At 69.5% G+C, this 56,052-nt stretch carries 58 protein-coding genes (2 of these 58 running past the window's edge); 19 read left to right on the top strand and 39 right to left on the bottom strand.

Going from position 1 to position 56,052, the window contains the following annotated elements:
• The 3 genes from B0293_RS38720 to B0293_RS38710 all read right to left on the bottom strand — a co-directional run.
• Positions 1–86, bottom strand: the 5' end (the start) of a protein-coding gene (locus B0293_RS38720) for a class F sortase (RefSeq protein ID WP_005158788.1). 580 nt of this gene lie to the left of the window's left edge; 86 of the gene's 666 nt are visible here — the first part of the coding sequence; its start codon is at positions 84–86; its stop codon lies beyond the left edge, outside the window.
• Positions 87–173: 87 nt separating this feature from the next.
• Positions 174–803, bottom strand: a complete 630-nt coding sequence (locus B0293_RS38715) for a class F sortase (protein WP_005158786.1) — start codon at positions 801–803, stop codon at positions 174–176.
• 7 nt (positions 804–810) lie between these two features.
• Entirely contained in the window at positions 811–1,881 is a 1,071-nt protein-coding gene (locus B0293_RS38710) for a hypothetical protein (protein WP_005158784.1), read from the bottom strand.
• 266 nt (positions 1,882–2,147) lie between these two features.
• Here B0293_RS38710 and B0293_RS38705 point away from each other — a divergent pair, with 266 nt between their 5' ends.
• Entirely contained in the window at positions 2,148–2,531 is a 384-nt protein-coding gene (locus tag B0293_RS38705; RefSeq protein WP_039918380.1) for an ArsR/SmtB family transcription factor, read from the top strand.
• Positions 2,532–2,533: 2 nt separating this feature from the next.
• On the top strand, positions 2,534–2,947 hold the full coding sequence (locus tag B0293_RS38700; protein ID WP_039918337.1) for a Fur family transcriptional regulator: 414 nt from the start codon (positions 2,534–2,536) through the stop codon (positions 2,945–2,947).
• Between the two features lie 462 nt (positions 2,948–3,409).
• Here B0293_RS38700 and B0293_RS38695 read toward each other — a convergent pair whose 3' ends face one another.
• From B0293_RS38695 to B0293_RS38595, 21 genes are all read right to left on the bottom strand, one after another.
• Positions 3,410–4,135: a TIGR03943 family putative permease subunit gene (locus B0293_RS38695; protein ID WP_005158779.1), complete on the bottom strand. Its 726-nt coding sequence runs from the start codon at positions 4,133–4,135 to the stop codon at positions 3,410–3,412.
• Positions 4,132–5,148, bottom strand: coding sequence for a permease (locus tag B0293_RS38690; RefSeq protein WP_005158777.1), 1,017 nt, complete (start codon positions 5,146–5,148; stop codon positions 4,132–4,134). The genes B0293_RS38695 and B0293_RS38690 overlap by 4 nt, the downstream gene beginning before the upstream one ends.
• A 37-nt stretch (positions 5,149–5,185) precedes the next feature.
• The gene (locus B0293_RS38685; protein ID WP_005158775.1) at positions 5,186–5,608 is read right to left on the bottom strand and encodes a hypothetical protein; all 423 of its coding nucleotides are present in this window, start codon (positions 5,606–5,608) and stop codon (positions 5,186–5,188) included.
• A complete protein-coding gene (locus B0293_RS38680) occupies positions 5,605–6,426 on the bottom strand; it encodes an isoprenyl transferase (protein ID WP_005158774.1) in 822 nt (273 codons plus the stop codon). Before B0293_RS38680 ends, B0293_RS38685 begins: the two co-directional genes overlap by 4 nt.
• A gap of 39 nt (positions 6,427–6,465) precedes the next feature.
• The gene (gene recO / locus B0293_RS38675; RefSeq protein WP_005158773.1) at positions 6,466–7,227 is read right to left on the bottom strand and encodes a DNA repair protein RecO; all 762 of its coding nucleotides are present in this window, start codon (positions 7,225–7,227) and stop codon (positions 6,466–6,468) included.
• A gap of 49 nt (positions 7,228–7,276) precedes the next feature.
• Positions 7,277–7,708 carry a CD225/dispanin family protein gene (locus B0293_RS38670; RefSeq protein WP_039918331.1) on the bottom strand — a complete coding sequence of 144 codons (432 nt, stop codon included), beginning with the start codon at positions 7,706–7,708 and terminating at the stop codon, positions 7,277–7,279.
• A 27-nt stretch (positions 7,709–7,735) separates the two neighbouring features.
• Entirely contained in the window at positions 7,736–8,209 is a 474-nt protein-coding gene (locus B0293_RS38665; protein ID WP_085939671.1) for a CD225/dispanin family protein, read from the bottom strand.
• 54 nt (positions 8,210–8,263) lie between these two features.
• A complete protein-coding gene (locus tag B0293_RS38660) occupies positions 8,264–9,550 on the bottom strand; it encodes an RDD family protein (RefSeq protein WP_039918324.1) in 1,287 nt (428 codons plus the stop codon).
• Positions 9,551–9,697: 147 nt separating this feature from the next.
• The gene (locus tag B0293_RS38655; protein ID WP_005158766.1) at positions 9,698–10,150 is read right to left on the bottom strand and encodes a DUF2752 domain-containing protein; all 453 of its coding nucleotides are present in this window, start codon (positions 10,148–10,150) and stop codon (positions 9,698–9,700) included.
• On the bottom strand, positions 10,147–10,494 hold the full coding sequence (locus tag B0293_RS38650; protein ID WP_005158765.1) for a CD225/dispanin family protein: 348 nt from the start codon (positions 10,492–10,494) through the stop codon (positions 10,147–10,149). The genes B0293_RS38655 and B0293_RS38650 overlap by 4 nt, the downstream gene beginning before the upstream one ends.
• 25 nt (positions 10,495–10,519) lie before the next feature.
• The gene (locus B0293_RS38645) at positions 10,520–10,861 is read right to left on the bottom strand and encodes a CD225/dispanin family protein (protein ID WP_005158764.1); all 342 of its coding nucleotides are present in this window, start codon (positions 10,859–10,861) and stop codon (positions 10,520–10,522) included.
• A gap of 156 nt (positions 10,862–11,017) precedes the next feature.
• Positions 11,018–11,917 carry a GTPase Era gene (gene era / locus B0293_RS38640; RefSeq protein WP_005158763.1) on the bottom strand — a complete coding sequence of 300 codons (900 nt, stop codon included), beginning with the start codon at positions 11,915–11,917 and terminating at the stop codon, positions 11,018–11,020.
• Complete coding sequence (locus tag B0293_RS38635; protein WP_005158761.1) at positions 11,917–12,243, bottom strand: hypothetical protein; 327 nt, start codon at positions 12,241–12,243, stop codon at positions 11,917–11,919. The genes era and B0293_RS38635 overlap by 1 nt, the downstream gene beginning before the upstream one ends.
• On the bottom strand, positions 12,236–13,588 hold the full coding sequence (locus B0293_RS38630; protein WP_005158752.1) for a hemolysin family protein: 1,353 nt from the start codon (positions 13,586–13,588) through the stop codon (positions 12,236–12,238). Before B0293_RS38630 ends, B0293_RS38635 begins: the two co-directional genes overlap by 8 nt.
• A 10-nt stretch (positions 13,589–13,598) precedes the next feature.
• Entirely contained in the window at positions 13,599–14,153 is a 555-nt protein-coding gene (gene ybeY, locus B0293_RS38625; RefSeq protein WP_039918320.1) for an rRNA maturation RNase YbeY, read from the bottom strand.
• Complete coding sequence (locus tag B0293_RS38620) at positions 14,150–15,235, bottom strand: PhoH family protein (protein ID WP_005158748.1); 1,086 nt, start codon at positions 15,233–15,235, stop codon at positions 14,150–14,152. The genes ybeY and B0293_RS38620 overlap by 4 nt, the downstream gene beginning before the upstream one ends.
• Before the next feature lie 114 nt (positions 15,236–15,349).
• Entirely contained in the window at positions 15,350–15,700 is a 351-nt protein-coding gene (locus tag B0293_RS38615; protein WP_005158746.1) for a histidine triad nucleotide-binding protein, read from the bottom strand.
• A 759-nt stretch (positions 15,701–16,459) separates the two neighbouring features.
• A complete protein-coding gene (locus tag B0293_RS38610; protein ID WP_005158744.1) occupies positions 16,460–17,212 on the bottom strand; it encodes a 16S rRNA (uracil(1498)-N(3))-methyltransferase in 753 nt (250 codons plus the stop codon).
• Between the two features lie 3 nt (positions 17,213–17,215).
• The gene (gene dnaJ / locus B0293_RS38605) at positions 17,216–18,382 is read right to left on the bottom strand and encodes a molecular chaperone DnaJ (protein ID WP_005158742.1); all 1,167 of its coding nucleotides are present in this window, start codon (positions 18,380–18,382) and stop codon (positions 17,216–17,218) included.
• Positions 18,383–18,424: 42 nt separating this feature from the next.
• Positions 18,425–19,450, bottom strand: coding sequence for a heat-inducible transcriptional repressor HrcA (gene hrcA / locus B0293_RS38600; protein ID WP_005158741.1), 1,026 nt, complete (start codon positions 19,448–19,450; stop codon positions 18,425–18,427).
• Positions 19,451–19,736: 286 nt separating this feature from the next.
• Positions 19,737–21,233: a CoA-acylating methylmalonate-semialdehyde dehydrogenase gene (locus B0293_RS38595; protein ID WP_005158739.1), complete on the bottom strand. Its 1,497-nt coding sequence runs from the start codon at positions 21,231–21,233 to the stop codon at positions 19,737–19,739.
• A 142-nt stretch (positions 21,234–21,375) separates the two neighbouring features.
• On the opposite strand from B0293_RS38595, the gene B0293_RS38590 reads away from it, so the two are divergent.
• Both B0293_RS38590 and B0293_RS38585 read left to right on the top strand, forming a co-directional pair.
• Positions 21,376–22,998 (top strand): PucR family transcriptional regulator, encoded by a 1,623-nt coding sequence (locus B0293_RS38590; RefSeq protein ID WP_005158735.1) that lies wholly within the window; start codon positions 21,376–21,378, stop codon positions 22,996–22,998.
• A 59-nt stretch (positions 22,999–23,057) separates the two neighbouring features.
• Positions 23,058–23,423 (top strand): SSI family serine proteinase inhibitor, encoded by a 366-nt coding sequence (locus tag B0293_RS38585; protein WP_005158734.1) that lies wholly within the window; start codon positions 23,058–23,060, stop codon positions 23,421–23,423.
• Between the two features lie 129 nt (positions 23,424–23,552).
• On the opposite strand, the gene B0293_RS38580 is transcribed toward B0293_RS38585, so the two are convergent.
• The 3 genes from B0293_RS38580 to B0293_RS38570 all read right to left on the bottom strand — a co-directional run bounded on the left by B0293_RS38580 (position 23,553) and on the right by B0293_RS38570 (position 26,891).
• Positions 23,553–25,103: a DUF4153 domain-containing protein gene (locus tag B0293_RS38580; protein WP_005158731.1), complete on the bottom strand. Its 1,551-nt coding sequence runs from the start codon at positions 25,101–25,103 to the stop codon at positions 23,553–23,555.
• A 70-nt stretch (positions 25,104–25,173) separates the two neighbouring features.
• A complete protein-coding gene (locus B0293_RS38575) occupies positions 25,174–26,211 on the bottom strand; it encodes a HAMP domain-containing sensor histidine kinase (protein ID WP_005158722.1) in 1,038 nt (345 codons plus the stop codon).
• Positions 26,208–26,891 (bottom strand): response regulator transcription factor, encoded by a 684-nt coding sequence (locus B0293_RS38570; protein ID WP_005158720.1) that lies wholly within the window; start codon positions 26,889–26,891, stop codon positions 26,208–26,210. Before B0293_RS38570 ends, B0293_RS38575 begins: the two co-directional genes overlap by 4 nt.
• Positions 26,892–27,132: 241 nt before the next feature.
• On the opposite strand from B0293_RS38570, the gene B0293_RS38565 reads away from it, so the two are divergent.
• From B0293_RS38565 to B0293_RS38550, 4 genes are read left to right on the top strand one after another with little or no spacing between them, the layout of a single operon-like run.
• The gene (locus tag B0293_RS38565; RefSeq protein WP_005158711.1) at positions 27,133–28,704 is read left to right on the top strand and encodes an NCS1 family nucleobase:cation symporter-1; all 1,572 of its coding nucleotides are present in this window, start codon (positions 27,133–27,135) and stop codon (positions 28,702–28,704) included.
• On the top strand, positions 28,655–29,497 hold the full coding sequence (locus tag B0293_RS38560; protein ID WP_005158709.1) for a nitrilase-related carbon-nitrogen hydrolase: 843 nt from the start codon (positions 28,655–28,657) through the stop codon (positions 29,495–29,497). The genes B0293_RS38565 and B0293_RS38560 overlap by 50 nt, the downstream gene beginning before the upstream one ends.
• Positions 29,497–30,882, top strand: coding sequence for a dihydropyrimidinase (hydA, locus tag B0293_RS38555; protein WP_005158706.1), 1,386 nt, complete (start codon positions 29,497–29,499; stop codon positions 30,880–30,882). The genes B0293_RS38560 and hydA overlap by 1 nt, the downstream gene beginning before the upstream one ends.
• A gap of 10 nt (positions 30,883–30,892) precedes the next feature.
• On the top strand, positions 30,893–31,882 hold the full coding sequence (locus B0293_RS38550) for a TIGR03842 family LLM class F420-dependent oxidoreductase (protein WP_005158705.1): 990 nt from the start codon (positions 30,893–30,895) through the stop codon (positions 31,880–31,882).
• 298 nt (positions 31,883–32,180) lie between these two features.
• On the opposite strand, the gene B0293_RS38545 is transcribed toward B0293_RS38550, so the two are convergent.
• Complete coding sequence (locus B0293_RS38545; protein ID WP_005158702.1) at positions 32,181–33,677, bottom strand: FAD-dependent monooxygenase; 1,497 nt, start codon at positions 33,675–33,677, stop codon at positions 32,181–32,183.
• A gap of 173 nt (positions 33,678–33,850) precedes the next feature.
• Here B0293_RS38545 and B0293_RS38540 point away from each other — a divergent pair, with 173 nt between their 5' ends.
• Positions 33,851–35,323, top strand: coding sequence for an alpha/beta hydrolase (locus tag B0293_RS38540; RefSeq protein WP_005158699.1), 1,473 nt, complete (start codon positions 33,851–33,853; stop codon positions 35,321–35,323).
• On the opposite strand, the gene B0293_RS38535 is transcribed toward B0293_RS38540, so the two are convergent.
• From B0293_RS38535 to B0293_RS38520, 4 genes are read right to left on the bottom strand one after another with little or no spacing between them, the layout of a single operon-like run.
• Positions 35,299–36,528: a styrene monooxygenase/indole monooxygenase family protein gene (locus B0293_RS38535; RefSeq protein ID WP_005158696.1), complete on the bottom strand. Its 1,230-nt coding sequence runs from the start codon at positions 36,526–36,528 to the stop codon at positions 35,299–35,301. The two genes, B0293_RS38540 and B0293_RS38535, sit on opposite strands and share 25 nt — an antisense overlap.
• 9 nt (positions 36,529–36,537) lie before the next feature.
• Positions 36,538–37,773, bottom strand: a complete 1,236-nt coding sequence (locus B0293_RS38530; protein ID WP_005158693.1) for a serine hydrolase domain-containing protein — start codon at positions 37,771–37,773, stop codon at positions 36,538–36,540.
• Positions 37,774–37,783: 10 nt separating this feature from the next.
• Entirely contained in the window at positions 37,784–38,584 is an 801-nt protein-coding gene (locus B0293_RS38525; protein ID WP_005158691.1) for a siderophore-interacting protein, read from the bottom strand.
• Between the two features lie 29 nt (positions 38,585–38,613).
• The gene (locus tag B0293_RS38520) at positions 38,614–39,057 is read right to left on the bottom strand and encodes an SgcJ/EcaC family oxidoreductase (RefSeq protein WP_005158689.1); all 444 of its coding nucleotides are present in this window, start codon (positions 39,055–39,057) and stop codon (positions 38,614–38,616) included.
• Between the two features lie 113 nt (positions 39,058–39,170).
• On the opposite strand from B0293_RS38520, the gene B0293_RS38515 reads away from it, so the two are divergent.
• On the top strand, positions 39,171–39,842 hold the full coding sequence (locus tag B0293_RS38515) for a TetR/AcrR family transcriptional regulator (protein WP_005158687.1): 672 nt from the start codon (positions 39,171–39,173) through the stop codon (positions 39,840–39,842).
• 85 nt (positions 39,843–39,927) lie between these two features.
• Here the strand turns inward: B0293_RS38515 and B0293_RS38510 are convergent, their stop codons facing one another.
• Genes B0293_RS38510 through B0293_RS38490 form a run of 5 tightly spaced genes read right to left on the bottom strand, consistent with a single transcriptional unit; the run spans position 39,928 to position 44,840 of the window.
• Positions 39,928–40,950 carry a hypothetical protein gene (locus B0293_RS38510; protein ID WP_005158684.1) on the bottom strand — a complete coding sequence of 341 codons (1,023 nt, stop codon included), beginning with the start codon at positions 40,948–40,950 and terminating at the stop codon, positions 39,928–39,930.
• Positions 40,944–41,987 carry a hypothetical protein gene (locus B0293_RS38505; RefSeq protein ID WP_005158680.1) on the bottom strand — a complete coding sequence of 348 codons (1,044 nt, stop codon included), beginning with the start codon at positions 41,985–41,987 and terminating at the stop codon, positions 40,944–40,946. The genes B0293_RS38510 and B0293_RS38505 overlap by 7 nt, the downstream gene beginning before the upstream one ends.
• Complete coding sequence (locus tag B0293_RS38500; protein WP_005158678.1) at positions 41,984–43,087, bottom strand: hypothetical protein; 1,104 nt, start codon at positions 43,085–43,087, stop codon at positions 41,984–41,986. Before B0293_RS38500 ends, B0293_RS38505 begins: the two co-directional genes overlap by 4 nt.
• Positions 43,081–44,118 carry a GNAT family N-acetyltransferase gene (locus tag B0293_RS38495; RefSeq protein ID WP_005158675.1) on the bottom strand — a complete coding sequence of 346 codons (1,038 nt, stop codon included), beginning with the start codon at positions 44,116–44,118 and terminating at the stop codon, positions 43,081–43,083. Before B0293_RS38495 ends, B0293_RS38500 begins: the two co-directional genes overlap by 7 nt.
• Positions 44,115–44,840 carry a hypothetical protein gene (locus B0293_RS38490; protein WP_039918312.1) on the bottom strand — a complete coding sequence of 242 codons (726 nt, stop codon included), beginning with the start codon at positions 44,838–44,840 and terminating at the stop codon, positions 44,115–44,117. The genes B0293_RS38495 and B0293_RS38490 overlap by 4 nt, the downstream gene beginning before the upstream one ends.
• A gap of 365 nt (positions 44,841–45,205) precedes the next feature.
• On the opposite strand from B0293_RS38490, the gene B0293_RS44825 reads away from it, so the two are divergent.
• The 4 genes from B0293_RS44825 to B0293_RS38470 are packed head-to-tail and all read left to right on the top strand — an operon-like array spanning position 45,206 to position 51,188.
• Positions 45,206–47,398: a glycosyltransferase gene (locus B0293_RS44825; RefSeq protein ID WP_322789254.1), complete on the top strand. Its 2,193-nt coding sequence runs from the start codon at positions 45,206–45,208 to the stop codon at positions 47,396–47,398.
• Positions 47,395–48,675, top strand: a complete 1,281-nt coding sequence (locus B0293_RS38480; protein WP_005158668.1) for a hypothetical protein — start codon at positions 47,395–47,397, stop codon at positions 48,673–48,675. Before B0293_RS44825 ends, B0293_RS38480 begins: the two co-directional genes overlap by 4 nt.
• 21 nt (positions 48,676–48,696) lie before the next feature.
• On the top strand, positions 48,697–50,499 hold the full coding sequence (locus tag B0293_RS38475) for a carbamoyltransferase family protein (RefSeq protein WP_005158666.1): 1,803 nt from the start codon (positions 48,697–48,699) through the stop codon (positions 50,497–50,499).
• Complete coding sequence (locus B0293_RS38470) at positions 50,496–51,188, top strand: hypothetical protein (protein WP_005158664.1); 693 nt, start codon at positions 50,496–50,498, stop codon at positions 51,186–51,188. The genes B0293_RS38475 and B0293_RS38470 overlap by 4 nt, the downstream gene beginning before the upstream one ends.
• Here B0293_RS38470 and hemW read toward each other — a convergent pair.
• Complete coding sequence (hemW, locus tag B0293_RS38465) at positions 51,181–52,395, bottom strand: radical SAM family heme chaperone HemW (RefSeq protein WP_005158657.1); 1,215 nt, start codon at positions 52,393–52,395, stop codon at positions 51,181–51,183. The two genes, B0293_RS38470 and hemW, sit on opposite strands and share 8 nt — an antisense overlap.
• A 71-nt stretch (positions 52,396–52,466) precedes the next feature.
• Positions 52,467–52,880 (bottom strand): VOC family protein, encoded by a 414-nt coding sequence (locus B0293_RS38460; RefSeq protein WP_005158655.1) that lies wholly within the window; start codon positions 52,878–52,880, stop codon positions 52,467–52,469.
• An 82-nt stretch (positions 52,881–52,962) separates the two neighbouring features.
• Here B0293_RS38460 and B0293_RS38455 point away from each other — a divergent pair, with 82 nt between their 5' ends.
• The 5 genes from B0293_RS38455 to B0293_RS38440 form a co-directional block, all read left to right on the top strand.
• Complete coding sequence (locus tag B0293_RS38455) at positions 52,963–53,535, top strand: TetR/AcrR family transcriptional regulator (RefSeq protein ID WP_005158652.1); 573 nt, start codon at positions 52,963–52,965, stop codon at positions 53,533–53,535.
• Between the two features lie 152 nt (positions 53,536–53,687).
• Positions 53,688–53,774 (top strand): putative leader peptide, encoded by an 87-nt coding sequence (locus B0293_RS44965; protein WP_360907593.1) that lies wholly within the window; start codon positions 53,688–53,690, stop codon positions 53,772–53,774.
• A 36-nt stretch (positions 53,775–53,810) separates the two neighbouring features.
• A complete protein-coding gene (locus B0293_RS38450) occupies positions 53,811–55,505 on the top strand; it encodes a nitrite/sulfite reductase (protein ID WP_005158650.1) in 1,695 nt (564 codons plus the stop codon).
• The gene (locus tag B0293_RS38445; RefSeq protein WP_005158649.1) at positions 55,502–55,654 is read left to right on the top strand and encodes an eL43 family ribosomal protein; all 153 of its coding nucleotides are present in this window, start codon (positions 55,502–55,504) and stop codon (positions 55,652–55,654) included. The genes B0293_RS38450 and B0293_RS38445 overlap by 4 nt, the downstream gene beginning before the upstream one ends.
• Positions 55,651–56,052: the 5' portion of a phosphoadenylyl-sulfate reductase gene (locus B0293_RS38440; protein WP_005158647.1), read on the top strand. 294 nt of this gene lie beyond the right edge of the window; the window shows 402 of its 696 coding nt (coding positions 1–402); the start codon lies at positions 55,651–55,653; its stop codon lies beyond the right edge, outside the window. The genes B0293_RS38445 and B0293_RS38440 overlap by 4 nt, the downstream gene beginning before the upstream one ends.

Here is a 56,052-nt window from a genome sequence, read left to right as displayed (position 1 = left end):
GCGGCGGCGGCGAGGATCACCCCCAGCTTGGAGCGCTTCTTCGGCTGCTCCTCGCTCGCGGCGCCTTCATCGAACTGTCCCACCATCGGGTACTACTCCTTGCTCGCGTCAAGCCGCCGGAGCGGCCGGTGTCGCTAGACACGCGACGTGAGCCGAGAAGGGTTGCACCGACTTCAGGCGGGCGGCCCGGTGACGGGAGTGGCGACGATGACGCGGTTGTCCCGGTAGCCGTCCGTCCCGCCGAGGTAGTCGCCGCCGCAGGTGACCAGCACCAGCCGGTGCGGCCCGCTCTGCGCGAACAGTTTCGCCGCCTGCGCGGGCAGGTCGTTCTTGTGCACGGTGACGACCTCGCGCACGCGGTAGACCCAGATCCCGCCCGCCGCGTCGCTGACGGCGACCTCCTGGCCTTCCCGCATCCGCCACAGCTCGTCGAACGGCCCTTTGACGCCGCCCCAGTTGACGTGCCCGGAGATCAGCGCCGTCCCCGCTTCGGCGCCGAGCCGCGCGCCCCACCAGGCCGCGTCACCGAGTCCGCGCGGGATCGGGAGGGTGCCGTCGGAGTTGACTTCGGAGCGGACGAGCTTCGCCGATCCGCCTTCCGGGAGCCGGATGGTGCCGGGTCGCTGACCGCGCTTCGCGGCGTCGGCGGGCAGCACCAAGGGTGCGCCGTCCTCCCCCGGCATGACCGCGGGTTCCGCCGCCGGGACCGCCGGTTCCGGCGGGATCCAGGTCAGCACGATCACGCCCGCGGAAATGGCGAGCGCGGAGACGACGGCGGCGAGTCCCGCCGGCCAGGTCCGCACGGGGCCGCTACTTCTCCCGCACCGGGACGGACGTGCGACGGCGGAAGAGCAGCAGGGCGGCCGCTCCGATCACGATTCCGCCACCCAGCAGCCCGAGCCCGACCACGGTCCGCGTCGAGTCGTCGGCCTGCGGCGGGATACCGCCCGCGGGGACCGTTCCCGGCACCGCGGGCTGCTCGGGTGCCGCGCCCGGGCCGGTGCCACCGGCGGGCTTCGCCACGAAGTTCTTCGGGATCCCGCAGCTCACGCCGCCGAGCACGATCGTCGTGCGGGCCTCGCGCAGATCCTTGCCCGCAGCGTCACGCACGTGCGTGACGATGTCCAGTTTCCAGCCCGCCACCGCGGTCACGTCGCCGCTGCGCCAGCCGTCCTGCCGGATCAGCTGGTCGAAGGCGGTCACCCGGGACAGCGTCAGGTCGGAAGTCGTCTTGTCCTTGTCGCTGTTCTCGCTCTTGACGCCCGACGGCGGTCCCAGCTTGAGCCCCTTGACGTCGACGCCGGAAGCGCCGGCGGGCCGCAGTGCGCCGTTCGCTTCCCGCACCCAGACCTTTTCCACACTCGTCGACGACGTCGCCTTGCCGGGCGCGCTGCAGTCGACGGTGCTCTTCGCGCCTTCGAGCACCAGCACGGTGTTGTCGGCGGGCTTCGCACCGCCGCGCCCGTTGTCGATCAGGGCGTAGTTGCTCTCCGCGACCGCTGTCGGGACCGTGGTCTGCTGCAGCGCGGCGATCACGTTGTGGTCGCGGCTGGCGACACCGGCCGGGTACGGGCTGTCGGCGCCGAAGCGGCCCAGGTTGATGTCCCATTTGTCGCCGAAGGTGCTCTTTTCACCGGCGTCGCGGGGGACGACGGTGCGATCCGGGGAGAGTTTCGACTGGCCGGGCGTAAGCGGCGAACGCTGGGTCTCGGTGATCAGCGATCCCGGGTTCCCGATGCGTATCGACGCCACGTTCGCGAACGAGACGGGACCGGTCTTCTCATCGACGGCCTGCGTCGTCTGCGCCGAGGCGAGCCCCGGGACGGACGCCAAAGCGACGGCCGCCGTGGCGGCGGCCAGCTTCGTCACGAAACGAGTCATGTCTCCCCAACTGCCTCTCCGTGCCCTCAGAGCGCGGTCGTCAGCGTACGAGAAGCGACGAAACGCTCCGCGACAACCTTGCACCGTTGGCGACGACATGCGAAGTGGAATGGTCATATATTCGCGAAGTCACCCGAATGGAGCAGTAACGCCCCCGCCAAGTGGTCGCCCGGTCGGCGAACAGACCGCCTCGGACGGGAACACTAGGATGGGCTTCACTGTTACTGGTAATGACTTCGGAAATCATGATGGACTTGGAGGCGGCGATGGCTACGGTGACCCCGGACTCTGCCGCCCCGGGCTTCACGGAAGACCCCGGGCCGCATTCGACGGCCCGTCCCCCCGCCGAACCCGCCGCGTCCGCCTCGGCCGCCGTCCTCGCGGACGCGGGCGACCTGCTCAGGGCACTCGCCGCACCCGTGCGCATCGCCATCGTCCTGCAGCTGCGTAACGCGGACAGGTGCGTACACGAACTGGTGGACACACTCGATGTCGCGCAGCCGCTCATCAGCCAGCACCTGCGGGTGCTCAAGACGGCGGGTGTCGTACAGGGTGAGCGACGCGGCCGCGAGGTGGTGTACCGGCTGGTCGACGATCACCTTGCGCATATCGTGGTGGACGCCGTAGCCCACGTTCAGGAGGGGAAGTGAGCATGAGTCCGACGACGGCCAACAGTTCCGCGCCGGTGCCGGGACGCCGGTCGACGAAACAGCGGGCCGCCGTGGTCGAGCTGCTCAAGGAGATCGACGACTTCCGTTCGGCCCAGGAACTGCACGACGAGCTGCGCAAACGCGGCGACGGGATCGGGCTCACCACGGTGTACCGGACGCTGCAGTCACTGTCGGAGGCCGGCGAGATCGACGTCCTGCGCACCGACACCGGCGAGGCCATCTACCGGCGCTGCTCGTCGCACCACCACCATCACCTGGTGTGCCGCGTCTGCGGCAGCACCGTCGAGGTGGAGGGACCGGCCGTCGAGCGCTGGGCCGAGAAGATCGCTTCCGAGCACGGCTTCTCCGACATCAGCCACACCGTGGAGATCGTCGGGACCTGCTCGAACCACTGATGGTCGTGAGCGGTAAGTCGCGTTAGAGCCGACTGTGTCCTAGGTACCGGTCGCGCGGCGGCAGAGCGTGGGCCGGGTTGGTCGTGAGTGGTAAGTGTCGTTAGAACGGACCAGCATTTACCTACCCGCGCCCGACCTGCGCGTGGTGGTGTCGGGATCGCGCCGGTCTGGCGGCCGGGGCGACCAGAGGGCTCACTGCGCCGTGTCGCGAAAGCCACTTTCAGGACGTCTGGTGTCCCGAAAGTGGCTTTCGCGACGCTCGATGCCTCCGGGGCGGGGTGGTCGTGATGCGAAAGCCACTTTCGCAACCTTCACCGGTGCGAAAGTGGCTTTCACAGCCTGTGCCGGGCTGATCAAGGCCGTGCCGTCCACGTCCAGTGGCAGACGACGTGACGGACCCAGTAGGTAGGTAAATGCGAGTCCGCTATAACGACACTTACCACTCACGACCGCGACTTCCGGTCAGTATTCGTAGGGGTCTTTCGGCTCCGGGATCTGCCGCAGCGAGGTGAGCGTCAGGTCCGGCATGTAGCTGTTCTCGCGCACCGCCGTGCCCGGCACGACCGTGCCGGTCACCTCCAGCCAGGTGTCGTTGCCGAAGCCCGCCACGCCGTCGCCCACCAGCCGCACGGTGATCGGGAAGGCGTCGGCCGCGCAGCAGCCGATGACCATCCTGGCCAGCATCGTGGTGCCCTCGTTGTGCACGACGAACCCGGACAGCCGCACCGTGCGCCCGTTCAGCGTGCCGCTCTTGTCCCAGCCCGCCCGGCTGACGAAGTCGTTGATCTCCAGCGGCACCACGTCACCGGCGGGCAGCGGCGGGAAGGCGGCGGCGTTGCCCGCCGCGGCGCTTTGCGGCGCCCTGGCCTCGGTCCTCGTCACCGAGTCGGCGCCCAACGCGGGCGGCGCGACCAGGAAGACGGCCAGCACCGGCACCATCAGCAGCCAGGCCGAACGGGTGTTGTGCTTGTGCGCGTGGACGTCGCCGGAGACGACGGCCGCGGCCCGCGCGGCCAGCAGGTCGCGGACGATCGCGACCGCGCCCAGCGCGACCATGATCGCGCCGCCGGCGATGATCCACGGCTGCTGCGTGGGTTTGACGTAGCGCAGGTAGTCGCCGTTGATGGTGATCTTGAGCAGCGCCCCGCCGAGCAGGATCAGCAGGATGTTCTGGGTCTCGCGTTTCACGCGCCACCTCCCAGGATGAGCACGCCGGACACGACGGCGCAGGACAGCGCGACGACGAACGTCACCGGCGCGAACCGCAGCGCGAACGACTTGCCGAACGTACCGGTCTGCAGGGCGAACAGCTTCACGTCGATCGCGGGCCCGACCACCAGGAACACCAGTTTCGGCAGCAGCGGCATCGCGGTCAGCGACGCGGCGACGAAGGCGTCAGCCTCGCTGCACAGCGCCAGCACGACGGCGAGCACGGCCATCACCAGCACCCCGAGCACGATCTGCTCCCCCAGCACACCGAACCACTTGGCGGGCACCAGCACGTTCATCGCGGCCGCGATCATCGCGCCGAGCACGAGGAACCCGCCCGCCTCGACCAGATCCGCCCGCGCGGTCTCGGCGAAGGTCTTCCAGCGCGAACCGTGCTGGACGTCCGGCATGCGCCTCAGGGCCCGCTCCGCGATCCAGTCGAGCTTGCCCCACTTCGCCCACAGCCAGCCCATCACCATCGCCGTGGCGAGCGAACCGGCGAACCGGGCGAACACCATCTCCGGGTTCCCGGGGAACGCCACCGCCGTGGCGACCAGCACCACCGGGTTCACCGCGGGCGCGGCCAGCAGGAACGTCAGCGCGGCCGCGGGCGCGACGCCCTGGCCGATCAGCCGACGCGCGACCGGTACCGACGCGCATTCACAACCCGGCAGGGCGACCCCGGCCAGTCCCGCGACGCCGACCGCCGCGCCCGCCCGGCGGGGAAGCACCTTCTCCAGCACCCTCGCGGGCACGAACGCCGCGATCGCGCCACTGATCAGCACGCCGAGCACCAGGAACGGCAGCGCCTGGACGCAGACGGCGACGAACACCGTCGAGCCGGTCCGCAGCGCGGGCACGTCGAACACCTGCTGGAGCCAGCTCTGCCCGAGGATCGCGATCAGCAGGATCGCGCAGAGCACCTCGATCGAGGTGATCTTGAACCGCCGGGCCGGCTTCTTCTCCGGGGCGCTTCTGGAAATGGTTTCCATGCGCGAGATGATGCCAGGTGACCCTGCGTTCCGGCGGTCACTCCCCGGGAGCGGTCCCCAGCAGGTCCGAACGCAGCTGCGACGCCGTCGACACGACCAGCATGAGCAGCGTCCCGAGCGGCGAGGGATCCATGCCCTCGGCCGGGAACGCGTACCTCAGCGTGATGTCGATCCCCTTCTCCGAGCGCACGACCCCGAGCGTCCCGAACAGGCCTTGTCCGGCACGCTCCGCCGCCGAAGCCGCGATCGCCGGGTCGTCCGGCAGATCCCAGGCGACGACGCAGGTCAGGCTCAGCACGGTCAACCCTTCGGCCAGCCGGGTCGCCTGGATGACGCACGGGACGTCCGCGTGCGAGAAGGTCAGCGCGCCGTCGTCGTCGACGTGGACTTCGAGATAGCGCTCGAGGGCTTCCCGGGCGGAGGTGAGCAGGGCCGCCGTGTCCGCCGCTTCGGTGGTCATGAGGTTCCTTCCGAAGCTTTGTCGATGGCCCCGCCGAAGCGGCGGTCCCGTTTCGCGAACTCGAGGCAGGCCCGCCACAGGTGGGTCCGGTCGAAGTCCGGGAAGAGCGTGTCCTGGTAGACCATCTCGGCGTAGGCCGACTGCCAGAGCAGGAAGTTCGACGTCCGCTGCTCCCCCGACGGCCGCAGGAACAGGTCCACGTCCGGCATGTCGGGCTGGTACAGGTACTTCCCGATGGTCTTCTCGGTGACCTTGTCCGGGTTCAGCTTCCCGTCGGCGACGTCCTGGGCGATCCGGCGCATGGCGTCGCCCAGTTCGGCGCGGCCGCCGTAGTTGACGCACATGGTCATGTTCAGCGCCGTGTTGTTCTTGGTCTTCTCTTCGGCGACCTGGAGTTCCTTGATAACGCTCGCCCACAGCTTGGGACGGCGGCCCGCCCAGCGGATGCGGACGCCGATCGAGCCGAGGTAGTCGACCTGGCGGCGGATGGTGTCGCGGTTGAAGCCCATCAGGAAGCGGACCTCTTCCGGGCTCCGCTTCCAGTTCTCGGTGGAGAACGCGTACACCGACAGCCATTTGACGCCCAGCTCCACGGCACCGCTGGCGACGTCGATCATCACCGCTTCGCCGCGTTTGTGGCCCTCGATCCGCGGCAGCCCGCGCTGGTTGGCCCAGCGGCCGTTGCCGTCCATCACCAGCGCCACATGCTTCGGGAGGAGTTCCTTGGGGATCTCCGGCGGCCGGGCACCGGACTCATGCGGCTCCGGCGCGCGAAGCTCGAATTGTGACGCCTTGTTCTCGCGTCCCCTGCGCAGCACCTTCGAGCCTCCTGATCGAGTGAACCTGTGCCTGCGACCCTACTGCGCTCCGGTGGCGGTCTCCCGCGCACGCCTCTCCACCAGCGGCAGCGAGCGCAACTGGCGCTCCAGATGCCACTGGAGATGCGCCGCGACCAGGCCGGACGCGTCCCGCCGCGGCACCGGCAGCGACGCTTCGGCCACCGGCCACTCACCGTGCAGGAGCGCCGCGAGCAGGGTCAAGACCTCCGGGGACGGGTGAACACAGCCGGGAACCCGACAATCCGGGCACATCGAGCCGCCCGCCGACACGCTGAACGCCTTGTGCGGGCCGGGCAGGCCGCAGCGGGCGCATTCGGTGATCGCGGGCGCCCACCCCGCGTAGGCCATGGCCCGCAGGAAGAAGGCGTCGAGGACGAGGGAGCTGTCCCGTTCGCCGCCCGCCAGCGCCCGCAGCGCCCCGACGACGAGCATGTAGAGCTTCAGCACCGGCTCGCCCTCTTCGGCGGACAGCCGGTCCGCCGTTTCGGCGATGGCGCTCGCGGCGGTGTAGCGCTGGTAGTCGGCCACCAGCGGCAGCGCGAAGGCGTCGACCGTCTCGACCTGGGTGATCACGTCGAGGGAGCGGCCGGTGTAGAACTGGACGTCGACATGCCCGAAAGGCTCCAGCCGCGCTCCGAAGCGCGAGGACGTCCGACGCACACCCTTCGCGACCGCACGGACCTTGCCGTGCCGCCGCGTGAGCAGGGTGACGATCCGATCGGCCTCACCCAGCTTGTGCGTCCGCAACACCACCCCGGTGTCGCGATAGAGGTTCACCACCCCGACATCGTCCCACTCTGGACCGACATCGGGGTGGTGCGCCCCGGAATCAGCAGTAGCGGCCGTAGCAGCTGGGCACGGACGCGGCGGCCGCGATCGAGATGATGATCATCACGATGGCGAAGAGGCAGCCGAGACCGCCGATGATCGAAGCGATCATGCACATGGTCCGCGTCGACCTCGACGCGTCCGCGGCGGCGGCGTAGTTGCCCTGCATCTTGTAGGTGTTGACCTCGTTGGACTTCATGATCGCGAAGATCGCGATGATCCAGCAGAGGAAGATGCAGCCGATCGCCCAGCCCTTGTAGTCCTTGATGGCGTTGATGTCCCCGCCGCCACCGGGCATGCCGCCCGGAGCGCCATAGGGAGACGGCGCGCCGTAGGGGGCGGGCTGGCCATAGGGAGCGGGCATGCCACCGGAAGGCGGCCCGTAGCCGGGCTGCTGTCCGTAGGGCTGCTGCTGGCCATAGGGGTTGGTCATTTGACGGTCCTCGTTGTTTTTCGGGTTTTAGAACGCCGTCGCGGCGGCGAGGATGATCCAGAGAATGGAGAACAGGCAACCCACACCGCCGATGATCGAAGCGATCATGCACATGGTCTTGGTCGACTTCGACGCGTCCATGGCGGCGGCGTAGTTGCCCTGCATCTTGTAGGTGTTGACCTCGTTGGACTTCATGATCGCGAAGATCGCGATGATCCAGCAGAGGAAGATGCAGCCGATCGCCCAGCCCTTGTAGTCGGGGATCGAGTTGATGTCCCCGCCACCGGGCATGCCGCCCGGAGCGCCGTACGGCGCGGGCTGGCCGTACGGGGAAGGCTGACCGTACGGTGCCGGCTGACCGTACGGCATGGGTGTCGCACCCGAAGGCTGACCGTACGGTGCGGGCGTGGCACCGGACGGGGGTCCGTATCCGGGCGGAGGCTGCTGGCCATAAGGCTGCTGCTGGCCGTAGCCGGGCTGCTGGCCGTACGGGTTCGTCATCGGGGTCCCCACTTTTGTCGCGCTTCCCGGCGGGTGGATCCCGCCGGTCGTTCCTTACTGCTGCGGTGTTCCGGGCCCGTTCGGCCCGCCCTCCGCCCCGGGCAGCTGCTGCCTCAGCTGCTCCGGCGTTATCTTCTGCGTCGGCTCGGCTTCGTCGAACCCGGACGGCGCCTGCTGGGACTGCGGCTGACCCGGGCGGAGCACCTGGGTCGGCTCGGGCTCGCCGAAGCCCGGTCCGGGCTGGGACTCCGGAGACGGCGCCGCGGTTCCCTGCGGCTGCTGACCGAAGGGCTGCGCCTGCGGCTGCTGACCGAACGGCTGAGGCTGCTGGGACTGCGGGGGCTGCTGCCCGAACGGCGACTGCTGCGGCTGCGCGCCGAACGGCTGCTGCGGCTGCTGGCCGAACGGCTGGGACGGCTGCTGCTCGAACGGCTGCTGCGCGGGGAACGACGGCGAAGGCGGCGCCGGGAAGCCCGGGTTCTGGCCGAACGGCGCCGACGCGACGGCGGCCTCGCCGGGGACGACGACGGTGCTGAGGATCTTGTCGGCGAACGTCTGCTTCTTCTGGTCCCACAGCGGCCAGAGGTAACCGAGGCCGCAGACCCAGCCGTCCAGGTTGTGGCACAGGTCCCGGACGAAGGCCATCAGCGGGCCGATCGGCTGCCCGTCACTCTCGCGGACGAGCTTGATCTTCATGATCTTCTTGCCGAGCGACTGGCCGGTGGTGCCCATCTTGATCCACCGGTTGTAGACGGTCCAGCCGAACCCCGCGACGTAACCGATGCCGGCGATGATGCCGCCGACGACCGAGCTCGCGTTCGTGGCGATGACGGCGCCGATGATCGGGAGCACCACGATCGGCGCGAAGTCGATCAGGGATCCGGCCGCGCGCAGGCCCCAGTGGGCGTAGTCGGTCTGCGGACCGAACTGGGTCGCCTGCCCGAACGGCGACTGCTGGCCCGGCTGCCCGAACGGCGAAGGCTGACCCTGTTGCTGGCCGAACGGCGACGCCTGCTGGGGCTGCTGCCCGAACGGCGACTGCTGCTGTTGCTGCGCGCCGAACGGCTGCTGCGGTTGCTGGGGCTGCTGCCCGAACGGGGAAGGCTGTTGCGGCTGAGCACCGAACGGCGAGGACGGCTGCTCGCCCGCGGGCTGCTGGCCGAAGGGCGACGGCTGCTCACCCTGGGGCTGCTGGCCGAAAGGTGAGGGCTGCTCTCCCGATGGCGGCTGTCCGAACGGCTGTTGCGGCTGCGGTGACTGCTGCTGCCCGTCCCCCGGCGGAGGCCCGGACCCGGGTGGCGGCTGCTGTCCCGGCGGCTGCTGGCCGTAGGGAGTGGTCATCGAAATCCCCTCGCTGGTTCCTCTGCCCCTGGCGCACGGGCCTCGTGCGGCGACCCGGGCTGAATGTACGGCATGGGTACACGCCGAGCAGACCGGTGCGCGGGAGCGTACTCGGTGCCACCGACGATCCGGGGCCCGGCCCGGCACTCAGACGTAGAGCGAGGTGAACGGGGCGAAGGGCAGGTTACGGATGATGAACCAGACGACGAACACGACGCCGAACGCGAGCGGCGTCCAGCGCCAGTGCAGCCAGCTGTCCACCGACCGGCCGCGGAGCCTGCCGACCGCCCAGGCGACGGTGCTCCAGACGAGCAGGAGGACGACCACAAAGGACACCGCGTTGTAATGCAGCGCGGCAGGAATGTCCCCGTGCAGCACGCTGTAGACCATGCGCATGCCACCGCAGCCGGGGCAGGCGATGCCCAGCAGTGACTTGGTGGGACAGACCGGAAGCGGCCCGCCCGGGGTGGTGGGATCGCCCAACCAGAGGACGACACAGCCCGCCGCGGCACCGGCGGCGATGGCGAGGGGCGGCCCCAGCGCGCGGGCCCGTGCTTTGAACCCGCGCGCCGGGAATCCCGTGTAGACGGACGTCGTCACGGCGTGAGGCTTCCGGACACGCCGAGGATGACCGCTACGACGACGAAGACGATGTACAGCAGGAAAAGAACGCCGGTGGCGATCGCTCCCCACATGGACCACTTCTTCGCGTCATCGGCGGCCTTCTGGGCTTCGGCGTGGAAACCCTGCGCCCACAACGTCTGCACCTGGCTCGACTTCACGATCGCCACGATACCCAGCGGCAGACAGCACAACACCGTGCAGAGAATGGCCCACACCAGGTTGTTGTCCGGCGGAGGACCATAGTTCGGCACGCCGCCGTAGTACGGCTGCTGCGGTGGTGGCCCGCCCGGAGGCGGGTAGTTCGGGTACTGGTCGGTCATGAGGTCTCCCCGTTGATCGCCGGGATCAGCGGTAGTTGTTCACGTCCACCGAGGCGGCGAAGACGCCGAGAACGACGAACAGGAGGATGTACAGGATCCAGACGACCGCGGCGGCGATCGCGGAGATGATGGCCCACTTCTTGGCGGCGTTGGCCGCTTCCTCTGCGGCGGCGGGCTGCCCCTGCGCCCAGAGGGTGTTCACCTGGTTCGCTTTGACGATCGAGACGATACCGAAGGGCAGGCAGCACAGGATCGTGGTGAGGATCGCCCACACCAGGTTGTTGTTGGGCGGCGGGCCGGGGTTGTTGAAGCCGCCACCGCCCTGAGGGTCGCCGGAGTAGTTGGGCAGGCCCTGGTTGTCGGTCATTTACCGCTTTCCCTTCACGAATGAAATGTGGAGATCGCCCCGCGCGCCGCCGCCCGATCAGCGATCACCGGAGTCGAGGAGTGAGACTCTAAGGTCACCCGTGCGGTTCCACACCGTCAATCGGTCTCCGCGACCGAATCGAGACATTCCGTTCAGTCAGAAGCCCAGCCGCCGCAACTGACGGGGGTCGCGCTGCCACTCTTTGGCGACCTTGATGTGCAGGTCGAGGTAGACCTTCGAACCGAGAAGGCCCTCGATCTGCTGCCGGGCGCGGGCGCCGACGTCCTTGAGGCGCTCACCCTTGTGCCCGAGGATGATGCCCTTCTGGCTCGGCCGTTCCACATAGAGGAACGCGTGCACGTCGATCATGTCGTCCCGGCCCTCGTGGGGCAGCATCTCTTCGACGGTGACGGCGATCGAATGCGGGAGTTCGTCCCGGACCCCCTCCAGCGCGGCCTCGCGGATCAGCTCGGCGACCAGGGTCTGCTCGGGCTCGTCGGTGAGTTCGCCGCCCGGATACAGCTGCGGGCCTTCGGGAAGGTGGCGCACCAGCAGGTCCGCGAGCGCGCCCACCTGGAAACCGTCCACAGCGGACACCGGGATGAGCTCGGCGAACTCCATGACCTCCTGCAGGGCGAGCAGCTGCTCGGCGACCTGCTCGGGTTTCACGAGATCCGTCTTGGTGACGACGCCGATCACCGGGGTTCGCTTGGCGATCTTCTTGAGTTCGGCGGCGATGAACCGGTCGCCGGGGCCGACCTTTTCGTTGGCGGGCACGCAAAGCCCGACAACGTCCACTTCGGACCAGGTCGAGTGGACGATGTCGTTGAGCCGCTCGCCGAGCAGGGTCCTCGGCCGGTGCAGGCCCGGTGTGTCGATGATCACCAGCTGGGCGTCGTCGCGGTGGACGATGCCGCGGATGGCGTGCCGGGTGGTCTGCGGTTTGCTGGAGGTGATCGCCACCTTGCTGCCGACGAGCGCGTTGGTCAGCGTCGACTTGCCCGCGTTGGGCCGCCCGACGAAGCAGGCGAAACCGGAACGGTGCGGCTCGGCCATCAGTTCAGCACCTTGCCACTGGGGTCGGCGAGATAGATCGGGGCGTTTTCGGCGATGTCGCGCACCGCGTGCACGGACGCCTCCTTGAGCAGGCCCTCGCCGCTGACCACGACGGCGGCTTCGATTCCTTCGGCTCCGCTCGAAACGGCGGCGGCGACGGCGGCCTGGAGCGCGGTGAGCTTGAAGGACGGCTGGTCGACCGTGCTCGCCGCGTAGGTGCGGCCGTCGGTGTCGCGGAGCGCGGCGCCTTCCTCGGCCTGGGTGCGGGCTCGCGCGGACCTGGCCAGGGTCACCAGCTTCTGGTCCTCGGCGTCCAGCTCAGGCATGTTCGACACTCCTGTCACTTTCATCGGGCTGCGGAAGCCGGGTGCGGCGCCTGCCCTGGGCTGCGTCGGTCACCGCGTCCGCGTCGGCGGGGTGGACGACCACCGTGGTGATCCGCATCCGCCCGCGCCGGTCCTTACCGCCTTCGGCGAACAGCCGAAGTCCGGCGACCTCGGCTTCGGCCCCCGGCAGCGGGACCCTACCGAGTCGCTCCGCGAGCAGCCCGCCCACGGTCTCCACGTCGTGGTCTTCGAGATCGATCCCGAACAGTTCGCCCAGGTCGTCGATCGAAAGCCGGGACGAGACGCGGACCGCGCCGCTTTCGAGTTCTTCGACCTCGGGGCGTTCGTCGGTGTCGGATTCGTCGGTGATCTCGCCGACGATCTCTTCGAGGATGTCCTCGATGGTGAGCAGGCCCGCGGTGCCGCCGTACTCGTCGACGGCGATCGCCATGTGGTTGTGCGAGACCTGCATCTCCTTGAGCAGGTCGTCGAGCCGCTTCGAGTCCGGCACGAAGCTCGCCGGGTTCATCAGCTCCTCGACCAGGCGCAGCGATCCGCCCTCGGCCATGTACGCGGGCATGAGGTCCTTGATGTTGGCGACGCCCACGACCTCGTCGACGGAGTCGCCGATCACCGGCAGTCGGGTGAAGCCGGTGCGCAGGGCCAGCGCGAGCGCCTGGCGGACGGTCTTGTCGTGCTCGATCCAGACGATCTCCGTCCGCGGCACCATGACCTCGCGCGCGACGGTGTCGCCGAGTTCGAACACCGAGTGGATCATCTCGCGTTCGGATTCTTCGACGACGCCGCGTTCCTGGGCGAGGTCGACCAGTTCGCGCAGTTCGACTTCGGAGGTGAACGGGCCTTCGCGGAAGCCCCGGCCAGGGGTGATGGCGTTACCGAGGACGATCAGCAGCCTGCTGAGCGGGCCGAGGATGGAGCCGAGGACGCGGACGGGGCCCGCGACGACGAGGCCGATCCGGTACGGGTGCTGGCGGCCGAGGGTGCGCGGGCCGACGCCGATGATCACGTAGCTCACCACGACCATCACGCCCGCGGCGGCGACGATCGCGAGCCACAGCGGCTCGATCCAGCCGAGGATGTCGACGGTGACCAGCACGGTGGCGGTCAGCTCGCAGGTCATCCGCAGCAGCAGGATCAGGTTGATGTGGCGCCGGCGTTCGGCGATGACCAGCGAGAGCTGACGCGCGCCGGGACGGCCCAGCCGGACGAGACCATCGGCACGGGCCTTGGAGACCGTGCTGACCGCCGCGTCGGCGGCCGCGAACACCCCGGCGAGCAGGATCAGCGCGATGGCGATGACCAGCAGGGCCGTGGGACTACCCATGTCCGCGGGCCTAGGCGGGCGGTTCTTCGGCGGGCACGGCGTCGAGGCCGGCGGTGCCGAGGAGCCTGTCGTCCGCGGAACGCTGCGCGTCGCGCTTGTTGTGCGCGGCGACGGCCGCCTGGAACTCGCCGAGGATCCGCTTCTGCAGACCGAACATCTCGCGTTCTTCGGCGGGTTCGGCGTGGTCGTAGCCGAGCAGGTGCAGCACGCCGTGGGTGGTGAGCAGGTGCAGCTCGTCGATCAGCGCGTGGCCCGCCGTCTTGGCCTGGTCCTTCGCGAACGCCGGGCACAGCACGATGTCGCCGAGCAGCGCGGGTGAGGCGTCGGGCGCGTCGGGGCGGCGGGACGAGTCGAGCTCGTCCATCGGGAAGGCCATCACGTCGGTGGGACCGGGCAGGTCCATCCACCGTTCGTGCAGGTCCTCCATCACCTCGAGGGTGACGAGCAGGATGGACAGCTCGGCGAGCGGGCTGACCTCCATCTTGTCGAGCGCGAACCGCGCGGCCGACACGATCGAGGTCTCGTCGACGTTCACGCCCGATTCATTGGCGATTTCGATGCTCATGAACGGCGCTGACCCTTCCAACCGCTGTTCTGGTCCTTGCTGTCCTGCAGCGCCTGCCACTTCTCGTACGCGTCGACGATGTCGCCGACGAGCTTGTGCCGCACCACGTCCTGGCTGGTGAGCTGGGCGAAGTGCAGGTCCTCGACGCCTTCGAGGATGTCCCGGACCACCCGCAGGCCGCTCTTCTGGCCGTTGGGGAGGTCGACCTGGGTGACGTCGCCGGTGACGACGATCTTGGCGCCGAACCCGAGCCGGGTGAGGAACATCTTCATCTGTTCCGGCGTGGTGTTCTGCGCTTCGTCGAGGATGATGAAGGCGTCGTTGAGGGTGCGGCCGCGCATGTACGCGAGCGGCGCGATCTCGATGGTGCCCGCCTGCATCAGCCGCGGGATCGACTCGGGCTCGACCATGTCGTGCAGCGCGTCGTAGAGCGGGCGCAGGTACGGGTCGATCTTCTCGTTGAGCGTGCCCGGCAGGTAGCCGAGGCGCTCACCGGCTTCGACGGCGGGGCGGGTCAGCACGATGCGGGTGACCTGCTTGGCCTGGAGCGCCTGGACGGCCTTCGCCATGGCGAGGTACGTCTTGCCGGTACCGGCGGGGCCGATGCCGAAGACGATGGTGTGCTTGTCGATGGCGTCGACGTAGCGCTTCTGGTTGAGCGTCTTGGGCCGGATGGTCTTGCCGCGCCGGGAGATGATGTTCATGCTCAGCACTTCGGCCGGTGACTCGTGGTCACCGGTGGAGAGCATGCCGACGGTGCGGCGGACGGTGGCCGGGTCGACCTGCTGGCCGCGGCCGGCGAGCGTCACGAGTTCCGCGAAGACGCGTTCGGCGAAGGCGACGTCGGCGGGGGCGCCGGTCAGGGTGACCTCGTTGCCCCGGACGTGGACGTCGGCGGCGAGGAGTTCCTCGGCGACTCGGAGGTTTTCGTCCCTGGAGCCGAGCAGGCTGAGCGCGGCGGCGTCGGGGATGGGGAATCGGGACTGGGCCGCTTCGGTGACGGCGGCCTCGTCGGCCTTCGTCGGGGTGACGTCCGCGGGAACGTCGGGTCGGGCGGCTTCACCCGGTACGGTTCCGGCCACGTGGCCTCGGGCCTACTTCCTGCGCTTACGCTGCGATTTTCAACGACAGTGACAAGTTCGATGTTACTGGTTGCGGGTGTCGGCACGCAGTCCGGTTTCTCCCGGCGGCGCGCTTCAGCGTCCGAAATGCCCCAGCTGCTCGCCGCCGAGCACGTGCGCGTGCACGTGGAAGACGGTCTGCCCGGCGTCACCGTCGGTGTTGAACACCACCCGGTACCCCGACTCCGCGATGCCCTCGATCTCCGCGACCTTGCGCGCCGCGAGCGCGACGTCGGCCAGCAACTGCGGCTCCGCCGCCGCCAGTTCGCCCACGTTCCGGTACCGCTTCTTCGGCACCACGAGCACATGCACCCGCGCCTGCGGCGCTATGTCCCGAAACGCATACGTCGTCGCGTCCTCGTACACCTTGTCGGACGGGATCTCGCCCGCGATGATCCGCTCGAACAACGTCTCCGCGTCACTCATCCCCCCACCCTATCCCCCACCCGGCCCAACCCCGCCCGGGATCGCACGCGACCAGCCGGCTACTTGCGCGGGGATCGGCCGGACGTGTGCGGGTCGGCCTGTGGCGCTTGAGCCATGTCGCGAAAGCCACTTTCGGGACACCTGACGCCGCGAAAGTGGCTTTCGCGACATGGCCGCCGGCCGGTCGTGAGTGGCAAGTGGTGTTAGAACGCGACTTACCACTCACGACCGCAAGCAGCCGACCACTTGCGCCACACGCACGACCCGCTTCCCTCTCACCAGGCGAGGGCCGCCAGGCCCCATGCCGGTCCCCAAGATCTCCGCCGCCTCCGCTTGTCACTCACCAGGCGAGGGCCGCCAGGCCCAACGCCGGTCGCCTAACCACCTACGCACGCTTCGCTTTGCTGCGGGGCTGCCAACCGCCGCCGGACGCACCGTGGGGGGTCCGGGGGGCTCGGCCCCCCCGGGCAGACACGCGGAACCGCGCCGCGGCATCCGAATTTCGGGGCGCAGCAAGAGCGAAGCGATTGCGAAGCCCCCGAAATGAAGATGCCGCGGCGCGGTGGAGCCTGGGGGTCGCTCCACCGCCGCCGCGGCTCCGCCGGACCGAGGGGGGAGGTGCCCGGCGGGGATTCATGCGCGCGACTGGGCTTCATCCCCAGTGGCGCGCCGAAACCGTGTGTTGCGCGTCAGTTAACGAGAGTAACGGCTGTTCGCGTGATCGCGCCATAACCGGCCGCAAATTAGTGGGGTGTTTTTTCACGTCCAGCGGTTGGTGAGAACTCCGAGTGCGCCCAGCGCGACTGCGGCGGCGGTGGAGGTGCGCAAAACGGTGGGGCCCAACCGGATGGCGGTGGCGCCGGCGGCGGTGAGGGTGGTGAGTTCTTCGTCGGTGATGCCGCCTTCGGGGCCGACGACGAGGAGGATGTCGCCTTGTGCCGGGAGTTCGGTCTCGGTGAGGCGGGTGGTGATGCCGGATTCGAGGACGAGGGCGCGGGAGACGGTCTGGGCGAGTTCGGCGAGTTCGCGGGTGGTGACGGGCTCGGCGACTTCGGGGACGTGGGCGCGGCGGGCTTGTTTGGCGGCGGCGCGGGCGGTGGTGCGCCAGCGGTTGAGGGCTTTGTCGCCGCGGGTTCCTTCTTCCCAGCGGGCGACGCTGCGGGCGGCGCGCCAGGGGACGATGGCGTCGGCGCCTGCCTCGGTGGCGAGTTCGACGGCGAGTTCGCCGCGGTCGCCTTTGGCGAGTGCCTGGGCGACGATGACGCGTTGTGCGGGCGGTTCCTCGGTCCAGTGTTCTTCGATGGTGAGGGTGAGTGCCGCGTCGCGGCCCGCTTGGACGGCTTCGACGACGCAGCGTGCCATGCCGCCTTCGCCGTCGGAAAGGACGAGGCGTTCGCCGACGCGCAGCCGCCGGACGGTGGCGGCGTGCCGGGCTTCCTCGCCGTCGAGCGTGGTGCGCCCGGAGCCGGGCAGCGTTTCGGTGAGGAAGACCGGCAGTGTCGTCTCGGGCACGGGTTACCGGTGGTTCTTGGTGCGCAGCTTGGAGAACAGCCCGCCGGGCTTGGAACCGTTCGAAGACAACGAAGGCACGTCTTCACCGCGCTGCTGGGCCAGTTCGACGAGGAGGTCGCGCTGGGCGTCGTCGAGTTTGGTCGGGACGACGACGTCGATGTGGACGTGCAGGTCGCCGCGGCCGTCGACGCGGCCGGAGGACCGCAGTCGCGGCATGCCCTTGGCGGTGAGGACGAGTTCGGTGGCGGGCTGGGTGCCCGGCTCGATGTCGAGTTCGTAGTCGCCGTCGATGAGCGTCTCGATGGGCACCGTGGCGCCGAGGGCGGCGGTGGTCATCGGGATGCGGAAGTTGCAGTGCAGGTCGTTGCCCTGCCGGACGAACACCTCGTGGGGCGCCTCGTCGATCTCGACGTACAGGTCGCCGGCCGGGCCGCCTCCGGGGCCGACCTCGCCCTGGCCGGAGAGCCGGATGCGCATGCCGTCGCCGACGCCCGGCGGGATCTTGGCGGTGACGTTGCGGCGGGCGCGGACGCGGCCGTCGCCGCCGCACTGGCGGCAGGGGTCGGGGATGACCTCGCCGAAGCCGCGGCAGACCGGGCAGGGGCGGGCGGTGACGACCTGGCCGAGGAAGGACCGCTGCACGGACTGGACCTCGCCGGCGCCGCCGCAGGTGTCGCAGGTCTTGGTGCCGGTGCCTTCGGCCGCGCCGGCGCCGCGGCACAGGTCGCAGACGATGGCGGTGTCGACGGTGATCTCGCGGTCGACGCCGGTGGCGCAGTCCTCCAGCGTGAGGCCGAGGCGGATGAGCGCGTCCGAGCCGGGCTGCACGCGGCTGCGGGGGCCACGGCCGCGGCCGCCGCCACCTCCGGCGGCGCCGAAGAAGGCGTCCATGATGTCGCCGAGGCCGCCGAAGCCCGCGAACGGGTCTCCGCCGCCACCTCCGCGCGCGCCGCCGTCCATCGGGTCGCCGCCGAGGTCGACGACCTTGCGCTTCTGCGGATCCGACAGCACCTCGTACGCGGTGGTCACCTCGCCGAAGCGGTGCTGGGCGTCCTCCGACGGGTTGACGTCGGGGTGCAGTTCACGGGCCAGCTTGCGGTACGCGCGCTTGATCTCCTGATCCGTCGCGTTCTTCGCAACCCCGAGAATGCCGTAATAGTCCCTCGCCACCGTCTCCGCCTTCTCCTTCTGCCTTTGACCTCAACGCCGCGCTCAGCGGCCGGAGAGGATCTGCCCCACGTAGTTCGCCACCGCACGCACCGCGGCGATGGTGTTCGGGTAGTCCATCCTGGTGGGCCCGACGACGCCCATCCCGCCCAGCAGCAGGTCGTCCATTCCGTAGCCGATGGACACCACCGAGGTGCTGCGCATCTGCTCGTCCTCATTTTCCTCACCGATGCGCACCGTGATCGCACCGGGGTTGCGGGCGGCCGCGAGGAGCTTGAGCACGATGACCTGCTCCTCGAGCGCCTCCAGCACCTGCCGCAGCGATCCGGGGAAGTCCGAGACGTTGCGGGTGAGGTTCGCCGTGCCGCCGAGCACCAGCCGCTCTTCCGGGTGCTCGACCAGCGATTCCACCAGCACGGTACAGACCCGGGTGAGGCTGTCGCGCAGCTCGCCCGGCGACTTCTCGGGCAGTTCGGCGACCGCCGCCGCGGCTTCGGAGAGCCGTCGTCCCGCCAGTGCCCCGTTGAGCACCATGCGCAGCCTGCCGACGTTCTCCTCGGTGATGACGTCCCCGAGGTCGACGGTGCGCTGGTCGACCCGGCCGGAATCGGTGATCAGCACCAGCATCAGCCGGGCGGGGGTGAGCGGCACCACTTCCAGGTGACGGACGGCGGAGTTGGTCATCATCGGGTACTGGATGACCGCGACCTGCCTGGTCAGCTGGGCGAGCAGCCGGACGGACCGGCGCAGGACGTCGTCGACGTCGGTGCCGCTGTCGAGGAACGCCGTGATGGCCCGGCGTTCGGCCGAGCTGAGCGGTTTGACCTCGGCGATCCGGTCGACGAACAGCCGGTACCCCTTGTCGGTGGGGATCCGGCCCGCGCTGGTGTGGGGCTGTGTGATGTAGCCCTCTTCCTCCAGTGCCGCCATGTCGTTGCGCACGGTGGCGCTGGACACACCGAGGTTGTGCCGGTCGACGATCGCCTTGGAGCCGACCGGCTCCTGGTTCGACACGTAGTCGGCGACGATCGCGCGCAGCACTTCGAAGCGGCGCTCTTCCGCGTTGGCCACCTGCACCTCCTCCGGCTCGTCCTCACAACGAGTTTACGGAAGGCGGAGTGCCCGGGGAGCCGAAGGACGTCTTTGGGCCCTCGCGCGTCTGCCTTGTCCAGGTGTCGCGAAAGCCACTTTCGGGACGTCTGATGCCCTCAAAGTGGCTTTCGCGACGTCGTGTCCTGCTGGGGCGCGCGTCAGGTCGAGGGGTGGCGACTGGCGCTCACCGAGTCCGTGAAGGCCTCCTTGAGGGACCCAGAGTCCCTCAAGGAGGCCTTCACGGACTGGACCTACGGCCGACCGCTCAGCTGTTGCGCGGGAACCCGAGGTTGACCCCGCCCTGCGACGGATCCGGCCACCGCGACGTGACGACCTTCGTCCGCGTGAAGAAGTGGAATCCCTCCGGCCCGTAGGCGTGGCTGTCCCCGAACAGCGAGTCCTTCCAGCCGCCGAACGAGTAGTAGCCGACCGGCACCGGGATCGGCACGTTCACGCCGACCATCCCGACCTCGACCTCGTTCTGGAACCGCCGCGCGGCCCGCCCGTCGTTGGTGAAGATCGCGGTCCCGTTGCCGTAGGCGTTGGCGTTGATCAGCTCCAGCGCCGCGTCGTACCCGTCGGCCCGCGCGACCGCCAGCACCGGGCCGAAGATCTCGTCGGTGTAGACCGACATCCCCGGCGTGACGTGGTCGAACAGCGTCGGGCCGAGCCAGAAGCCGCCGTCCTCGCCGTCGACCTCGATGCCGCGGCCGTCGACGACGAGCCGGGCGCCGGCTTCGACACCCGCCTCCACATAGGACTCGACGCGTTCGTGGTGCGCGGCGGTGACCAGCGGACCCATTTCCGACTCCGGCCGCCTGCCGTCGCCGACGCGCAGCCGCTGGATCCGCTCGGCGATCTTCGAGACCAGTTCGTCGCCGACCGGGTCGACCGCGACCACGACCGACACCGCCATGCACCGCTCCCCCGCCGAGCCGAAGCCCGCGGAGACGGCCGCGTCGGCGGCGAGGTCGAGGTCGGCGTCCGGGAGGACGACCATGTGGTTCTTCGCGCCGCCGAGCGCCTGCACGCGTTTCCCGTGCCTGGTCCCGGTTTCGTAGACGTACTTCGCGATCGGCGTCGACCCGACGAACGAGATCGCCTTGACGTCGCGGTGTTCCAACAGCCCGTCGACGGCGACCTTGTCCCCGTGCAGGACGTTGAGGACGCCGTCGGGCAGGCCCGCTTCGGAGAACAGTTCCGCGATGAACACGGCCGCGGACGGGTCCTTCTCGCTCGGTTTGAGCACGACGGTGTTGCCGCAGGCCAGCGCGTTCGGGACGAACCACAGCGGGACCATCGCCGGGAAGTTGAACGGCGAGATCACGCCGACCACGCCCAGCGGCTGCGAGATCGAGTAGACGTCGACGCCGGTCGAGGCGTTCTCGCTGAACCCGCCCTTGAGCAGCTGCGCGGCGCCGCAGGCGTACTCGACGTTCTCGATGGCGCGCGCGATCTCGCCCGCCGCGTCGGATTCGACCTTGCCGTGTTCGCCGGTGACGATCTTCGCCAGCTCGTGACGCCGCGCCGAAAGCAGCTCGCGGAAGGCGAACAGCACCCGCGTCCGCCCGGCCAGCGACGTGCCGCGCCAGCCCGGCAGTGCCCGGGACGCGGCCGCGACGGCGGCGTCGACGTCGTCCTGCGCCGCGAAGGCGACCTTCGCCCGCACCTGACCGGTGGCCGGGTCGAAGACGTCACCGGATCGTTCGCTCACGCCTTCGTACGGTTTGCCGTCCATCCAGTGGTTGATCCGGTCGGTCACGGGGTCCGCCTTCCTGGTCCGGGTGCCTGCTCCCGGTCGAGTCTGGGTGCGCGCGCCACACCGACGCCATCGGCAACGTGTACGGACTCCCGGTCCCGGCCGTACAGTCTGTCTCTCTGCGTTCCGACCAGGTGGGAGGCCGATGTACCCGACCGTCGCCGAGGTGCTCGCGCTGCCGGTGCTGCGTCAGGGCAGGCCGCATGTGGTGGCGGGGGCGGCGGGGCTGGACGCGCCGGTCCGCTGGGCGCACGTCGCCGAGGTCGCGGACATCGCGCCGCTGCTGCGCGGCGGGGAACTCGTGCTCACCACCGGGGTCGCGCTGCCCGACGACGGCGCCGCGCTCGCCCGGTACGTCGCCGATCTGGCGGGCGTCGGAGTGGCCGGGGTCGTCGTCGAACTGGTCCGTCATTGGAGTGAGAAGCTGCCGCCCGCGCTGGTCGAGGCCGCGGACCGGCACGGCGTCCCGCTGATCACCCTTTCGCGGGAGACGCGCTTCGTGTCGGTCACCGAGGCGGTGAACGGGCTGATCGTCGACGCCCAGGTCGACGAACTCCGCGCGGCGGAACGGGTCCACGAGACCTTCACCGCGCTGACGATCGCCGGCGCCGAGCCGGGCGACATCCTGCGCGAGGTCGCGAGGCTCACCGAACATCCGGCGGTGCTGGAGACGCTGTCGCACGAGGTCCTCGCCTACGACACGGCGGGCGCCGATCCCGGCGAGCTGCTGCCCGGCTGGCCGTCGCGGTCACGGCCGGTGCAGGTCGGCGAGCGGACCGGCTTCCACGCGGGCGCGGGCTGGCTGATCACCGTGGTCGGCGCGCGCGGGCACGACTGGGGACGGCTGGTCCTCGTCTGCGGGGATCCGCCGCCGCACCGGCACGTCGTGGTCGCCGAACGCGCCGCGTCCGCGCTCGCGGTGCACCGGCTGGTCGCCAAGGACACCGACAGCCTCGAACGCCAGGCGCACCGCGCGATCCTGACCGAACTGCTGGCGAACCCGGTACCGCCCGCCGAGCTGACCGCGCGGGCGTCCGCGCTGGGTGTCCCGCTGACGGGACGGCTGCTGGTCGGGGTCGCCGTGCGGCCCCGCATCACCGCGACCGGCAAGACCACGCAGTCGACCCCGGTGCTGCTGAGGGAACTCGCCGAGGCGACCGCGCTCGCCGCCCGGCGCGCCAAGGTGTCCGCGCTGGTGGCCACCGACGACACGCAGGTGCGCGCGCTGATCGCGCTCTCACCGGAGGCCGGGGTCGACGCGGTCCTGCGGCGGCTGGCCACCGATGTCCACGAGGCCCGTTCCGGCGCGCCCGCCGTGGTCGCGGTCGGGACCACGGGCAGCGGGCCCGCCGAGGCGCGACGGACACTCGTCGAAGCCGCCCAGGTCGCCGCCGCGGCGCTCGCCGAGAACGCGGAGCGGGTCGTCCACCGGCTCGACGACGTCCGGTTGCGGGGGCTGCTGCATCTGCTGGCGGGCGACGAGCGGCTCACCGCGTTCGCCGCGCGGGAGCTCGGCCCCTTGCTGAGCAGGGACGCCGCGCAAGGCAGCAGACTCGTTCAGGCGTTGAGGCATTACTGCGAGCACGGGGGCAACAAGTCGGCGGCAGCGGCGGCGGCGCACACCTCCCGCACCGCGTACTACCAGCAGCTGGCCCGGATCGAGCAGGTCCTCGGGGTGCGGCTGGAAGATCCGGAGTCGATGCTCTCCCTTTATGTCGCCTTGCTGGCGCACGACATCCGACAAGCCGACGACCACACGTCCGGGTGAGTAAATCTCACCCGAGCGTGGAGCACAGTGATCGGGTCACGTCAGCCGATAGGGTAGATATGGCTTTCTTCGAACCGATCGGCGCCTGTGTGCTCGCGCTGGCCTGCATGGCCCCGGCACAGCCCGCCGAATCCACGTTCCAGCTGACCAGCCACGACGCACGCGGCCGGGTCGGTACCGTCTCGCTCACCTGCGAGCCCACCGGTGGCTCCCACCCCGGACGCGGTGGCGCCTGCGCCAAACTGTCCGAAGTGGACGGAAAGTTCGACAGGCTGCGGACCGAACCGCGTTCCTGCACTTTGGAGTACAACCCGGTGGACGTCTCCGCGGTCGGCAAATGGCGCGGCGAACCGGTCACCTACCGCACCTCGTACGCCAACCGCTGCGTCGCCGACACCGAGTCGGCCGGCGTCTTCACTTTCTGACCCGACCGGAAAGCGTTGCCACGAAAGGCTTCCGCCGGGCCTCCCCCTCGGTGGCCCGGCGGCCGCCGTACACCGCCGCCTTGATCGCCCTCACCCCCAGGAGGGCGATCAAGGCCGTGGTGTCACGGCTCAGGAACGGGGCAGGTAGCGGCATCCGATCCCGTCCTTCGCGGCAACGGGGGTCTGACGCGCGAGGGACCGGCTCAGGTTCCACTCACGCCAATCATCTTCCGAGATTCCGGTCACGACCGGTCCGAGCACGCAAGACCGCAGCGGTTCCGGCAGCCGGTCCACCGACGGCACGACGTCGGCGGAAAACCGTGACAGGTAACCGGTGTCGAGGGTCTTGCCGTCGGCGAGCCGGTCGATGTTGCGGTCGGCGATGAACCGTTCCGGATCGAGGACGGCCAGCCCCAGCAGCGCCACGACAGCGGCGCCGATGGCCGCACGCGGCAGCCAGGACGACCGCAGCGGGACCAGGGATGCCAGTACCAGCACGAAGATCAGGCCGATCCACAGCTCGCAGACCTCCACCAGCAGCCGCAGCACGGTGAACCCGTACGCCTGCTGGTATGTCCACATGCGACTCAACGCCGACGCGACCAGCACCAGGCTGAGCACGCTCAGCGCTCCGAGCAGGCCGCGCTGCCAGGCACGATCGGCCACCGAGGACTTCGGTGCCCAGCGCAGCGCGGCGGCGACCAGGAGCAAGGTCAGCACGGTGATGGCGGACAGCTGCCAGAACCCGCTCCTGGCGTACTCGGCCGCCGTCAGCCCGCTCGTGGCCAGGACGTATTCGCTGCCGCCGAACAACACGACGAGCCGGACCACGACGAAACTCGTGAACAGCAGCACCAGCACACCCAGCGGCAACGTCCATTCGAAGCGATGTGCCAGCCGTTTGCGCGGGGCGTCGTCGTCGGCGGGCAGCGGCGGCGCGGCCAGCAGGTAGCAGGCCCCGGTGACGGCGAACGCGGCCAACACGAAGAGGAAACCCCAGCGCACGAAGGTTCCCGGGTTCAACTCGGGGATCACCGCGTCGACGACGCTCGCGAACGCGGCGTCCGCGCCCCGCAGCAGCGGCACGAACACGAGCAGCAGCAAGGCGCTCACCAGGACGGGCACGAGGAACTTCGGCCTGCCGCGACCTTCCGGCTTCTTGCCGAGCTTCGCCAGCCCGCGCCCGATCCACGGGACCGAAAGCAGCGCCTCGATCGGGACCGCGAAGACGTCGTAGACGATCGTGTTGACGGTGCGTTTCCCGACCACCGCGAGCGACCCCGCGGCGCAGGCGGTCAGCACGCACAGCACGTTCAGCCACACCGACGCCCGGAACATGCCGACCGCGAGCAGGCCGAGCGCGGCCACCGCCCACAACGCGCTGACCAGTCCGAAATGCGGTTCGGCGTCGGCACGCGCCCGTTTGTCGGCGAAGTAGACGGCCCCCGCGAAGGCGAGCCCGGCCACGAACCAGCCGACTCCGGGGTCGTCCGGCATGACCACGGCGGCGATCAGCCCGGCCGCGACCGCGGCGGGCAGGACCGAACCGGGCAGCGGCACGATCGACGACTTCGGCGGCACCCGAGGCCGCATCAGTACCGGGACCTGCGGTGCGGGCGGCAAGGTGGTCGTCGCGGACGGCGGCGACGCGTGCGCCTGCTTGTCCTCTTCTTCGCTCATCGAGCCCTCCAGTTTGCGAAAGCACATATCGTGGGTTGTGAGGTGCCGCCGAAGGAACCGCGGCAGGGAACTAGGGAACGGGGATGACGACGCGGATGACGCAGCCCGTCCGGTGTTCGGGCGTGACCACGGCGATGCTGCCGTCGTGGAGGTCGACCACCCACCGGGCGATCGCGAGCCCGAGGCCGGTGCCCCCGCCGCCCGCCCGCTCGCCGCGGGTGAACCGTTCGAACACGCTGTCCCGCTCCCCCGGCGGGATCCCGGGACCTTCGTCTTCGACCTCGATGACGACGTCGGCGCCGCGGGCCTCCGCCCGCACCCGGACCTCTCCCCCGGCCGGCCCGTGCCGGACGGCGTTGTCGAGCAGGTTGACCACGACCTGGTAGAGCCGGCCGCGGTCGGCGACGGCGGTCGCGCCGGGTGGCTGGACGTCGACGGCGAACCGCACGCCACGACCGGTCGCGGCGGCGGTCACCCCCGCTTCGGCGGCGACCTCCTCCAGCAGCAGTTCGAGGTCGAACTCCTCCAGCTGCAACGGGAACGCGCCGGCGTCGATCCGCGAGAGGTCGAGCAGTTCCGAAACCAGCCTGCCGAGCCGTTCGGTCTGCTGGAGCGCGGTCTTCAGCGTCGCCGGATCGGGCTCGGCGACCCCGTCGACCAGGTTCTCCAGCACCCCGTTCAGCGCGGTGATCGGCGTGCGGAGTTCGTGGGACACGTTCGCGATCAGCTCGCGACGGCGCTGATCCGAGGCGTCGAGGTCGGCGGCCATCTGGTTGAACGCGTGCGCCAGCTCCCCGACCTCGTCACGGGCGCTCGCCCGGACCCGGCGGGTGTAGTCGCCCTTGGCCATCGCGCGGGCGGCTGCGGTCATCTCGCGCAGCGGCCGGGTCATCCCGTGCGCCAGGATCTGCGAGGTGACCACGGCGAGCACCATGGCCGCGATCGTGGTCCGCGGCGGCAGCCAGCCGATCTGCCAGTTGAAGAAGGCGAACGCGATACCGCCCGAGGACACCAGCAGGATCGCGAGCTTGAGTTTGATGGAGCGGACCGGGTCGAGCGGCCTCGGCAGCGCGTCGACGATCCGGCCGAACAGCGGGCGGAGCTTCACGATCCCACCTCCAGGGCGTAGCCGACGCCGTGCACGGTGCGGATGAGGTCCGCGCCCAGTTTGCGGCGCAGCGCCTTGATGTGGCTGTCGACCGCGCGGGTGCCCGAACCGGTGCCCGCGACGTCCCAGTCCCAGACCTCGCTCAGCAGGCGTTCCCTCGGCTGGACCGCCCTCGGGCGCTTCGCGAAGTGGACGAGGAGGTCGAACTCGATCGGCGTCAGCTGGGCAGGCGTGCCCGCCCGCGTGACCCGCCGCTGGTCGACGTCGATTTCGAGGTCGCCGAGCACGATCTTCGTGCCTGCGTCGCTCACGTCGGTGCGGGCCGACCGTTCGACGCGGCGCAGCAGCGCGTGCACCCTGGCCGAGAGCACCCGCATGGAGAACGGCTTGGTGAGGTAGTCGTCCGCGCCGACGCCGAGGCCGATCAGCATGTCCGTCTCGTCCGACCGGGCGGTCAGCATCAGCACCGGGACCGGGCGGCGGGCCTGGATACGGCGGCAGACCTCCAGCCCGTCGAACCCGGGGAGCATCACGTCGAGCACCACCAGGTCCGGCTCCCGCTCGGCGTCCGTCTCGACACCGGACGGGCCGTCGTGCGCCAGGTCCACCGAAAATCCCTCGGCCCGCAAGCGCGCGGCGATGCTTTCGGCGATGGTCACGTCGTCCTCGACGACCAGCACCCGGCGTCCTCCCAGTTCCATGGGGATGACTGTAAGCACCGGCCGTGGAGACCATCCGGGTGAGCTGTGGAGATCCTGTGGAGATGTTTCAGCCGGTTTGCCGGATTACTACGTCCGTGTGTGTGACGCAGGTCATGCACCGCGCCCCCGCGAAAGCAATCGACAGTCTGCGCTCCGACGCCCTCAACAGTGAACAGTCTGCCAGTCCCACCCGCGCGGGGCGGGCGAGCACGATTCCGCAATGGAGCCGACGGCACGCGGTACGCAGCACGTGCATCCTGATGGCCGGGTAGAACTCGGCGAGGTCGAGTCCTTGAAGGACAGCCGCTTCTACAACGAAGAACTCGCACCGGTTCCGGTCGAAAAGCGGACCTGGACCACATACACCTACTTCGCGCTGTGGATGGGCATGGCGCACAACATCCCGTCCTACGCGCTCGCCGCGTCGCTGATCGCGCTCGGGATGAACTGGGTCCAGGCGCTGATCACGATCACCGTCGGCAACCTGATCGTGCTGATCCCGATGCTGCTCAACAGTCACGCCGGGACGAAGTACGGCATCCCGTTCCCGGTGTTCGCCCGCGCGTTCTTCGGCATGCGCGGGGCGAATCTGGCGGCGTTGCTGCGGGCGTTCATCGCGTGCGGCTGGTTCGGCATCCAGACCTGGGTCGGCGGTGAGGCGATCTACATCATCGTCGGGCGACTGGTGGGCTCCGGCTGGAAGGACTCCGCGATCGTCCTCGGGCAGCACTGGACGCTTTGGCTCTCCTTCGGGCTGTTCTGGCTGCTCCAGATGCTCATCATCTGGCGCGGGATGGAGGCTGTCCGCCGGTTCGAGAACTGGACGGCGCCGCTGGTGTCGGTCGGCTTCCTGATCCTGCTGGGCTACGTGCTGGTCAAGGCGGGCGGGCTCGGCCCGATCCTGGCCGAACCCGGGAAACTCGGCTGGGGACCGGACTTCTGGAAGGTGTTCGCGCCGTCGCTGATGGCGATGATCGCGTTCTGGTCGACGCTTTCGCTGAACATGCCGGACTTCACCCGCTTCGGCGGCAGCCAGGGCAAACAGGTCCGCGGCCAGATCCTCGGCCTGCCGACGACGATGACGTTCATCGCGGTCGTGGCCATCCTGACCACCTCGGGCGGCAGCGTTCTCTACGGCGAGCAGATCTGGGACCCGGCGAAGCTGGCCGACCGGTTCGATTCCCCGGTCGTCGTGGTGGTCGCGCTGATCGCGCTGGTGCTGGCGACCGTGTCGGCGAACCTCGCGGCCAACGTGGTCAGCCCGTCCTACGACTTCTCCAACGCGTTCCCGAAGAAGATCACCTTCGCCGTCGGCGGGCTGATCACCGGGATCATCGGCATCCTCATCCAGCCGTGGCGGCTCTACTCCGACCCGAACATCTACATCTTCGCGTGGCTCGGGTTCTACGGCGGCCTGCTCGGCGCCGTCGCCGGGGTGCTCGTCGCCGGCTACTGGGTGGTCAACCGCACCCAGCTGAAACTGCGGGACCTCTACACCGAACGTGGCATCTATTGGTTCAACGGCGGCTGGAACTGGCGCGCACTGGTCGCGACACTGGTCGGCGCCGTGCTCTCGGTCGGCGGCGCGTACGGCGGGCCGTTCCCCGCCGACGGGCTGATCCCGGTCCTGAAACCGCTCTACGACTACAACTGGGTCGTCGGCCTGGCGGGCGCTTTCGTCGTCTACCTGCTGCTGTCCCTGCCCGAACGCAACCGCACCACCGATATCGAGGAGGATGCAAGTGAGCGACGTGGTCCGAGCCGGATTGATCCAGCAGCGGTGGACCGGTGACAAGGAGTCCATGATCGCGAACGCGGTCGAAGCCATCGGCAAGGCCGCTTCGCAGGGGGCTCAAGTCATCTGCCTGCAGGAGTTGTTCTACGGCCCGTATTTCTGCCAGGTGCAGGACACCGACTACTACTCCTACACCGAAGGCATCCCCGACGGGCCGACGACGAAGCTCATGCAGGAGGTCGCCGAACGCCACGGCGTCGTACTGGTCGTGCCGATGTACGAGGTCGAGCAGCCCGGCGTGTACTACAACACCGCCGCGGTGATCGACGCCGACGGCACCTACCTCGGCAAGCACCGCAAGAACCACATCCCGCAGGTGAAGGGCTTCTGGGAGAAGTTCTACTTCCGGCCCGGGAACATGGGCTACCCGGTGTTCGACACAGCCGTCGGCCGCATCGGCGTCTACATCTGTTACGAGCGGCACTTCCCGGAGGGCTGGCGCGCGCTGGGCCTGGCGGGCGCGAAGATCGTGTTCAACCCGTCCGCGACCAGCCGCGGCCTGTCGGAGTACCTGTGGCGGCTGGAGCAGCCCGCGGCGGCCGTCGCGAACGAGTACTACGTCGGCACGATCAACCGCGTCGGCGTAGAACCCTTGGGCGACAACGACTTCTACGGCCAGACGTATTTCGCGGACCCACGCGGCCAGCTCGTCGGTGAAGCCGCGTCCGACACCGAGGAGGAGATCGTCGTCCGCGACCTCGACATGGGGCTGCTCGCCGAAGTGCGGGATCTGTGGGCCTTCTACCGAGACCGCCGTCCCGACAGCTACGGACCCCTCGCGGAGGCGTGATGACCACCCTCATCAGCGGCGGGCAGGTGCTGTCCACGGCCGGCGCTTCGGAGGCGGACGTCCTCGTCGACGGCGAGACGATCGTGGCCGTCGGTGCCCCGGGCACGCTGGGGCCCGCCGACACGATCATCGACGCCACCGGGAAGTACGTGCTGCCCGGCGGGATCGACGCGCACACGCATATGGAGATGCCGTTCGGCGGGACGCATTCCGTCGACACCTTCGGCACCGGGACGACGGCGGCGGCGTGGGGCGGGACGACCACGATCATCGACTTCGCCGTCCAGGCCAAAGGCACCTCCCTGCTGTCCACTATGGACAAGTGGCACGAGAAGGCCGACGGAAACTGCGCCATCGACTACGGCTTCCACATGATCGTCTCCGACGTCAACGATTCGTCGTTGAAGGAGATGCAGGCCTGCGTCGACGGCGGGGTCGGCAGCTTCAAGATGTTCATGGCGTATCCGGGGGTCTTCTACTCCACGGACGGCGAGATCCTGCTGGCCATGCAGAAGGCGCGTGAGATCGGCGCGACGATCATGATGCACGCGGAGAACGGCATCGCGATCGACCAGCTGGCCGCGCAGGCGTTCGCCGCCGGGAAGATCGACCCGGTGCAGCACGGGCTCACCCGGCCGCCGGAGCTGGAGGGCGAGGCGACCTCGCGCGCCATCCAGCTGGCCAAGGTGACCGGCGCGCCGCTGTACATTGTGCATCTTTCGGCGTCGCAGGCGCTGGCCGCGGTCGCGGAAGCGCGCAACGACGGGCAGAACGTCTTCGCGGAGACCTGTCCTCAGTATCTGTATCTGTCCATCGAGGACTTGGCGAAGCCGGATTTCGAGGGTTCCAAGTACGTCGCCTCTCCCCCGCTGCGCGAGAAGTCGCACCAGGCGGATCTGTGGCGAGGGCTGCGGACCAACGATCTCTCGGTGGTGTCGACGGATCATTGCCCGTTCTGTTTCAAGGACCAGAAGGAACTCGGCCGCGGCGACTTCCGCGCGATCCCCAACGGGATCCCCGGCGTCGAACACCGGATGGACCTGCTGCACCAGGGTGTCGTGGCGGGCGAGCTCACCCTCGGCCGCTGGGTCGAGACCTGCTCGACCAACCCGGCGCGGATGTTCGGGCTGTACCCGCGCAAGGGGGTCATCGCGGCGGGTTCGGACGCGGACATCGTCATCTACGATCCCGCGGCGAAGCAGACCTTGTCGGTCGAGACGCACCACATGAACGTGGACTACTCGGCCTACGAAGGGCTGGAGATCACCGGAAAGGTCGAGACGGTGCTGTCGCGCGGCCGCGTGGTGGTGTCGCCGTCCGGCTTCTCGGGCAGTACGTCGCACGGGAAATTCCTCTCGCGCGACCTGAACCAATACCTGAACTGAGGCGGTGGCCGTGGATTTCGGGATTGTGCTCCAGACCGACCCGCCCGCGCGCGACCTGGTGCGGCTGATGAAGGCCGCCGAGGACGAGGGTTTCCGCTACGGCTGGACGTTCGACTCGTGCGTGCTGTGGCAGGAACCGTTCGTCATCTACTCGCAGATCCTCGCGGCGACGTCGTCGATGATCGTGGGCCCGATGGTGACCAGCCCGGCGACACGGGACTGGTCGGTGATGGCGTCGACCTTCGCCACGCTCAACGACATGTACGGCAACCGGACAGTGTGCGGGATCGGCCGCGGCGATTCGGCGCACCGGGTGGTCGGCATGCCACCGTCCACTTTGGCCACCGTGCGCGACTGCATGCACGTGGTCAAGGAGCTGGCCGAGGGCCGTGAGGTCCTGCTGCGGGACAAACCGGTCCAGATCCCCTGGATCCGCAACGGCAGGCTCGAGATGTGGATGGCGGGATACGGGCCGAAGGCGCTGAAGACGGTCGGTGAACACGCGGACGGCTTCATCCTCCAGTGCGCCGATCCCGCGATCGCCCGGTGGACCATCGGCGCGGTCCGCGAGGCGGCCCGGGCGGCGGGACGGGATCCGGGCGGGATCACGATCTGCCTCGCGGCGCCGGCGTACGTCGGGGACGATCTGGCGCACCAGCGGGAACAGCTGCGCTGGTTCGGCGGGATGGTCGGCAACCACGTCGCGGATCTCGTGGCGCGGTACGGCGATTCCGGGCCGGTGCCGCACGAGCTGACCGACTACATCCGTGAGCGGCAGGGCTACGACTACTCGCACCACGGACGGGCGGGGAACCCCTCGACCGACTTCGTGCCGGACGAGATCGTCGACCGGTTCTGCCTGGTGGGCCCGTCGTCGGCGCACGTGGAGCGGCTGGAGGAGCTGGCTTCGCTGGGTGTGGACCAGTTCGCGCTGTACCTCATGCACGATCAGCGGGAAGAGACGCTGAAGCGGTACGGCTCGGACGTCATCGGCCGCTGACCCCCGCGTTTCGTCCTCTGAATGCGGTCCTTGCACACGCGACTACCGCATCCAGAGGACGAAATGCGTGGGGCCTTCGGCGACTCTCGTGTGAAGGCCCCTTCACACGCTGCTGAGACGATCCCTGGTGTTGCGAAAGCCACTTTCGCAACCCTCAACGTTGCGAAAGTGGCTTTCGCAACCCTCGCGCGATCCCCGCGACACTACGCGAGCGACGCCGCTGACCCCCGCGTTTCGTCCTCTGAATGCGGTCCTTGCACACGCGACTACCGCATCCAGAGGACGAAATGCCTAGGGGTCAGGCGCCGAACCAGGCCGCCAGAGCCTCGCGAAGGCCCTCGGCGTCGTCGTCCCCCGCCCAGGCGACGTAGCCGTCCGGGCGGATCAGCAGGACGTCGGCGGGCCGGTCCTCGGCCTTCGCGGTGTGGACGTCGACGCCCGCCGCTTCGGCGAGTTCCCGCAGTTCCGGCCGTCCGGCGAGGTCGAGCAGGACCGGCCGCGCCGTGCGCAGCAGTGCGGCGACGCTGGTCGCGCCCTGGTCGGTCTCCAGCGCGAGATCCGGGACGAACGTGCCGGCGAGCGCGTGCGCGGCCCCGGGCGCCGGGTAGCGCAGGTCGGTCCCGGCGACGTGGGAGGACAGCCGTCGTGCGGCCTGCTCGTCGTCCAGCAGTTCCTGGAAGACCGCGCGGAGCGCATCGGCGGCTTCGTCGTGCCCGCGCCGCAACGCGACCTGCGCCTGGGACTGCAAGAGCGCACGGGCACCGGCGGCGTGCCGTTCCACTTGATAGGTGTCCAGCAGCCCTTCCGGAGCCCGCCCCTGGATCTCGGCGGCCAGCTTCCAGGCGAGGTTGACCGAGTCGGACATGCCGACGTTGATCGCCGTGCCGGTGGACGGCAGCAGGTGGGCCGCGTCGCCCGCCAGCAGGACCCGGCCTTCGCGATAGCGCTCGGCCTGACGGGCGGAGAACTGGTAGCGCGAAAGCCGGACCGGCTCGCCCAGCGGGACGTCCCTGCCCAGGATGCGGCGGATGCTCTCCCCGAACTCGGCCAGCGTCATCGGCACGTCGTCGTCGACCTCGCCGGGATCGTCCTCGGTGGTCTGGATGAACACGATCCCCGGCGTCAGCGAGCCGAGCGCGAACACGCCGGTGTCGGTGCGCGTGAACCCCGCAGCGATCCGGCCCAGTTCCGGCGTCTCGATGTCGCCGTTGTCGTGCACGGTCAGCCCCTCGGGGATCTTGACCTGCCCGATCCGGTTGACCTCGGGATAGGTGGTGCCGGGGAACCCGATCCCGGCCATCGCACGGATCGGGCTGCGCCCACCGTCGCACCCGACCAGGTACGGGGCGATCACGTCGTACTCCCCCTCCGGCCCGCGGACCCGGGCGGTCACCGAAGTGTCGTCCTGGGACAGTCCGACGACCTCGTGCCCACGACGGACCTCGGCGCCGAGCTCGGTGGCGTGTTCCTCCAACAACTGCTCCAGCAACGGCTGGCGCACCGAAAGCGCCTTCAGCGGTGGCTCCTCGAACCGGGTGAGGTCGACATGCACCCCACCGAACGGGAAGCGGTGGGCCGGGACGGGGTCGGTGACGAGCGCCCGCACCCGGTCCAGCAGGCCGCGATGGTGCAGCACGTCCAGGATCTGCCCGCTCAGGCCGTGGGCCTTCGGTGTCTTGCCCTGTTCCGGCCGCCGTTCCAGGACCAGCGGGCGCGCACCGGCCAGCCGCAGTTCGGCGGCCAGCATCAGACCGGTCGGGCCGGCACCCACGATGATCACGTCGACGTCGGTCAAGTTTCACTCCTGTTCGGCCTGTTCTCGCTACAGCCGAGGATTCTGCGGCAGGACCGGGGTCTTGCCGCAAGCCCCCCGGTGCGCTATATGTTGAACATGGAGGGGTTCACCCCACCATTTTTCCGGGTACGCGCCCCAGGGATCGCGCGCCCGCGAGGCGGGACGCTGGGCCGGTGACCACCATCGGAGCCCGCGCCGCAGTTCTGCTCACGCTCACCGCACTCACCGCCGTCACGATCGCGCCCGTGGCCTCGGCCGCGCCGAAGGGCATCTCCTGGGGTGCCTGCCCGGCCGGCTCGCCACCGGGCTACGACTGCGCCGAGATCGAGGTCCCGCTGTCCTATCAGGACCCGGGCGGCCCTCGGATCACGCTCGCGCTCGGCCGTCTTCCGGCGACCGACCAGCAGCACAAACGCGGCACCGTCTTCACCAACCCCGGCGGCCCCGGGAATCCGGGCCGCTTCAGCAAGTTCCAGACCCCGGTGCTGCACCGGCAGTTCGACATCGTCGGCTTCGACCCGCGCGGGGTCGGCGCCAGCACGCCGATCCGCTGTTTCGCGAGCGACGCGGAAACCGAGCCGCTCAAACGGGTTCTGGGCACTTTCCCGATCACCACCGAGCAGGAGACCCGGCACACCGCCGACGTCCGCGAGGTCGCCGCCTCGTGCGGCCGCAACGCCGGGCCGCTGCTGGGTCATCTGTCGACCACGAACGTCGCCCGGGACCTCGACAAGCTCCGCGAAGCCGTCGGCGAACCCCGGCTGCGCTACTACGGCCTTTCGTACGGCACCTATCTCGGCGAGGTGTACGCCAACCTGTTCCCGCATCACGTCGGCGCCCTGGCCCTGGACGCCGTCGACGATCCGATCGCCTGGTCCACCGGGCACCGTCCGGAGGACGCGAACGTCCCGTTCAGCACCAGGCTCGGCGGCTTCCGGGACGCGGACCGCGCGTTGCGGGCGTTCCTCGACACCTGCGCGGCCGACACCCGATGTGCCTTCCGCGAGCCCGGCAAGGACCTGCGGGCCAAGTACGACGCGATCCTGGACCGGCTCGAAACCGCGCCGGAGGCGATCACCTATCAGGACGTCATCCGGCGTACCCACAGCGCGCTGACCGATGAGGCCAACTCCCCCGCGCTGGCGGAGTTCCTCCAGTCAGCGACGAAGCCGTCCTTGGCCACCAAGGCGATCGCGACCCCGTTCGATTCCGCGCTGGGCGGCGGCGGGACGCTCTGCACGGACACCACGAACCCGCGTGACCCGGCGGCCTGGCCTCGCGCAGCCCGTGACGCCGACAAGGAAAGCCGTGGTTTCGGTTCCTACGACACGTATCTCTCGATGCCGTGCGCCTTCTGGCCCGTCGCCGACCCGGCCCGCTACACCGGGCCGTGGAACCGGCCGACCGCGCCGATCCTGTTGCTGGCCAACGGCAAGGGCGACCCGGAAACGCCGTACGCCGGGGCGAAAAGGACCGAACGCATACTCGGCAACGCCCGGCTCCTCACGCTGGACGCCTGGGGACACGGCGCCGCGAATCGCAGCGAATGTGTCGACGCGGCCCTCGACGCCTACCTGGCTTACGGACGTCTCCCCGCGCGCGGCACCGTCTGCGCTCCGGATCACGCGGCGTTCGACGCCAGGTAGGCGCGGGCGATCTCCTCGTCGGCGAGCCATCCCGTGTAGTCGGCGGGGTCGGCGAAGATGTTCGCGAACCGGCGCGCCACCTCGGGCGCCGTCTGCGCGGCTTCCAAAGTGGCCAGCACGTGATCCGGCGGCGGGGCGAGCAGATCGTTGCTCAGCCGGGTCGCGTGCTGCGCCCTTTCCCAGTATTCGGCGAAAGTGCCGCGCAGGAACGCCTCGTCGTACGGACGGTCGCCGTGGTCGAGGATGCGCCGTTCGTAGACCGCGGCCGCGTACGCCGCCATGTTCGCGCCCTGCCCGGCGATCGGGTCGTTCGTCACCGCCGTGTCGCCCATCGCCAGCACCTTCGCCCCCGACGGCAGTGTCCCGACCGGGTCGCGCACGATCGGCAGGACCCTGCCGCGCAGGGCGTCCAGCGGCCCGCTGGGGCGAGCACCGGCCAGTGACTCCTCGACCCACGGGAACTGCTCGCGCAGCAACGTCATCGCGAGCTCGAAGTGCGCGTCGGTATCGGTGACGTCGTCCCAGACGTCCAAAGGTCCGCCGGGCACGCCGAAGAACCCGAGACCGAAGACGGGCCCGCGCACGGACTGGACCGGCAGCCCGAACAGCTCACCGGCCTGGGAGAGCCCGAACGTCAGCCCCGGATAGACCGGGAGCGGCTCGTCGTTACCAGCCACCAGGTACAGGATCCCGATGGTCCGCTGCGGCTCGCGGTACCGGGAACGGGCGGCGTCACGCGGGAAGAGACCGTCGAACTGCGGCCCCCGCCCGGCCGCGACCAGGACGAGGTCGAACTCGCGGGCGTACTCCTCCAGGCCTTCGGGCGTCACCTTGCCGTAGCGAACCTCGCCGTCGCGTCCGGCGAAGGCGGTCAGCCAGTCGGACACCTTGACCCGCTGGTCGACCGACTGCGCGGGGTGGTCGAAGCGGGCCTGCCAGGCGATCGCCGGTTCCGCGGAGTCCCCGGCGAGCCCGAACGACGCGCCGAGCATCTCCGGGGCCGTCCCGTCCCAGAAGTTGATGCCCAGCGCGCGTTCCCGGGTCAGGGCGGGGTGGAACACGCACTGGTTCGAGATGAGCCTGCCCGCGCGGATCGTTTCGGCGTCGCGGTCGGTGACCACGGTGACGGCGTATCCGTGCGTTTGCAGGCCCAGGGCCAGGAGCAGGCCGGCTTGACCGGCTCCGACCACCACGATCCGGCGCATGAATCCTCCTCAACCGATGATGGCCTGATACACCAGGTTACGCAGTTCGGCGCGGATCGGATGAGTCGTGGACGGCAGCAGCTGGGTGAAGAACAGCACCGTGACGTCCTCGTCCGGGTCGACCCAGAACGCGGTGCTCGCCGCCCCGCCCCAGGCGAATTCCCCGGCGCTGGCGAGGGTTTTCGCCTTCACCGGGTCGTCGAGCACGGAAAAGCCCAGTCCGAAGCCGAAACCGTCGTACGGCACCTCGGAGAACGTGCCACGTCCGTAGGTCTCCAGATCCACGCCACCCGGCAGATGGTTGGTGGCCATGTACTGGATCGTGCGCGGGCCGAGCAGCCGGACGCCGTCGAGTTCGCCGCCGCGCAGCAGCATCTGCGTGAAGCGGTGGTAGTCGCCCGCCGTCGAGACCAGGCCGCCGCCACCCGAGAAACACGAGGGCGTGACACGGCCGACGTTGCCCATCTCGTCGTGGCGGAACGGCGCCTTCGTCGCTGGGTGGGGTACGTAGAGGGCGGCCAGCCTGTCGAGCGCGCCGGGATCGGCTTGGAACGCCGTGTCGTGCATGCCGAGCGGGGTGAAGATCCGCTCGCTGAAGAAGTCGTCGAGGGATTGCCCGGAAACGACCTCGACGAGCCTGCCGAGGACGTCCGTCGCGACCGAATAGTTCCATTCCGTCCCGGGCTGGAACAGCAACGGCTGCCGCGCGATCGCCTCGGAGACCCCGGCCAGGTCGAGCCCCGGCGGAGTGCCCCAGTCGAATCCGGCCTCGCGGTACGCCGCGTCGACCGGATGCGTGCGGTGGAACCCGTAGGTCAGTCCCGCGGTGTGGGTGAGCAGGTGCCAGAGGCGGATCGGCTCGGTCGCGGGCTCGGTCAGCAGCTTGACCGACGATCCCACCGTGAAGACCCTCGGTTCCGCGAATTCGGGCAACCAGCGGGAAATCGGGTCCTTGAGGTCGATGAGTCCCGCTTCGACGAGCATCATCGCGGCGACCGAGGTGACCGGTTTCGTCATCGAGAAGACACGCCAGATCGTGTCGGTCTCGACCGGCAGCCCGGCCTCGATGTCGCGCATCCCGTTGGACGCGAGATGCGCGACCCTCCCGTTCCTGGTCACCACGGCCAGGTACCCGGGAAGCAGATTCCGCTCCAGGTATCCGTCGAAGTGCTCGTCGATCCTTCGCAGCCGCTCCGCGTCAAAACCCACCTCGGCCGGGTCGACGTCCACCTTCAGCTCGATCATGTGACCGAGGTTACGCGTTCCGCTCGGCCTGTTTCTCCAGTCGCCACGCCTCGTCGGTCTTCCCGATCCGCCAGTACCCGGAGATCGACAGCAGGTCGCGCCGCATCCCCCGGTCGTCCAGCAGGTGACGGCGCAGGTCCCGGACGAACGCGGCCTCACCGTGGACGAACGCCTGCACGACGCCTTCGCGCCAGTCGAGAGCGCGGACGGCGGCCGCGAGGTCGTCGCCCCGGCTCCGGTGCAGCCAGGTGATCCGCGCGTCACCCTTCGTGGTCAGCGACTGCTCTTCGGCCGCGTCCTCCACCAGGATGAACGCGTGCACCGGAACACCCGCCGGCATCGCCTCGAGGGACGCGGCGATCGCCGGCAAGGCGCTCTCGTCACCGGCGAGCAGATGCCAGTCGGCCTCCTCGCCCGGCGCGTACGCCCCGCCGGGCCCGGAGATCAGCAGCTCGTCGCCGGGTTTCGCGGCGGCGGCCCACGGTCCGGCGACACCCTCGTCACCGTGGTGGACGAAGTCGAGCACCAGCTCGCCGAGATCCCGGTCGAAGGCACGGACGGTGTAGGAGCGCATCCGCGGCCACTGCTCGCGCGGCAGTTCCTCGCGGACCCGCGCCAGGTCGAACGGTTCGGGATAGTCGACGCCGGGCACCCGGAAGTGCACCTTGACGTAGGCGTCGGTGAATTCGTTGGGCCGGAACGAAGAGATCTCTTCGCCCCCGGCGACGATCCGGACCATGTGCGGGGTGATCCGCTCGGTGCGCAGCACCCGCAACCGGGTCGCCGATACCGCTCTCCGCGCCTCGGCCATCCACGATTCCTTTCCTGGGTTAGGTGAACCTAACCGAGCGTACGCCTCTCCTCGTTCGGCCGGGCGCCCGCGGCCGGATCACTCACCCGGGTGTTCTGGAAGGACGCGACGCGCCAGCCGCCGGACTCCTCCACGAGCACATACGTCAGCGTCGATTCCCGGCCCGGCTCGGGCTTGGCCCCACCCGACAGCGACGACCCGCCGCCGGACACGACGATCGCGACGTCCGGCCGGACGAACCGGACCTTGGGCTCCCCGCTCCCCGGCACCAGCTTCGACCCCTTCATCGGCCCCTCGAACAAGGACCGGTGCGAGCTTTCGATGAGCGCGCGGCCCGGCATGTTCATCCCGAAGAAGGTCACGTAGTCGGCGTCTTCGGTGAAGTGCGACGCGTAGGCGGCCGCGTCGCCGTCGTTCCACGCGTCGGCGAGCTTGCCCAGCACGGCCAGGACTTCGTTCTGTCGTTCGGTCATGATGTCCTCCAGTTAGACGAACAGCGTTCGTGTTACGAACACTGTTCTACAGACGAACGGTGTTCGCGTCAAGTAGAGTTCCCGACGGAACCCCGGACCAGGAGGCGAACGAAGTGAGCAGGCCCCGGCGTCGCGCCGAGAAACCCGTGCTGTCCCAGGAGCTCGTGGTGAAGACGGCACTGGAGCTCCTCACCGCGGAGGGGCTGGACGCGGTGAGCATGCGGCGGGTGGCGCAGGCACTGGAGACCGGTCCCGCGTCGCTCTACGCCCACGTCGCGAACAAGGAGGAGCTCCACGAGCTGATGGTCGACCACGTCCTCGCCTTCGGCCCGTTCCCCGAGCCCGATCCGGCGCGCTGGGTGGAGCAGGCGAAGGACCTCCTGCGCGAGAACGTGCGCGCGCTGACGTCGGTCCCGGGTATCGCCAAGATCGCGTGGGCCATCCCCGTACCGGTCGGCGCGAACGCCCTCCAGCAGGCCGAAGCCATGCTCGCGGTGCTGCGCGCGGGCGGCCTCGACCTCAAGCGGGCGCTGTACGCCGCCGACGCGTTATGGCTCTACGCCAAGGCTTTCGCCTACGAGGGGGCCGGCTGGCAACACGGTGACATCGACCTGGCCGAGCAGGAGGAACGCGGCAAGCAGATGGTCGAGTACATGACGTCGTTCCCGCCCGGCACGTTCCCGAACCTCCTGGGCGCGGGCGAGCACTTCACCGAGGAGACCGCGCGGGAGCGGTTCGAGTTCGCCATCGACCTGTTCCTCGCGGGCCTGGTCTCCAGGAGCTGAAGGACGCTTTCCCGGCATGCGACGTGCGGAAAGCGTCCTTCACCGCGTAAGACGAGGCGAAGGACGCTTTCAGCCCGCCCAAGGGTCAGAGCAGCGCGAGCGCCGCCGCGTACTGCGGCACCAGCCGGGCCCCCAGCGACGCCTTGGTCTCGGCCATCTTCTTGCCGAACATCACCTGTGGCCGCCCGGTCTCCAACGCCCAGCGCAGCACTTCGCCGTAGAAGTGGAAATACAGGTTGGTCCGTCCGCCCAGCTCCGGCGGGAGCGCCGCGAAGTTGCGGACGACCGGCAGGGTCGGGTGATCGAGCAGGGTCGAGATGGCCACCAACCGGCCCGTGGCGGTCTCACGGTAGGTGAGAATGTGCACATCGGGCTGCCGCAGCAGGGCGCTCCAGTAGCCCACGAACGCCGGGAGCGGCACGATCGGCACGTCGTGGTGTTTGGATTCGTTGTGCCGCAACAATTCCGCGATCTCGACCGGATCGACGTCCGCGCCGGGCACGACCCGCGCCTCGATCGAAGGATCGGCCTCGAAGGTGCGGAAGATCTTGCGCAGGTTGTATTTGCGTTTCTTCGCCAGTGAGTTCACCCAGTCGTCCCGGCTCGAGAACGGCGTGACGTCGAGGACGGCGACGTCCTCGGTCCGGCGCACCATTTTCAGCCTGCCGCGCACACTGTCCACTCCGGACTCACCGACCTGGCGCACCAGCAGTCCGCGCAGGCCGAAGCCGAGTTCCGCGCGCATGGCGGGGACGAACGAGTCCAGCAACCTGCCGACGCCGCCGTCACCGCCTTCGTCGTCGAACCACCAGCCCGGCATCGCGGACGAACCGGGTGAACGGACGTCGAGCCCGCCGAACCGGCCGCGGCCCGAAGGCCGGGCGAACCGGTGCCGCCGCGTCAGTCCGGTGACCCACGCGGAACTGACCACGCCGCGCGGCTCGCCGTCTTCGAGCAGCACGGTGACCGGCTGCTCGGTGCGCGCCGCCCACGCCTGCGTGGTGAGCACCTCCCAGCTCCAGTCCGCGCGCAGACCGGCCTTGGCCCGCAACGGTTTCCAGTAAGCGGGCTCCGGGTCACGCCGGGGGTCCAGCACCTCGATCACCATCGGGTCACCGGCCTCGGCACGATGACCCCGAGCAGCGGGACCGGCCGGAAACCGAGCGTCGCCTTCAGCTCGGTCAGCCCTCGCCCCATCGACAGGGACTTCCGGTTGCCCTCGATCATGTAGCGCACGTTCCGGACGACAGCGTCGAAGTAGAGGTGCTTCGGCCGCCCCTCCTCCGGCGCCACCGCGGCCCAGATCTGGTGAAACGGCGCCACCGGGTGATCGAGCACGGTGCCGAACGCGAGCAGTCTGCCGTCGGCGTCGTGGTAGGTCGAGGTGATCACGTCCGGTCTGCGCACGAGTTCGGCGAGGTACTCGGCGGTGATCGGGCCACGCCGGTCGAACTTCACCGGCCCCATCCGCGCGCGGTGCTCCCGCAGCAGCGTGGCCAGTTCCAGCGCGTCGAGGTCGGCGCGGGCGGCTTCGGCGCGAACGATCAGCCCCGGGTCCGCGGCGACCTTCTTCACCTGCCCGCGCAGGCTCAGCCGCCTGCTGCGGCGCAGGGACGCCAGCCATCCTTCGACGTCGACGAAACCGTTCTCCAGCACCGATGTCGGCGCCGTGTCGCGAACGGGCCTGCCCCGTCCGGACAGCATGTCGAGCGATTCCGGCTCCACGGTGCGGTAAAAGACACCGAGGCAGGCGGGCCCGGTGAAGCGGCAGACGGCCCTCTCGAACCGGCGCATGATCTCCCGCCGGTCGGCGGCGTCGACCTCGTCCGCGAACAACCATGGCGGATAGCCGGAAAGCCACGCGTGCTGCACTTCGACCCAGCGCGGCGCCAATCGAGCCACGCCACGAACCGCGCCAGGCCGCTCCGAAGCCACCGGGGCGCACAGCATCGCCAGCACCGCGGCGACGATCTCTCCCCCGGCGCTGATCACGGTGAGGACGTTGGGGCTGCGCGAAAATCGTGACTCCACCCGGATCAGGTGGTAGTCCCAGGGAACCGGCGCCTGCTGGGCGGCGAGGAACGCGGCCCAGCCCTCGGGTTCGGGATCGGTGCGCGGGTCGAGCACCCGCACTTCCCAGGTCATCGGCCCAGCACCGGTCTCGGCACGGCGACCGACACCAGGGACCTGGTGCCGAAGCCGAGCGCGGTCTTGTTCTCCAGCATCGCCCGGCCGGCGGTCAGTTCACGACGCCCGTGCGTGATCATGTGCTCCACTCCCCTGGCGTAGAAGTCGACATAGAGCCCCTTCCGGCCGCCGCCCGCGCTCGGCAGCGCGGCCCACTGGTGCAGCACGCACGCGCCGAAGACGTCGAACAGCGTGCCGAATCCCAGCAGCCGTCCGGATCCGTCACGGTAGGTACGGGTGAAGACGTCCGGACGGCGCACGAGCGCGTCCAGATAGGACGGTGCGATCGGGCTCCGGGTGTCCATGTGCAGTCCGCCGAACCGCGACCGCTGTCCCCCGGCCCAAGCCCGTTCGTCCTGCCTGGTGCGGTGGGCGTTCAGCAGGACGGCGAGTTCGTGGCAGTCCAGGTCCTCGCGAGCGGAGCCCGCCTCGGTCCGCAGGTCTCCGTCCTCGCGCAGGTCGCGCAGCGTCTTCCGGGTCTCGTCGCCGAGTGTCCGTTCCCAGTCGTCCACAGTGGAATAGTCGTTGGGCAGCAAGGCGGCCGGGTCGATCTCCCGGGACATTCGGCCCCGGCCGTCCAGCGCAGAGAGGAGTTCCGGGTTCATCGCGCGGTAGATCACGCCCAGCAGCCCGGGGCCGAGGTGAGCGCACAGCGCCCGTTCGAACCGGCGGACCGCGTCCCGTCGCTCGGCCTCGTCCAGCCGCTCGTCCAGCACCACGGCGGGATAGCCGCTGAGCTGCCAGAGATAGGCCTCGGCCCAGCGCGGACGGAACCGTCCGCCGAGGACGGACAGCGGCGCGAAGTCGTCCGCCCGCCAGCTCCGGCACACCATCACGGTGAACGCGCCGACGACCTGCTCGCCTCGGCGGAGCACGGCGAGTACCGCCGGGTTCTTCGCCAGCCAGGCCTCGCGGCGCAGGACCTCGTACTCCCAGACCGGCATTAGCCGGGCCCGATGCAGGAATTCCCGCCAGCCCGCGGGTTCGGCCGCGCTCCTCGGATCGAGCACCTCGACCTCGAACGCGGTGCTCCGCTCCGCCACCTTCATCGTCACCATCCCAGTACCGGTCTCGGCACGGCGGCGGAATACACGGGACGCGCCCGGAATCCCAGCGTAGCCTTGAGTTCGGGCAGTCCGCGCCCGGCGGTGAGTTCCTTGACCCCGCGCCGCGTGGCGTAGCGCATCGCGTGGATGTAGGAGTCGAACAGCAGCCCCTGCCTGCCGCCCTCGTCCACCGGCAAGGTGCCCCAGTGCTGTTTCGCCAGGCTGTCCGGATGGTCGAGCAGGGTGTTCACCGCGAGCAACCTGCCGTCGGCGCCGGTGTAGGTCAGCGTGTGCACGTCCGGACGGCGGAGGAACCGGTGCAGGAACGCGGCGGACGGCATGGTCCGGACGTCGAGCGCGAACCTGCCGTGCCGTTCGCGATGCGCCTGGATGAGCGCCGCGATCTCGGCGCTGTCCAGGTCTTCCCTGCCGGGACCGCCCTTGACCACCAGCTCCGGGTCGGCCGCGAACCGGCGCCGCTGCCGCCTGAGCCCGCCGCGCCGCGACTTCGCCAGCGACGCGATCCATTCGTCTTCCGAGCCGAAGCGGTTGTCCAGCACCGCGACCGAATCCACGTGCTTCACCAGCCTGCCCCGCCCTCGGACGTCCTTCGCGAATTCCTCGCCGAGCGCCCGGTACAGCACGCCGAGCAGGCCCGGCCCGAGCCGCCTGCGCAGCACCCGTTCGAAGTCCCGGATCAGCGGACGGCGTTCGGCGGCCGGGACCCGCGGCGCGAACGCCAGTCCGGGGTAGCCGCTCAGCCAGGGCTGGCACACCTCGGCCCAGAACGGGCGCAGCAACCGGTGTCCCGGCGCCGGTGCGAAGCGGTAACGCAACCGGGGGCGACAGACCAGGACGGAGAACGCCGCGACGATCCCGGCGTCGTCCGTCACGGTGCCCAGCACCGGCGGATTCCGCGCGGTCCAGGCGTCGAGTCCCATCACGTCGTAGTCCCACACCGGATGCAGGCGCGCCAGGTCGAAGAACTCCGGCCAGCCGGGCGGGGCGGGGTCGGTGCGCGGATCGTGGAAACCGACTTTCACGTGAGCACGACCGGGGTGCCGTGCCGCGGGCACGGCGCGATCTCGCCGCGCACCCCGCCCGCCGGGAGCACGTCCACGAACCGCGGGGAATCCTGGCGCAGCAAGGTGAACGCGAGCCCGCCCGAGGTGGGCCGCGCGTAGACGCGGGGCCAGTCGAGGTGCCAGCGGCCGCACGCCTCGATCGCGCCCAGGTATCCCAGCGCCGGATCGTGCAGCACGCCGTACGGCCCGGTGTCCATTGTGTCCAGTTCTCGCCGCGGCACGGACTCGACCCGGTACGCACGGTCTTCGGGCAGTGCCGCACCGAAAGCGGCGAGCTGCTTGTCGTCACCGACCGCGACCACGCGACGGCCACCGCGGAGCGCCGAGGCCAGTTCCGCGAGCACGCCCGGCGCCGGGACATCGGGATCCACCACACAGCAACGGACTCCGCGAGGCAGGTCCGACGGCGGCCGCATCCGCTCGTCGCCGAGCACGACGACCAGCGCGTCCCCGGTCACCGAACGTGCCCCGCGCAGCACGGGCCCCAGCCCCCGGTTCGGCTCGATCCGTTGCGTGCCACCGGCGAGCGGCACGAGGTCGACGATCTTGTGCACCGCCTCGGCCAGCGACGCCGCGCCGGAGTCCGTCCCGGTGCGACCGGGCACCAGCACGGGATCCGTTCTGCCGTCGAGCGCCCAGCGTTCGCGATAGAACGGCACCGTCGCGAAGGCCGACCGCACGGATCGCCGATAGGCGGCCCGCCAGGCAGCACTCACCCCCACTTTCCACATGGCGCGCAAGCCTGCGTCATGGACGCCGGTTTGAAAACACCCCATGTCTGGTTCATCCGGTTTTCTGCGAACTTCCCACCTTTTCGACTGAGCTGAAAGGACCAACTTTCGGTATGTGCTGGCGTGAGCAAAGTGAACCTGCCTATAACACCGGGAACTTTCGATCCGGCACGACCTGCCGGACGCCTGGGGTCAAGGGGACTCATGAACCGTGAAATCACGACGAGTGACGCTACGAACACAATAGCGCACACACTGCAGGGATTCGGCGGATGAACTCGTCGATACCCGGACCTGTTCAGTGTGGACTCACCGTGGTCGTTCCGTGCTTCAACGAAGTCGACAACGTCGAGCCCTCATACCGGGAGATCATCGCCGAGTTGGGAAATCTCCCACTCGAACTGCTCTATGTGGACGACGGGAGCACGGACGGGACACTGGACGTCGTCCGCGCACTCGCGCACAGGGATCCCCGGGTGCGCTACGTGTCCTTCACCCGCAACTTCGGGTTCGAAGCCGCTTTTTCCGCGGGCTATCGCTACGCGGGGAAACCGTGGATCTTGCATATCGACGCCGACCAGCAGTTCCCCGCTTCCGAAGCGAAGAAATTGATCACCACGGCCGAGGAAGGGTACGACGCCGTTTTCGGCGTCCGGACCAATAGGCAAGATCCTTTACTGCGGCGCTGGGGCACCGCGGCCTTTCATTTTCTCGGCCGCCGCGTGCTGCGCATCGAGATCCCGCCCGGCGCGACCGCCTTCCGGCTGGTGCGCACGGAACTCGCCCGCGAGATCGTCGACCTCCGGCTGGGCACCCCCTACTTCCTCGCCACCGTGCCGAGGCTGACCAGCCGCTACACCACGGTCCCGGTGGCACACCGGGCCAGGGAACGCGGCGAGTCCAAAGTGGGCTTCGGTTTTCTGTCCTCGCACGCCATCGAGCTGTTCGTCGGCTTCACCCGGCGGTTGACGACGGTGGCGTCGTGCGCGGCGGTGCTGACCGCCGGGATCTCGGTGCTCGCCGGGATCGCGGCCGCCACCGGGCTTCTCGGCCTCAACGCCGCGTCGGCGCTGGAATTCGTCATGTTCGCCGTCCTGCTGACCGTGCTCGCGCTGACCGTCCGCTACCTGGTCGTGGTCGGCGCGGGGCAGCCGAGGCCACGGCAGTTCTACATCAGGGAAGCCAACTTCGCGGTCGACGAGGACGACCGGCTCTACGCCTCGGCCATGGCCGAGGTCCATCCTGGGGAAAGGCAAGCGGGAGTGAAGAACACCGAAGACACGGCGGCACCTCGGAGCCTGGTGATCCTGGGCGGGGCCGACGGTTCGGTCAGCACGTACCACCGGGCGCGGGAACTCGGGTTCCGCACCATCTGCGTCGACGTCCGCACGAGCGCGCCGGCGGCGGCGCTGGCCGACGAGTTCGTGCAGGTCAGTGTCCGCGCGCCGGAACAGATCGCGGCCGCGCTGGACGGCCGGGACGACATCGCCGGGGTGCTCTGCCCGGCCAGCGACGTCGGGCTGCCCACGCTCGCCTGGCTCACCAGGCACTGGAACCTGCCGGATCCGCTGCCCGAAGCCGCCGTCGCCGCTTCCGTCGACAAGTCCGTCTTCCGTGAGCTCTGCGACCGGCTGCGCCTGCCGACCTACCGCAGTGTCGGCGGGAAACCCGGACCGGACCTCGCCCTCGCCGCGCAGCAGCTGCGCTTCCCCACCCTGGTGAAACCGGTCGACTCCTCCGGGAGCCGCGGGGTCGTCTCGTGCGCGAGCCCCGGTGGCCTGGACACCGCGTTCAGCGAATCGCTCGCGTTCTCGCCGTCCGGGCGGCTCGTCGTCGAAGAACACCTCGACGGCTCGCATTACACGATCGAAGCGCTCGTGGTCGACGGCCGGATCGTGTTCCACGCGGTCACCCGGCGCACGCTCACCCCGCCGCCGTTCTTCGTGACGGCGTCCCATCTGCTGCCCGCCGGGCTGCCGCCGGTGGTCGATCGCGCGCTGCCGTTGATGCTGGCCGCGTTGTGCGCCGAACTCGGCTACCGCACCGGGCCGCTCACCCTCGACGCCGTCCTCGGCCGCGACGGGAAGTTCTACCTGATCGAAATGGGCGCCCGGATGGGCGGGAACGGCCTGGCCGAGGCGATCGAGCTCAGCACCGGCGTCGACCTGATCGCCGCGGGGATCGCCGCCGCGACCGGCGGCGAGGTCGTGCTCTCGCCGCGCGACCCGCGACCGACGCTCGTGCACATCCTCGCCTCGGACCGCGGCGGCCGGATCATCCGGATCGAAGGCACCGACGAGGTCCGCGCGATGCCCGCGGTGAGCAGCCTGGAACTGTTCGCGGAACAGGATTCCTTCGTCAAGCCGTACGAGCAGGCGGGCTACAAGATGGGCTACGCCGTGCTTTCGGCGCCGACCGTCCCGGCCGTGCTGGCGGCGGAGGACGAACTGCGCGGCACCCTGAAGTTCCTGCTCGACGAGCAGGGTCTGGCGGTACCGCTCCCTTGACCGGCACGTCGCTCACCGACGGCTCCGGCACCGCGTCGATCGCGGCGCCGAAACCGTCGACGGTGCTCCGGCTGCTCGCGGGCCGTGGCGCCTTCCGACTGGCGATCCAGGCCATGGGGCTGGTCCTGATCACGGCCTGGGGAGGACACGACTACGGCCGGTTCGCCACCGCGCTCGGGATGATGTCGTGGCTGAACTTCGTCCCGTCCGCGGCCGAGAAGTCGGCGCTGAAATGCCTGCCCCGACTCAAGACGACCCGGAACGCGGTGGCGGCGCTGGCGATCCGGATCGCCGTGGCACCGGTACTGGTGGTCCTGGCGGCGATGACGGTCGCGCTGGTGGTCGCCCCGCGTTCGGACGCGGCGCTGTACCTGACGGCCGCGGGCTGGGCGATCTCCGGCGGGCTGCTGATGACCGTCTCTGGTCTGCACCGCCTGCGTGGGAAGTCCACTTTGGACGCACTGGCCTTCAGCGCCGGGGCGGTGGTGGTCGGCGTCGTGACGGTGGGCACCTGGTTCGCGCGCTGGTCGCCGTTGACCCATCTCGTCTTGCTGCTCGGCGGAATCCTGCTCATCCTGGGCGCCTCCGCGGCGCTGCTGCCGAAGGAGTGGCTGCGCGCGGAAAGGATCGACGGTCACCGGCTCTGGCCCGCTTTCGGCCGCAGCACCGTGCTGCTCGGGATGACCGAGGTGCTGGACGTGCTGGCGACGTCGTCGGTCTTCGGGGTCCTCGCCCTGGCGGGCCGGACCGTCGACAGTGGACCGTTCTACGTCGCCTTGCTGGCCAGCAGCGCGTTCTGCTCGCTGCTGTTCTACCAGCTCAGGGTGCACCAGCCCACGGTCTCGGCGCGGATGCGCGGCAGCGGTGCGGCGGCGGGCCGGGCCCGGGCGGCGGAACTGCTCAAGCTGGTCGAACGGGGCTCGCTGGTCTTCCTCGTCCTGGTGGGGGTCGCGCTCGCGATCCCGGCGGCCCGCGCGGTGCTGACCGCCGAGGACACCGTCGGCGCGTACGTGGTGCTCGGCGTCTTCGTCCTGGTCGAAACGGTCCTGTTCGCAGTCCGGCTCTACGCGGGTTTCCTGATCGAGAACACCAACAGCAAGGTCCTCACCCTCACCGCGTCGGCCTCGATCGCCGGTCTGGTCGCCACTCCGCTGGCCGCCGCCGCGCTCGTCCCGGCGATGGGACCGGTCGGCGGATTCGCCGCCCTCGTCTTCGCCATCGGCACCCGGGCGGCCGTGCTCCGGCGGCTGCTGCGCCGCCACCATCCCGAACTCTGAACGTCGCACTGGAGAAGGAACATGTACGTACTGGGTATCAGCAGGGTCCACGATTCGGCGGCCGCGCTCGTGCGCGACGGCGAGATCATCGCGTTCGCCGAAGAGGAACGCTTCACCCGGGTGAAGCACGACGGGGGCTTCCCCGCCGAGGCGATCAAGTTCTGCCTGGAGCGCGGCGGGATCACGCTCGCCGACGTCGACCACGTCGCCTACTACTGGCAGCGCTGGCGCGAAGGCATCCACGCGGCGAAGGTGTTCGCGAAGTACTTCCCGGCGACGCTGGAGGTGTTCCGCAACCAGAACGGCGACGAGGGCGGCTCCTCGGCCGGCATGGTGGAGACGTTCAAAACCGGTGGCGGCAAAGGCGTCGACGACTACCACGTCGGTGGCGCGGTGCTCGCGCACATCAAGCGCTCCTTCACCCTCGAACGCGACGTGAAGGAGGCCGTGGGCTGGACCGGCCCGACGAAGTTCAAGACGCATCTGGTCGACCACCACAAGGCGCACGCCGCCAGCGGGTACTTCATCTCGCCGTGGGAGGAGTCCGCGGTGCTCACCTTCGACGGCATCGGCAGCGACGGGACAGCGACGTATCTGGGGCACGGCAAGGGAAACCGGATCATCGACATCCGGCGGATCAAGTTCCCGCACTCGCTCGGCGCGATGTACGCCGGTGTCACCGGCTATCTCGGCTTCTACCCGACCCGTGACGAGGGCAAGATCATGGGTCTGGCGCCGCTGGGCAAGGACACCTACGTCGACGCGTTCAAGCAGCTGATCCATCTCGACGACGACGGCGGGTACGAGCTCGAACTGGGCTTCTTCGGTCACCATCGCACCGGCAAGCACGTGATGTCGAAGAAGTTCACCGACCTGTTCGGCCCGGCGCGGCCCAAGACCCGCGTCACCGCCGAGAACCCGGTGCCGCAGCACTACTGCGACATCGCCTACGCCCTGCAGGTCACACTGGAAGAAGCCGGGCTGCATCTGGCGCGCTGGCTCCAACGGGAGACCGGGTCGCGGCGGCTGTGCGTCGCGGGCGGTGTCGCGCTGAACAGCGTGATGAACGGGCGGATCCTGCTGGAGACCCCGTTCGAGGACTTCTTCACCCAGCCCGCCGCGGCCGACGACGGCTGCGCGATCGGTTCGGCGCTGGAGGTGTCGGTCGGCAAGTACGGCAAGCCGCGTCCTCGCGACGGCTACACCTACACCGGCCCGGACTACACCGAGGCCGAGATGGAACTGGCCCTGCAGGACGCCGGTGTCCGGTACACCAAGGTCGACGACATCGCCGCGCACACCGCGAAGAAGATCTCCGAGGGCAAGATCATCGGCTGGGTGCAGGGCCGGATGGAATGCGGGCCGCGTGCACTCGGCAACCGCTCCCTGGTGGCCGACCCGCGCGATCCCGATTCGAAGACGCGGATGAACGAGAAGGTCAAGCACCGCGAGGCGTTCCGGCCGTTCGCGCCGTCGTGCCTGGCCGAACGCGCGGGCGACTGGTTCGTCAGCGACTACCCGTCGCCGGTCATGCTGCTGGTGTTCGACGTCCTGCCGGACAAACGCGACGAGGTCCCGGCCATCACCCACGTCGACGGGACCGCCCGCGTGCAGACGGTGAGCGAGCCGGACAACCCGCTGTACTACCGGATGATCAGCGAGTTCGAGAAGCTCACCGGGGTGCCGATGGTGGTCAACACCTCGTTCAACGACAACAACGAGCCGATCGTCGCCAGCCCGGCCGACGCGGTGGCCTGCTACCTGAAGACCGACGTCGACGCGCTCGCCCTCGGGCCGTTCTGGGCCGAGAAGGAGGATCTGTGACCGCCACGCTGCCCGAAACCACCGGGTGGGTGCCCGCGCTCTACCGGCGGCGAAAATGGCTGTGGCTGGTGGCCGCCGTCCCGGCCGTGGTGACCGCGCTGCTGATCATGGTGATCCTGCCGCCGGACCAGACGCTGGACAGCGTGGCGGACTGGGCGTTCAAGCTGTGCCCGTTCGTGTTCGCGGTCGCGACGGTGGCGCTCTTCCCGCGCACCAAATGGGGTCCCGCGCTGATCGTGCTCGCGGTGTTCGTCTACATGTCCTATCTGGACACCGAACTGGTGATGCGGATCCAGGCGTTCGCCAGGAACGCCGCCACCGACGAGGACGCCTTCCAGCCGGTGTACCAGTTCGAGCTGTTCGTCGTGACGTTCATCGTCCTGTTCGGACTGATGGCGTACCGCCTCGGCGGCGGCCGGACGGCGAACGTGCTCAAGGCCGGGATCGCGTCGATCCTGGTGGTGATCTCGGGCGCGAACGACCTGACGTTCTGGGCGCTCAACGACGTCTGGTCGGCCGGGACGAAGCCCACCGAACTGAAATGGGCCTCGCACATGATCGTGTTCCTCGGCGGTCCGCCGAGCGTCCCGGTCGCGGTGCTGTTCATGCTCGTTCACCTGGTGCTGGCGTCGATCGTGGTGGCGCTGCCGGTCGGCCGCTGGGTCGACCGGGCGCTGGGGCTCAGGTGAGCCGTCGCACCAGCCCGTCGGCCAGCAACCGCCCGCGATCGGTCAGCACGGCTCGCTCCTGACCGTCCAAAGCGGACTGATCCAGCAACCCTTCGGCGGCGGCGGCCCGGGCTTCGGCTCGGCCGTCGTCGTCGAGGGCGTCGAGCGGAAGTCCTTCGGACAGCCGGAGTTCCAGCATCACGCGTTCCAGGTGCCGGTCTTCCCCGGTCAGCAGTTCACGTCCGGCGGCCGGTGACTCACCGGCCGCGAGCGAGGCGGCGTACCGGGCCGGATGCTTGACGTTCCACCAGCGGACGCCGCCGACGTGGCTGTGCGCGCCGGGTCCGGCCCCCCACCAGTCGCCGCCGCGCCAGTAGCCGATGTTGTGCCGGCAGCGGGCTTCTCGAGACGTCGCCCAGTTCGACACCTCGTACCAGCGCAGACCCGCCGTGGCGAGGACGCGGTCGATCATCTCGTAGTCGGTGGCCAGCACGTCGTCGTCCGGCGCGGGCAGTTCGCCGCGGCGGATGCGGCGGGCGAGCGCGGTGCCCTCCTCGACGATCAGCGCGTACGCCGAGACGTGGTCGACGCCGGCGGCGAGCACCGCGTCCAGCGAGGCCTGGAGGTCTTCGATCCGCTCCCCCGGCGTGCCGTAGATGACGTCGAGGTTGACGTGCTCGAACCCGGCGGCTCGCGCCTCTTCGGCGGCTGCGACCGGACGGCCCGCGGTGTGCACGCGGTCGAGGATCTTCAGCACGTGCTGCGCGGCCGACTGCATGCCGAGCGAGATCCGGTTGTATCCGGCGTCACGGATGCCCGCGAAGAACTCGGGTGAGGTGGACTCCGGATTGGACTCGGTCGTCACCTCGGCGCCCGGCGCGAGGCCGAAGGTGTCGCGAACGGCGTCGAGGACGCTCCGGAGTCCGTCGGCGCCGAGAAGGGACGGCGTGCCTCCGCCGACGAAGACGGTGTCGACCGCGGGCGGCTTCCCGAGCACCCGCGCGGCGAGGTCGAACTCGCGCTTGAGGCCTTCGAGCCAGGACTGCGGCGACGAATCGCTGTCCAGCTCTCCGGCGGTGTAGGTGTTGAAGTCGCAGTAGCCGCAGCGGGTCGCGCAGAAGGGGACGTGCACGTAGACACCGAACGGCCGGGTGCCGAGTCCTTCCAGCGCGCTCTCGGGGAGCGCCGACTCGACGGGCGTGGTGGTTTCGGGCAGCAGAGCGGGCACACCCCAGTGTCCCCCACGCCGTGAAGGCCTCCTTCCCCGGGGAAAGAGGCCTTCACGGAACGTGCTGTCGGTCAGGCCAGCCCGTTCGCGGCCAGCCACTCCGGGGACGGCGGGATCGGCTCGATGATGTCGATCAGGAAGCCGTTGAGGTCCTCGATGTAGAAGTGCCGCTGACCGAATTCCTCGTCCACGAGCTCCGTGACGATCTTGACCCCTTCTCCGCGCAGCCGCTCGTACTCGGCCGCCGCGTCGGCGACCATCAGCCCGACCATCGACCCGGCGGGCTCCTGCGCCCGCCAGGGCTCCGGCGTGGCCTTGTGGCCGCGCTTCGCGAAGCTCATCTCGTAGCCCGGCACTCCGACGTTGAGGCTGGAGAACCAGTCGAGCTCGATCGTCACCGTCAACCGCAGGTGCCGCTTCCACCAGGCGGTGGTCTCGGCGATGTCGTCGACGAGCACACAGGCACCGAAACCGCTGAGTTGCATCTGGTGTTTCCTCCCAGTTCGAACCACTTGATGTGTAGTACTATAAGCACAGTGGTTTGACGAAGGCAAGGAGAATGTTCCGATGCGACAGAACCCGGAGCGCCGGACAGCGCTCACCGACGCCGCCATCGCCGTCCTCGCCCGCGAGGGCGCGCGCGGGCTGACCTACCGCGCCGTGGACGTCGAGGCGGACGTCCCGCCGGGGACGACGTCCAACTACTTCCGCAACCGGGACCAGCTGCTCGGCGAGGTCGGCGTCCGCGTGCAGGAACGACTGTCGGCACCGGCCGAGGTGATGGCGAACCCGCAGGCGGAGTCCCCGTCCCACGACCGGGTCGGCGTCCTGCTCGGCGAACTCATGGGACGGCTGACCGGCCATCGCGAGCCTTATCTCGCCTTGCTCGAACTCCGGCTCGAAGCCACCCGGCGCCCGGATCTTTCGGCCGCGTTGACCAAGACCGTCCGCGAGGGCATCGACATGAGCGTCGACTGGCACGTCGCCGCGGGGATGCCGGGCGGGCGCGCCGAGGTGCTCCTGATGTACCTCGCGCTGACCGGGCTCACCGTCGAGCGGCTCACCCTCCCGGAGGTGCTCGCGGACGTTTCCGACGAAGACGTCATCCGCGTCATCGTGGACCGCGTCCTGCCTTCTTGAGCCTTGCGCGTTCTGCGTCACAGTGCCGTCGACGAAGTCGGGCTTGACCTTCAAAACAGGCATCTGACCTGCAGAAACAGTCGACTTCGGACCCTGTTCCCAGCATTCGGACCGGCCTAGACCACATAGTGGGCGCGTGGCACGCTGAAGAAATGACCCGCGCCGGAATCACCCTCGTGGCCCGCCGCCACGTGGATCTCCGTCGCGTGGCGAGCGCGCTCTGTGCGACGAACCGCTGACTCCCCGCCACCACCACGATCAGCCGGAGGATTCCCATGTCGTCGCCCACGCGCGAGACCCCTGCCCGCACGCCCCGGGTCAAACAGAAACGAGGCGAGGGACAGTGGGCACTGGGCTACCGCGAACCGCTCAACCCCAACGAGCGGTCCAAGAAGGATGACAACCCGCTCAACGTCCGGGCGCGGATCGAGAACATCTACGCCCGCGGCGGGTTCGACTCGATCGACCCCGGTGACCTCCGGGGCCGGTTCCGCTGGTTCGGCCTCTACACCCAGCGCAAGCCCGGGATCGACGGCGGCCGCACCGCGACGCTGGAGCCCGAAGAGCTCGACGACCGCTACTTCATGCTGCGGGTCCGGCTCGACGGCGGCGCGCTGACCACCGAGCAGCTCGCCGTGCTCGCCGAGATCTCCCAGACCCACGCGCGCGACACCGCCGACATCACCGACCGGCAGAACATCCAGTACCACTGGATCCAGATCGAGGACGTCCCGACGATCTGGGCGAAGCTGGAGAAGGCCGGGATGACCACATTGGAGGCGTGCGGCGACAGCCCGCGCGTCATCCTCGGCTCCCCCGTCGCCGGCATCTCCGCCGACGAGATCATCGACGGCACGCCCGCGATCGACGAGATCAAGCGCCGCTACATCGGCGACCCGCGCTACTCGAACCTGCCACGCAAGTTCAAGACCGCGGTCTCCGGACAGCAGGACGTCGCGCACGAGATCAACGACATCGCCTTCGTCGGCGTGAACCACCCCGAACACGGCCCCGGCTTCGACCTCTGGGTCGGCGGTGGGCTGTCCACCAACCCGATGATCGGGCAGCGCCTCGGCGCCTGGGTCCCGCTCGACGAGGTCCCGGACGTCTGGGAAGGCGTGATCAGCGTCTTCCGTGACTACGGCTACCGCCGGCTTCGCGCCCGCGCCCGGATCAAGTTCCTGGTGAAGGACTGGGGTGCCGAGAAGTTCCGCCAGGTGCTGGAAGACGAGTACCTCAAGCGCAAGCTGACCGACGGCCCCGCGCCCGAGGTGCCCGCGACCCAGATCGACCACGTGGGCGTGCACCCGCAGATCGACGGCAAGTTCTACGTCGGCGCCGCCCCGGTCGCCGGTCGCGTCTCCGGGGCCACCCTGCTGGCGGTCGCCAAGGCCGCCGAGCGGGCCGGGTCGAACCGGGTCCGCCTGACCCCGCACCAGAAACTCGTGGTCCTCGACGTCCCCGAGGCCGAGGTGAGCGGGCTGAAGACCGAACTGGCCGACCTGGGCCTGCAGACCGAGCCGTCGCCGTGGCGGCGCGGGGTGATGGCCTGCACCGGCCTGGAGTTCTGCAAACTCGCGATCGTCGAGACGAAGGCGCGCGCGATCGAACTGGTCACCGACCTGGAAAAGCGCCTCGCCGACATCCAGGCCGAGATCGAGAACCCGGTCACCGTGCACCTCAACGGCTGCCCGAACTCCTGCGCCCGCGTCCAGACCGCCGACATCGGGCTCAAGGGCCAGATCGTCACCGACGACGACGGCAACCAGGTCGAAGGCTTCCAGGTGCACCTCGGCGGCGGCCTCGGCCTGGACGCCGGGTTCGGCCGGAAACTGCGCGGGCACAAGGTGACCGCGTCGGAGCTGACCGCGTACGTCGAACGGGTCGTGCGGGCGTACGTCGCCGGCCGCGAATCCGGCGAGCGGTTCGCCCAGTGGGTCCTGCGCGCCGACGAAGGCCTCTTGCAATGACCGAGCGGGCGACGCCGTACTACTGCCCTTTCTGTGGCGATGAAGACCTGCGTCCCGAGGAGGGCGGCTCCTGGCTGTGCTCGGGCTGCCGCCGGGTCTTCACCGTGAAGTTCCTCGGACTGTCCTTCCCGGAGGTGTCACCAGGATGACCGCCACTGCCGACTACAAGACCCTCGCCGAACGAGCCTCGAAAGAGCTCGCGGAGGCGACCGCGACCGAGGCCCTGCGCTGGACCGCGGAGACGTTCGGCGACGACTTCATCGTCGCGTCGAACATGCAGGACGCCGTCCTCATCGATCTGGCGACCCAGGTCAAACCCGACGTCGACGTGCTGTTCCTGCAGACCGGCTATCACTTCCCGGAGACCATCGGCACCCGTGACGCGGTGCAGGCGGTCTATCCCGGCGTGCGGATCGTCAACGCCGAGGCCGCGCAGAGCGTCGCCGAACAGGACGCGGAGTACGGCCCGAAACTGCACGAGCGCGACCCGAACCAGTGCTGCCACCTCCGCAAGGTCGTGCCGCTGCGGAACACACTCGCCAAGTAC

The organism is Amycolatopsis azurea DSM 43854 (assembly GCF_001995215.1).
In the GTDB taxonomy this organism is placed as follows: Bacteria; Actinomycetota; Actinomycetes; order Mycobacteriales; family Pseudonocardiaceae; genus Amycolatopsis; species Amycolatopsis azurea.
Note: the sequence above shows the minus strand (reverse complement) of the source record. Positions and strands in the feature narration are given on the sequence as shown.

Bases quoted from the DNA above. Each gene is read 5' to 3' on its own strand.
- B0293_RS38530 (WP_005158693.1), bottom strand. From the start codon at position 37,773: ATGATCGAGCTGAAGGTGGACGTCGACCCGGCCGAGGTGGGTTTTGAC.
- B0293_RS38520 (WP_005158689.1), bottom strand. From the start codon at position 39,057: ATGACCGAACGACAGAACGAAGTCCTGGCCGTGCTGGGCAAGCTCGCC.
- B0293_RS38475 (WP_005158666.1), top strand. From the start codon at position 48,697: ATGTACGTACTGGGTATCAGCAGGGTCCACGATTCGGCGGCCGCGCTC.
- B0293_RS38615 (WP_005158746.1), bottom strand. From the start codon at position 15,700: ATGAGTGACGCGGAGACGTTGTTCGAGCGGATCATCGCGGGCGAGATC.
- B0293_RS44965 (WP_360907593.1), top strand. From the start codon at position 53,688: ATGACCCGCGCCGGAATCACCCTCGTGGCCCGCCGCCACGTGGATCTC.
- B0293_RS38450 (WP_005158650.1), top strand. From the start codon at position 53,811: ATGTCGTCGCCCACGCGCGAGACCCCTGCCCGCACGCCCCGGGTCAAA.
- B0293_RS38700 (WP_039918337.1), top strand. From the start codon at position 2,534: ATGAGTCCGACGACGGCCAACAGTTCCGCGCCGGTGCCGGGACGCCGG.
- B0293_RS38585 (WP_005158734.1), top strand. From the start codon at position 23,058: ATGGCTTTCTTCGAACCGATCGGCGCCTGTGTGCTCGCGCTGGCCTGC.
- B0293_RS38505 (WP_005158680.1), bottom strand. From the start codon at position 41,987: ATGACCTGGGAAGTGCGGGTGCTCGACCCGCGCACCGATCCCGAACCC.
- B0293_RS38705 (WP_039918380.1), top strand. From the start codon at position 2,148: ATGGCTACGGTGACCCCGGACTCTGCCGCCCCGGGCTTCACGGAAGAC.
- B0293_RS38535 (WP_005158696.1), bottom strand. From the start codon at position 36,528: ATGCGCCGGATCGTGGTGGTCGGAGCCGGTCAAGCCGGCCTGCTCCTG.
- B0293_RS38510 (WP_005158684.1), bottom strand. From the start codon at position 40,950: ATGGTGATCGAGGTGCTGGACCCCCGGCGTGACCCGGAGCCCGCTTAC.
- ybeY (WP_039918320.1), bottom strand. From the start codon at position 14,153: ATGAGCATCGAAATCGCCAATGAATCGGGCGTGAACGTCGACGAGACC.
- B0293_RS38525 (WP_005158691.1), bottom strand. From the start codon at position 38,584: ATGGCCGAGGCGCGGAGAGCGGTATCGGCGACCCGGTTGCGGGTGCTG.
- B0293_RS38590 (WP_005158735.1), top strand. From the start codon at position 21,376: ATGTACCCGACCGTCGCCGAGGTGCTCGCGCTGCCGGTGCTGCGTCAG.
- B0293_RS38455 (WP_005158652.1), top strand. From the start codon at position 52,963: ATGCGACAGAACCCGGAGCGCCGGACAGCGCTCACCGACGCCGCCATC.
- B0293_RS38445 (WP_005158649.1), top strand. From the start codon at position 55,502: ATGACCGAGCGGGCGACGCCGTACTACTGCCCTTTCTGTGGCGATGAA.
- B0293_RS38650 (WP_005158765.1), bottom strand. From the start codon at position 10,494: ATGACCGACCAGTACCCGAACTACCCGCCTCCGGGCGGGCCACCACCG.
- B0293_RS38500 (WP_005158678.1), bottom strand. From the start codon at position 43,087: ATGGTGACGATGAAGGTGGCGGAGCGGAGCACCGCGTTCGAGGTCGAG.
- B0293_RS38635 (WP_005158761.1), bottom strand. From the start codon at position 12,243: ATGCCTGAGCTGGACGCCGAGGACCAGAAGCTGGTGACCCTGGCCAGG.
- B0293_RS38460 (WP_005158655.1), bottom strand. From the start codon at position 52,880: ATGCAACTCAGCGGTTTCGGTGCCTGTGTGCTCGTCGACGACATCGCC.
- B0293_RS38565 (WP_005158711.1), top strand. From the start codon at position 27,133: ATGGAGCCGACGGCACGCGGTACGCAGCACGTGCATCCTGATGGCCGG.
- B0293_RS38645 (WP_005158764.1), bottom strand. From the start codon at position 10,861: ATGACCGACAACCAGGGCCTGCCCAACTACTCCGGCGACCCTCAGGGC.
- B0293_RS38580 (WP_005158731.1), bottom strand. From the start codon at position 25,103: ATGAGCGAAGAAGAGGACAAGCAGGCGCACGCGTCGCCGCCGTCCGCG.
- era (WP_005158763.1), bottom strand. From the start codon at position 11,917: ATGGCCGAGCCGCACCGTTCCGGTTTCGCCTGCTTCGTCGGGCGGCCC.
- hydA (WP_005158706.1), top strand. From the start codon at position 29,497: ATGACCACCCTCATCAGCGGCGGGCAGGTGCTGTCCACGGCCGGCGCT.
- B0293_RS38710 (WP_005158784.1), bottom strand. From the start codon at position 1,881: ATGACTCGTTTCGTGACGAAGCTGGCCGCCGCCACGGCGGCCGTCGCT.
- B0293_RS38670 (WP_039918331.1), bottom strand. From the start codon at position 7,708: ATGACCAACCCCTATGGCCAGCAGCAGCCCTACGGACAGCAGCCCGGC.
- B0293_RS38690 (WP_005158777.1), bottom strand. From the start codon at position 5,148: ATGGAAACCATTTCCAGAAGCGCCCCGGAGAAGAAGCCGGCCCGGCGG.
- B0293_RS38685 (WP_005158775.1), bottom strand. From the start codon at position 5,608: ATGACCACCGAAGCGGCGGACACGGCGGCCCTGCTCACCTCCGCCCGG.
- B0293_RS38665 (WP_085939671.1), bottom strand. From the start codon at position 8,209: ATGACGAACCCGTACGGCCAGCAGCCCGGCTACGGCCAGCAGCAGCCT.
- B0293_RS38660 (WP_039918324.1), bottom strand. From the start codon at position 9,550: ATGACCACTCCCTACGGCCAGCAGCCGCCGGGACAGCAGCCGCCACCC.
- B0293_RS38630 (WP_005158752.1), bottom strand. From the start codon at position 13,588: ATGGGTAGTCCCACGGCCCTGCTGGTCATCGCCATCGCGCTGATCCTG.